47 protein-coding genes (2 of these 47 running past the window's edge) are annotated in these 57,671 nt (G+C 67.0%); 30 read left to right on the top strand and 17 right to left on the bottom strand.

Going from position 1 to position 57,671, the window contains the following annotated elements; all coding sequences use genetic code 11:
* Positions 1-2,705 carry the 5' portion of a beta strand repeat-containing protein gene (locus KY501_RS31355; RefSeq protein WP_224367308.1) on the bottom strand. Its footprint begins 1,723 nt before the window's first position, so the window shows 2,705 of its 4,428 coding nt (coding positions 1-2,705); it begins with the start codon at positions 2,703-2,705; its stop codon lies beyond the left edge, outside the window.
* 83 nt (positions 2,706-2,788) lie between these two features.
* Entirely contained in the window at positions 2,789-3,499 is a 711-nt protein-coding gene (locus KY501_RS31350; RefSeq protein ID WP_224367307.1) for a metal-dependent hydrolase, read from the bottom strand.
* Between the two features lie 124 nt (positions 3,500-3,623).
* Here KY501_RS31350 and KY501_RS31345 point away from each other — a divergent pair, with 124 nt between their 5' ends.
* The 6 genes from KY501_RS31345 (at position 3,624) to KY501_RS31320 (ending at position 12,180) form a co-directional block, all read left to right on the top strand.
* Positions 3,624-5,306 (top strand): M28 family peptidase, encoded by a 1,683-nt coding sequence (locus KY501_RS31345; RefSeq protein ID WP_224367306.1) that lies wholly within the window; start codon positions 3,624-3,626, stop codon positions 5,304-5,306.
* A 78-nt stretch (positions 5,307-5,384) separates the two neighbouring features.
* Entirely contained in the window at positions 5,385-7,481 is a 2,097-nt protein-coding gene (uvrB, locus tag KY501_RS31340) for an excinuclease ABC subunit UvrB (RefSeq protein WP_224367305.1), read from the top strand.
* A 6-nt stretch (positions 7,482-7,487) separates the two neighbouring features.
* The gene (gene uvrC / locus KY501_RS31335; RefSeq protein ID WP_224367304.1) at positions 7,488-9,428 is read left to right on the top strand and encodes an excinuclease ABC subunit UvrC; all 1,941 of its coding nucleotides are present in this window, start codon (positions 7,488-7,490) and stop codon (positions 9,426-9,428) included.
* Between the two features lie 141 nt (positions 9,429-9,569).
* Positions 9,570-10,088, top strand: a complete 519-nt coding sequence (locus KY501_RS31330) for a DUF507 family protein (protein WP_224367303.1) — start codon at positions 9,570-9,572, stop codon at positions 10,086-10,088.
* 54 nt (positions 10,089-10,142) lie between these two features.
* A complete protein-coding gene (locus tag KY501_RS31325) occupies positions 10,143-11,732 on the top strand; it encodes an elastin (protein ID WP_224367302.1) in 1,590 nt (529 codons plus the stop codon).
* A 70-nt stretch (positions 11,733-11,802) separates the two neighbouring features.
* Positions 11,803-12,180 carry a hypothetical protein gene (locus tag KY501_RS31320; RefSeq protein ID WP_224367301.1) on the top strand — a complete coding sequence of 126 codons (378 nt, stop codon included), beginning with the start codon at positions 11,803-11,805 and terminating at the stop codon, positions 12,178-12,180.
* 100 nt (positions 12,181-12,280) lie between these two features.
* On the opposite strand, the gene KY501_RS31315 is transcribed toward KY501_RS31320, so the two are convergent.
* The 6 genes from KY501_RS31315 to KY501_RS31290 form a co-directional block, all read right to left on the bottom strand.
* Positions 12,281-13,603, bottom strand: a complete 1,323-nt coding sequence (locus tag KY501_RS31315) for a di-heme oxidoreductase family protein (RefSeq protein ID WP_224367300.1) — start codon at positions 13,601-13,603, stop codon at positions 12,281-12,283.
* Between the two features lie 20 nt (positions 13,604-13,623).
* Positions 13,624-14,712 (bottom strand): imelysin family protein, encoded by a 1,089-nt coding sequence (locus KY501_RS31310; protein WP_224367299.1) that lies wholly within the window; start codon positions 14,710-14,712, stop codon positions 13,624-13,626.
* A gap of 26 nt (positions 14,713-14,738) precedes the next feature.
* A complete protein-coding gene (locus tag KY501_RS31305; protein WP_224367298.1) occupies positions 14,739-16,094 on the bottom strand; it encodes a hypothetical protein in 1,356 nt (451 codons plus the stop codon).
* Between the two features lie 109 nt (positions 16,095-16,203).
* Positions 16,204-17,163 carry a DUF3108 domain-containing protein gene (locus KY501_RS31300; protein ID WP_373691661.1) on the bottom strand — a complete coding sequence of 320 codons (960 nt, stop codon included), beginning with the start codon at positions 17,161-17,163 and terminating at the stop codon, positions 16,204-16,206.
* 31 nt (positions 17,164-17,194) lie between these two features.
* On the bottom strand, positions 17,195-18,859 hold the full coding sequence (locus tag KY501_RS31295) for a DUF4091 domain-containing protein (RefSeq protein WP_224367296.1): 1,665 nt from the start codon (positions 18,857-18,859) through the stop codon (positions 17,195-17,197).
* 18 nt (positions 18,860-18,877) lie between these two features.
* A complete protein-coding gene (locus KY501_RS31290) occupies positions 18,878-19,675 on the bottom strand; it encodes a DUF3108 domain-containing protein (RefSeq protein ID WP_224367295.1) in 798 nt (265 codons plus the stop codon).
* A 350-nt stretch (positions 19,676-20,025) separates the two neighbouring features.
* On the opposite strand from KY501_RS31290, the gene KY501_RS31285 reads away from it, so the two are divergent.
* Complete coding sequence (locus KY501_RS31285; protein ID WP_224367294.1) at positions 20,026-20,244, top strand: hypothetical protein; 219 nt, start codon at positions 20,026-20,028, stop codon at positions 20,242-20,244.
* Positions 20,245-20,256: 12 nt separating this feature from the next.
* On the opposite strand, the gene KY501_RS31280 is transcribed toward KY501_RS31285, so the two are convergent.
* Both KY501_RS31280 and KY501_RS31275 read right to left on the bottom strand, forming a co-directional pair.
* Positions 20,257-20,922, bottom strand: a complete 666-nt coding sequence (locus KY501_RS31280) for a YggS family pyridoxal phosphate-dependent enzyme (RefSeq protein WP_224367293.1) — start codon at positions 20,920-20,922, stop codon at positions 20,257-20,259.
* Positions 20,919-21,515 carry a Maf family protein gene (locus KY501_RS31275; protein ID WP_224367292.1) on the bottom strand — a complete coding sequence of 199 codons (597 nt, stop codon included), beginning with the start codon at positions 21,513-21,515 and terminating at the stop codon, positions 20,919-20,921. The genes KY501_RS31280 and KY501_RS31275 overlap by 4 nt, the downstream gene beginning before the upstream one ends.
* Positions 21,516-21,566: 51 nt before the next feature.
* Here KY501_RS31275 and KY501_RS31270 point away from each other — a divergent pair, with 51 nt between their 5' ends.
* Both KY501_RS31270 and KY501_RS31265 read left to right on the top strand, forming a co-directional pair.
* Entirely contained in the window at positions 21,567-22,646 is a 1,080-nt protein-coding gene (locus KY501_RS31270) for a sensor domain-containing diguanylate cyclase (protein WP_224367291.1), read from the top strand.
* Between the two features lie 170 nt (positions 22,647-22,816).
* Entirely contained in the window at positions 22,817-24,466 is a 1,650-nt protein-coding gene (locus tag KY501_RS31265; protein WP_224367290.1) for an FAD-binding oxidoreductase, read from the top strand.
* Positions 24,467-24,541: 75 nt separating this feature from the next.
* Here the strand turns inward: KY501_RS31265 and KY501_RS31260 are convergent, their stop codons facing one another.
* Entirely contained in the window at positions 24,542-26,107 is a 1,566-nt protein-coding gene (locus KY501_RS31260) for a peptidylprolyl isomerase (protein ID WP_224367289.1), read from the bottom strand.
* A gap of 226 nt (positions 26,108-26,333) precedes the next feature.
* On the opposite strand from KY501_RS31260, the gene mreC reads away from it, so the two are divergent.
* Genes mreC through rodA form a run of 4 tightly spaced genes read left to right on the top strand, consistent with a single transcriptional unit; the run spans position 26,334 to position 30,829 of the window.
* Entirely contained in the window at positions 26,334-27,185 is an 852-nt protein-coding gene (gene mreC / locus KY501_RS31255) for a rod shape-determining protein MreC (protein ID WP_224367288.1), read from the top strand.
* A complete protein-coding gene (locus KY501_RS31250) occupies positions 27,182-27,685 on the top strand; it encodes a hypothetical protein (RefSeq protein ID WP_224367287.1) in 504 nt (167 codons plus the stop codon). The genes mreC and KY501_RS31250 overlap by 4 nt, the downstream gene beginning before the upstream one ends.
* Positions 27,682-29,694, top strand: coding sequence for a penicillin-binding protein 2 (gene mrdA / locus KY501_RS31245; RefSeq protein ID WP_224367286.1), 2,013 nt, complete (start codon positions 27,682-27,684; stop codon positions 29,692-29,694). Before KY501_RS31250 ends, mrdA begins: the two co-directional genes overlap by 4 nt.
* Positions 29,678-30,829: a rod shape-determining protein RodA gene (gene rodA, locus KY501_RS31240; protein WP_224367285.1), complete on the top strand. Its 1,152-nt coding sequence runs from the start codon at positions 29,678-29,680 to the stop codon at positions 30,827-30,829. The genes mrdA and rodA overlap by 17 nt, the downstream gene beginning before the upstream one ends.
* Before the next feature lie 6 nt (positions 30,830-30,835).
* On the opposite strand, the gene mgtE is transcribed toward rodA, so the two are convergent.
* Positions 30,836-32,215: a magnesium transporter gene (mgtE, locus tag KY501_RS31235; RefSeq protein ID WP_224367284.1), complete on the bottom strand. Its 1,380-nt coding sequence runs from the start codon at positions 32,213-32,215 to the stop codon at positions 30,836-30,838.
* An 89-nt stretch (positions 32,216-32,304) separates the two neighbouring features.
* Here mgtE and KY501_RS31230 point away from each other — a divergent pair, with 89 nt between their 5' ends.
* Positions 32,305-33,111, top strand: coding sequence for a PilZ domain-containing protein (locus KY501_RS31230; protein WP_224367283.1), 807 nt, complete (start codon positions 32,305-32,307; stop codon positions 33,109-33,111).
* Positions 33,112-33,118: 7 nt separating this feature from the next.
* On the opposite strand, the gene KY501_RS31225 is transcribed toward KY501_RS31230, so the two are convergent.
* Positions 33,119-33,451, bottom strand: a complete 333-nt coding sequence (locus tag KY501_RS31225) for a hypothetical protein (protein WP_224367282.1) — start codon at positions 33,449-33,451, stop codon at positions 33,119-33,121.
* Positions 33,452-33,931: 480 nt separating this feature from the next.
* Positions 33,932-34,264, bottom strand: coding sequence for a thioredoxin (gene trxA / locus KY501_RS31220; protein WP_224367281.1), 333 nt, complete (start codon positions 34,262-34,264; stop codon positions 33,932-33,934).
* A 201-nt stretch (positions 34,265-34,465) separates the two neighbouring features.
* Between trxA and KY501_RS31215 the strand changes: the two genes are divergently transcribed.
* The 11 genes from KY501_RS31215 (at position 34,466) to KY501_RS31165 (ending at position 45,984) form a co-directional block, all read left to right on the top strand.
* Entirely contained in the window at positions 34,466-34,834 is a 369-nt protein-coding gene (locus KY501_RS31215; protein WP_224367280.1) for a hypothetical protein, read from the top strand.
* Between the two features lie 34 nt (positions 34,835-34,868).
* Positions 34,869-35,678, top strand: coding sequence for a cytochrome C assembly family protein (locus KY501_RS31210; RefSeq protein ID WP_224367279.1), 810 nt, complete (start codon positions 34,869-34,871; stop codon positions 35,676-35,678).
* Between the two features lie 2 nt (positions 35,679-35,680).
* Positions 35,681-37,000 carry a glutamyl-tRNA reductase gene (gene hemA / locus KY501_RS31205; protein ID WP_224367278.1) on the top strand — a complete coding sequence of 440 codons (1,320 nt, stop codon included), beginning with the start codon at positions 35,681-35,683 and terminating at the stop codon, positions 36,998-37,000.
* Positions 36,997-37,941 carry a hydroxymethylbilane synthase gene (hemC, locus tag KY501_RS31200; protein ID WP_224367277.1) on the top strand — a complete coding sequence of 315 codons (945 nt, stop codon included), beginning with the start codon at positions 36,997-36,999 and terminating at the stop codon, positions 37,939-37,941. The genes hemA and hemC overlap by 4 nt, the downstream gene beginning before the upstream one ends.
* Positions 37,942-38,202: 261 nt before the next feature.
* Positions 38,203-38,544 carry a hypothetical protein gene (locus tag KY501_RS31195; RefSeq protein ID WP_224367276.1) on the top strand — a complete coding sequence of 114 codons (342 nt, stop codon included), beginning with the start codon at positions 38,203-38,205 and terminating at the stop codon, positions 38,542-38,544.
* The gene (locus tag KY501_RS31190) at positions 38,532-39,143 is read left to right on the top strand and encodes a hypothetical protein (RefSeq protein WP_224367275.1); all 612 of its coding nucleotides are present in this window, start codon (positions 38,532-38,534) and stop codon (positions 39,141-39,143) included. Before KY501_RS31195 ends, KY501_RS31190 begins: the two co-directional genes overlap by 13 nt.
* 59 nt (positions 39,144-39,202) lie before the next feature.
* Positions 39,203-39,964 carry a uroporphyrinogen-III synthase gene (locus tag KY501_RS31185; protein WP_224367274.1) on the top strand — a complete coding sequence of 254 codons (762 nt, stop codon included), beginning with the start codon at positions 39,203-39,205 and terminating at the stop codon, positions 39,962-39,964.
* Between the two features lie 12 nt (positions 39,965-39,976).
* A complete protein-coding gene (locus KY501_RS31180; protein ID WP_224367273.1) occupies positions 39,977-40,519 on the top strand; it encodes a hypothetical protein in 543 nt (180 codons plus the stop codon).
* A complete protein-coding gene (locus tag KY501_RS31175; protein ID WP_224367272.1) occupies positions 40,516-42,339 on the top strand; it encodes a matrixin family metalloprotease in 1,824 nt (607 codons plus the stop codon). Before KY501_RS31180 ends, KY501_RS31175 begins: the two co-directional genes overlap by 4 nt.
* The gene (locus KY501_RS31170) at positions 42,324-44,147 is read left to right on the top strand and encodes a GspE/PulE family protein (RefSeq protein WP_224367271.1); all 1,824 of its coding nucleotides are present in this window, start codon (positions 42,324-42,326) and stop codon (positions 44,145-44,147) included. The genes KY501_RS31175 and KY501_RS31170 overlap by 16 nt, the downstream gene beginning before the upstream one ends.
* A 4-nt stretch (positions 44,148-44,151) precedes the next feature.
* Positions 44,152-45,984 (top strand): PAS domain-containing protein, encoded by a 1,833-nt coding sequence (locus tag KY501_RS31165; protein WP_224367270.1) that lies wholly within the window; start codon positions 44,152-44,154, stop codon positions 45,982-45,984.
* 30 nt (positions 45,985-46,014) lie between these two features.
* On the opposite strand, the gene KY501_RS31160 is transcribed toward KY501_RS31165, so the two are convergent.
* From KY501_RS31160 to KY501_RS31150, 3 genes are all read right to left on the bottom strand, one after another.
* Positions 46,015-47,550: a hypothetical protein gene (locus KY501_RS31160; RefSeq protein WP_224367269.1), complete on the bottom strand. Its 1,536-nt coding sequence runs from the start codon at positions 47,548-47,550 to the stop codon at positions 46,015-46,017.
* 78 nt (positions 47,551-47,628) lie between these two features.
* Positions 47,629-49,701 carry a hypothetical protein gene (locus KY501_RS31155; RefSeq protein ID WP_224367268.1) on the bottom strand — a complete coding sequence of 691 codons (2,073 nt, stop codon included), beginning with the start codon at positions 49,699-49,701 and terminating at the stop codon, positions 47,629-47,631.
* On the bottom strand, positions 49,701-52,058 hold the full coding sequence (locus tag KY501_RS31150; RefSeq protein ID WP_224367267.1) for a bifunctional metallophosphatase/5'-nucleotidase: 2,358 nt from the start codon (positions 52,056-52,058) through the stop codon (positions 49,701-49,703). Before KY501_RS31150 ends, KY501_RS31155 begins: the two co-directional genes overlap by 1 nt.
* Before the next feature lie 120 nt (positions 52,059-52,178).
* Here KY501_RS31150 and KY501_RS31145 point away from each other — a divergent pair, with 120 nt between their 5' ends.
* From KY501_RS31145 to KY501_RS53730, 5 genes are all read left to right on the top strand, one after another.
* Complete coding sequence (locus KY501_RS31145; RefSeq protein WP_224367266.1) at positions 52,179-52,850, top strand: NUDIX hydrolase; 672 nt, start codon at positions 52,179-52,181, stop codon at positions 52,848-52,850.
* Positions 52,851-52,932: 82 nt separating this feature from the next.
* On the top strand, positions 52,933-54,396 hold the full coding sequence (locus KY501_RS31140) for an MFS transporter (RefSeq protein WP_224367265.1): 1,464 nt from the start codon (positions 52,933-52,935) through the stop codon (positions 54,394-54,396).
* 86 nt (positions 54,397-54,482) lie between these two features.
* On the top strand, positions 54,483-56,054 hold the full coding sequence (locus tag KY501_RS31135; protein WP_224367264.1) for a hypothetical protein: 1,572 nt from the start codon (positions 54,483-54,485) through the stop codon (positions 56,052-56,054).
* 195 nt (positions 56,055-56,249) lie between these two features.
* A complete protein-coding gene (locus KY501_RS31130) occupies positions 56,250-57,164 on the top strand; it encodes a hypothetical protein (protein WP_224367263.1) in 915 nt (304 codons plus the stop codon).
* 69 nt (positions 57,165-57,233) lie between these two features.
* Positions 57,234-57,671 carry the beginning of a tetratricopeptide repeat protein gene (locus KY501_RS53730; RefSeq protein ID WP_309243010.1) on the top strand. Its footprint extends 2,124 nt past the window's final position, so 438 of the gene's 2,562 nt are visible here — the first part of the coding sequence; it begins with the start codon at positions 57,234-57,236; its stop codon lies off the right edge, out of view.

The raw sequence follows: 57,671 nt of genomic DNA, 5'->3' as shown, positions 1-57,671 counted from the left end.
AAGCCCGAGAGCGTGCCGTTGGAGGCTCGCACAGTGTTCGTGAAGACGCCCGGAGTCGTGCCCGCGGTGAACAGGCCGGTGGGGTCGATGGAACCGCCACCGTCGAGCACGCCCCAGGTGACGGAGACGGGGACGATGTTGCCAGCCGAGTCCTTGCCGATGGCGGTGAACTGCTGGGTGCCGTGGATGGACAGGGTGGTGTTGTTGGGCGTCACCTCGATGCTGGCCAGAGCGCCCGGCTGAACCGTGACGGTGGCGAAGCCGGAGAACGTACCGTTGGTGGCCTTGAGGGTGTTGGTAAACGTTCCCGGGGTAGTGCCCGCGGTGAACAGGCCACTCGCGTCAATTGAGCCGCCGCCATTGACGACGCTCCAGGTGACGGAGACGGGCACGGTGTTGCCGGCCGAGTCCTTGCCCGTGGCGGTGAACTGCTCGGTGCCATTGATGGGCAGGGTGGCGGGGCTGGGGGTCACCTGGATGCTGGCCAGCGGGCTCGTGACGGTGACGGACGCGGTCCCGGACAGCGTGCCGCTGAAGGCCCGGACGGTATTGGTGAAGGTGCCCGGAGTGGTTCCCGCGGTGAACAGACCGCTGGAGTTGATGGTGCCACCGCCGGTGGTCACGGCCCAACTGACGGGCGCGGTGGGCAGGGGGTTGTTGCAGGCATCCTTGACGTTGGCCGTGAACTGCTGGGTGCCATTGATCTGCACGGTGGCGTTGGAGGGAGAGACCGTGACCGACGCGGCCGCGCCGGGCGTGAGCGTCACATCCGCCGAGGCTGACTTCCCGTCCGAGGTCGCCGTCACCGCGGCTGTATACGTACCGGGTGTGCAGTTCGCGGTGAACAGGCCGCTCGAGTTGATCGAGCCCGCCGCACTGGTTGCGGACCAGGTGATCGGGAACGGGAGCGGGTTGTTGGAGGAGTCATACGCCGTGGCGCTGAACTGCTGCGTGCCTTGCACGGCCAGGGTGACGGGCGACGGAGTCACGGTGACGTACGCGACGCGCACCGGAGTGTAGGGGAACGCGCCCAAGTCCGTTCCATCAGAGGCGATGTTCCGGCACGGAGAGCTCTCCTGGAGATTGAAATTGGTGCTGGAAACGAAGACGGGGTTGGCGGAGATGCTTCCTGTGCCCGCGGTGACGCTGGTGTAATTGGTGGTCTGGTTCCAGACGTCGTTGTGGTGGACCGCGCGAGCGGGAGAGGCGGTGCTGTCGAAGTAGATGCCGTACTGGCTGTTGGAGGTGATGATGTTGTCGTAGATGTTGGCGGCGCCGGTGAAATTGAAGACTTTGATGGCGCCGTAGATGTTGTTGACGACGGTGTTGTGGATGAGGTTGATGGGCGCCCGGATCTGCAGGGCGAAGTAGCCTTGAGTGGTGGCGCCGCAGTTGCGCACCACGCTGTTGGTGATGGTGGTGGTACCGGCACCGTACGAGGAGTAGAAAGCCTTGCTGCAGTTCGCGATGGTGCCGTTGGTGAATGAGGCGGTGCCGCTGTAGACGCCCAGGCACTGGAAGCCGCCATTGAGGGTTGCGTAGTTGAAGTTGGCTGTGCCCCGGACGGTGGTGCCGAACCCGCCGGTACCGGTGATGGTGACGGGAGAGGTGCTGGTGCCCTCTGCGTTCAGCGTGCCATCGACGAGGAGCTCGACCTGGCTCGGTTCCTCACCTGCGAGCATGCCGTCGGTGGAGGCGAAGGTGAGGCTGGCTCCCGGAGCGAGAGTGAGGGTGACGCCGGGCCGGATGGTGAGGTCACCCGCCAGGGTGTTGGCGCCAGTGAGCGTCTTGTTGGCGACGAGCGCGCCCTGAAGGGACGTGGCGGGATCCCCGGCGTACGCGAAGGCGCCGAGATCCGTACCGTCCGAGGCCATCAGCCGCGCCGGAGAGTATTCGGTGATGTGGAAGTTGGTACTGGAGACGAAGAGGGGGTTGCCGTAGACGCTGCCAGTGCCCTCGGAGACGTTGGTGTAATCGGCGTTGGGATGGTTCCAGACGTCGTTGTGGTGGACGGCGCGCGTGGGAGAGGTGGCATTGGTGAAGTAGATGCCGAACTCACCGTTGGAGGTGATGATGTTGTCGTAGATGTTGGCGCCGCTCCCGGATGAGGAGACCCTGACGCCGCCGTAGTTGTTGCCGGTGATCGTGTTGTGGATGAGGTTGATGGACGCCCCAATCTCCAGGGCGAAACTGCTTGCGGAAGGGTTGCCGCTGTTGCGCACCACGTTGTTGGTGAAGGTGGTGGTGCCGCCCGCGGTCCCGAGCGCCGTGGAGCAGTTCTGGAGGGTGCCGTGGGTGAAGGAGAGGGTTCCACTGTAGACACCCAGGCACTCGAGGCCGCCAGTGATGTTGGTGTAGTCGAGGTTGGCCCAGCCTTCGATGGAAACACCGTAGGCGTTGGTGGCGGTGATGTTGATGGGAGCGGCACTGGTGCCTAGAGCGTAGAGCGAGCCGACGACGATGAGCTCGACCTTGCTGGTGTCGTTGCCCGAGTGCAGCGAATCCGTCGAGGAGAACGTGACCTGGACTCCCGGCTCGATCGTCAGAATCACCCCCGCGGGCACGGTGACGTCGCCCGTCAGGACCCACGGATTGCCCGCAGGCGTCCACGTCGTATGGCTGGGAAGGGAACCGCTTACGGTGGTAGCCAGTGCGGCTGCGGGGATGAGCGTGAGAAGGAGAGCGAGAAGGCGCGGCGTGGACATGGGCCCCTGTTGGCGAGAATGCAGGGGCAGATTGCATCAGTGACCCGTGAGATTGGATCCGGGTAAACCAGCATCGCGGCGGATCACTCTGAGTGAGAGGATTTGTGCTCTGAGAGCCTCGGGTCTTGGATACGTAGAATCCCTGATGTTTCAGGCCGGTGACGCTCGACCCACCTCGCCCAGAAGGGCAGCACCCAGCCGATCAGCATGAGGTACGCCACGGACTCGGCGCTCGGTGGCGGCGGGCCGAATACGAAGCCCAGGTACATCACCACCAACGTGCCCACCAGGGAGCCGAGCGCAATCCTTCCCGAGCGGTCCGCGGCTCGGGTCGTCGAGGCGTACAGCCACACGCACCCCGCGAAGAGTGACCCCTCGATGACCATCGTGCCGAGGAGCGAGTACCACAGCCCGAGCCCTACCTTCGGGCCTCCCGAGAGGAGCACAGGCACGTCCGGCCGGTGCGTCACCGCGTCCAGAACCCAGTGGCTGATCACCAACACAGCGAGGATGAGAGCTCCACGTCCATCTCTGCGCCACGCGAAGTAGGGCAGGGCCATGAGCACGGCCCAGCCCACGGCGGCCAACAGGCTGTGGCTGTAGGGCATGTTCACCAGTTCCAGCGTGAGGAACCCGGACTCTCCCGGCAGCACTCGCATCTGCTCCCAGCCCAGCAGCACCAGCAGGGGGAAGACCAGATCGAGCAGGAAGGGCGCCGTGAGCAACAGAGACAGCGGCGTCCGAGGTGCAAGGCGTTTCGCGGCGAATCCGAGAGCGAAGTGTCCGAGGAGCATGGTGAGTACCTGGGAGGGCTCATAGCCTAGCCTCCGTGCAGGCAGGGGCCCAACCTCGCGTCAGGCCTCCAGAGGCCCGATTGAGCCTGCCGACAAGCGGAGCTTCGTGTTAGGGCTTCGCCCCATGAAGCGCCTGATGTCCCTGCTGTTCCTCCTCCCGCTCCCCGTTCTCGCGCAGGCCGTGCCCCTGTCCACCCCCTCGGAGAAGGCGGCGGCACAAGTCATCGATGCCAACATGCTCCGAGGTCATGTGCGCTTCCTCGCGCACGATCTCCTCGAGGGCCGCGGGCCGGGCACGCGCGGCGATGCGCTGGCTCAGGCGTACATCGCCTCGCAGTTCGAAGTGCTCGGGCTGAAGCCGGCCGGCGATGAGGGGACCTGGTTCCAACCGTTCGAGCTCGTGGGCATGAACGGCCACCCCGACACGCTGACCTTCTCCGCTCCTTCCGGGCGCATCGATCTCCAGTTCCATGACGAGTTCATCGCCGTCTCCGGAGTGCAGGAGCCCGAGGCTCGGCTGGATGAGTCGGAGCTGGTCTTCGTGGGCTACGGCATCGTCGCTCCCGAGCACGGCTGGGATGATTTCAAGGGGATGGACATGCGGGGCAAGACGCTCCTCATCCTCAACAATGATCCGTCGGACGATCCGGCCCTCTTCGCCGGCCGCACGCGCCTCTGGTACGGACGCTGGGACTACAAGTACGAGCAGGCGGCGAAGGTCGGCGCCGCGGGAGCCATCATCCTCCACACCACTCCGAGCGCCGGGTACCCCTGGCAGGTGGTGCAGACCTCATGGACCGGCGAGCAGTTCGAACTGCCTGCCACCGCCGGTTCCAGCCTCCAGGTGAAGGGCTGGACCACCGAGGATGCCACGCGGCGCATCGTCCGCCTCGGGGGACGGGCACTGGAGGCGCTCATCGCCTCGGCCCAGAAGCGCGAGTTCCAGCCCGTGCCACTTGGCGTCAAGGTCTCGACGCGGTTCGCCAATCAGGTGCGGCGCCGGCCCACCGCCAATGTGCTGGGCCTGCTGCCCGGCAGCGATCCCAAGCTCACGCAAGAGGTGGTGCTCTACACCGCCCACCACGATCATCTCGGCATGAAGGAGAACGCGAATCCCGGCGAGGACGCCATCTACAATGGTGCGCTGGACAACGCCGCGGGCGTGTCGGCCCTCCTCTCCGTGGCGCGTGCCTTCCGGGCCCTGCCCAAGCCTCCGCGCCGCTCCATCCTCTTCGCCGCCGTGGCCGCCGAGGAGCAGGGGCTCCTGGGCTCGCAGCATCTCTCCACGCACCTGCCCGTGCCCGCCGGCCGCATCGCCGCCAACATCAACATCGATGGCTTCAACATCCTCGGCCGCACGCGAGACGTCACCGTCATCGGCCTGGGCAAGTCCAACCTCGATGCCGCCATCATCGGGCTGGCCAAGGCCCAGAGCCGCACCGTGAAGGCGGACCAGCTCTCCGACCGGGGCTTCTTCTACCGCTCGGACCAGTTCTCCTTCGCCCGGCTCGGCATCCCCGCGGCCTATTTCGGCAGTGGCATGGACTTCATCGGCCGCCCGGAAGGGTGGGGCAAGCAGCAGCGCGAAGTCTGGGAGGCCCGGCACTACCACCAGCCCTCGGACGAACTGCGCCCGGATTGGGATTTCAGCGGTGCCGTGGAGGACGTGGGCCTTTTCTTCCTGCTCGGCGCCCATGTCGCCCGTGCTCCCGAGATGCCTCGCTGGAACAAGGGGGATGAGTTCGAGGCGGCCCGGCGTGAGTCCCTCGAGGCGGTCGAGTTCCTGGAGGCGAAGGGGGCAAAGTAGCCCCGCGTCCGTTCGCTGTCGGGCAGGCGTGCAGGAAGTGCCAGCCTGCCCGGTTCCGGGGTGTTAAATGACGGGGCCATGGCGGACTTCGAGATTCGTAGCGAACACCAGCCGCAGGGCGACCAGCCGAGGGCCATTGCCGAGCTGACCGCGGGCCTGCTGCGCGGGGACCAGTACCAGACCCTGCTGGGCGTCACCGGCTCGGGCAAGACGTTCACCATGGCGAACGTCATCGCCCACGTGAAGCGGCCCACTCTCATCATCGCCCACAACAAGACCCTGGCTGCCCAGCTTTACGGCGAGTTCAAGGAAGTCTTCCCGAACAACGCCGTCGAGTACTTCGTCTCCTACTACGACTACTACCAGCCCGAGGCCTACGTCCCCTCGTCGGACACCTTCATCGAGAAGGATTCGTCCATCAACGATGAGATCGAGCGGATGCGGCACTCGGCTACCCACAGCCTGCGCATTCGCGATGACGTGATCATCGTCGCCAGCGTGTCCTGCATCTACGGCCTGGGTACCGCGCGCTCCTACGTGGACATGGCCATCACCGTGAACCAGGGCGCCGAGCTCGGTCGCGATGCGCTCATGCGCCGCCTGGTCGAGGGCCAGTACGAGCGCAACGACTTCGATTTCCACCGCGGCACCTTCCGTGCTCGCGGCGACACCGTCGAGGTGTTCCCCGCCTACGAGGAGGAGCGCGCCGTCCGCATCAGCTTCTTCGGCGACGAGGTGGAGAAGATCACCGAGTTCGACCCGCTGCGTGGCCTCACCCTGGGCTCGCTGGATAAGATCGTCATCTTCCCGGCCAGCCACTACGTGACAGAGGTGGATACCCGGAAGCGCGCGTTGCAGACGATCCGCGACGAGCTGGCCGAGCGTCTCAGCCTCTTCAAGAAAGAGGGCAAGCTGCTGGAGGCCCAGCGCCTGGAGCAGCGCACGATGTTCGATCTCGAGATGATCGAGCAGGTGGGTTTCTGCAACGGCATCGAGAACTACTCGCGCCACTTCTCGGGCCGCGCCCCCGGCGAGCCGCCCCCGTGCCTCATCGACTACTTCCCGCGCAACATGCTCATCCTCATCGATGAGAGCCACCAGACCATCCCGCAGATCGGCGCCATGTACCGCGGCGACCGCTCGCGCAAGGAGACGCTGGTGGACTACGGCTTCCGCCTGCCCAGCGCCCTGGACAACCGGCCGCTCAAGTTCACCGAGTTCGAGGGCATGGTGCAGCAGGCCGTCTTCGTCTCGGCCACTCCCGCCGAGTACGAGTTGCAGAAGAGCAGGGGTGTCGTGGTGGAGCAGATCATCCGCCCCACCGGCCTCATGGATCCACCCGTCGAGGTCCGTCCCGCCGCCAACCAGGTGGACGATCTGCTGGAGCATGTCCGCGTCCGCGTCTCTCGCCAGGAGCGGGTCCTGGTGACCACCCTCACCAAGCGCATGGCCGAGGACCTCACCGAGTACTTCACCGACGTGGGCGTCAAGGTGCGCTACCTGCACTCGGACATCGACGCCATCGAGCGCACCGCCATCATCCGCGACTTGCGCAAGGGCGTTTTCGACGTGCTGGTGGGCATCAACCTGCTGCGCGAGGGCCTGGACATCCCCGAGGTGTCCCTGGTCGCCATCCTCGACGCGGACAAGGAGGGCTTCCTGCGCAGCCACGTCTCGCTCATCCAGACCATCGGCCGCGCGGCCCGCAACCTGAACGGCCACGTCATCATGTACTCGGATCAGATGACCGACTCCATGAAGCTGGCCATCGAAGAGACCAACCGCCGCCGCGACGTGCAGCGCAAGTACAATGAGGATCACGGCATCACTCCACGCTCCGTCAAGAGCGCCATCACCGATCTGGCCTCGCAGTTCTACGACGCCGACCCCATGGCCCTGCCCATGGCCGCCGATGCCGCCAACGATCTGCTCATCCCCAAGGAGATCAAGCGCCTCATCGAGGAGTACACCAAGGACATGCAGCGCGCCGCCGATGAGATGGAGTTCGAGAAGGCGGCCCAGTGCCGCGATCGCATCCTCCTGCTCAAGGACATGGACCTGGGCCTCAAGCCGCCCAGCCGCGCGCTGCTCGCCGCCCCCGTGAAGCCTCCTGAGAAGGACGTGCCCATGAAGGGCCGCAAGGGCCACGCCGCCAAGGGCCGGAGGAGGCGCTAGCCCACCATGGACGCCCGGCTCCAGGAGAAGCTGGACGCCCTGCCCACCGAACCCGGCGTGTACCTGATGAAGGACCGCCGCGGCCAGGTCATCTATGTGGGCAAGGCCATCAGTCTGCGCAACCGGGTCCGCTCGTACTTCACCCGGACCGGGGACACGCGCGTCTTCGTCTCGATGCTCGACTCGATCCTCGGGGATATCGAGACGGTGCTCGTCCACAACGAGAAGGAGGCGCTCCTCCTCGAGAACGAGCTCATCAAGAAGCACAAGCCGCGCTTCAACGTCCTCCTCAAGGACGACAAGCAGTTCATCTCCCTGCGTCTGGACCGGACGCAGACGTTCCCGCGGCTCGAGGTGATACGAAAGTACGAGCGGGATGGGGCCCGCTACTTCGGGCCCTACTCGAGCGCCGGTGCCATCCGCGAGACGCTCCGCCTCATCAACCGCTACTTCCACCTGCGCACGTGCACCGATCACGTGATGGCCAACCGCAAGCGGCCCTGTCTGCTGTACCAGATCGGCCGTTGCCCGGCCCCGTGCGTCTACCCGGTGCCTCCCGAGGACTACCGCCGCAGTGTGGACGAGGTGGTGCTCTTCCTGGAGGGCAAGGCCAGCGAGCTGGTGGAGGGCATCAAGGGCCGCATGAAGCGCGCTGCGTCCGAGCTCAAGTTCGAGGAGGCCGCGCGCCTGCGCGATCAGCTGCTGGCCATCGAGCGCAGCCTGGAGCGCCAGAAGGTCGCCACCACCGACTTCAAGGATCAGGACGTGTTCTCCCTCCATCGCGAGGGCGACCGCATCCTCTTCTATGTCCTCTGGGTGCGGCAGGGCCGGCTCAACGGCGGCCAGGCCTTCCCCTTCGGCAGCCAGGAGTTCCCAGACGAGGAGTTGCTGCCCTCCTTCGTCAACCTCTACTACGACCAGGGCAGCTTCGTGCCCGAGGAGGTGCTGCTGCCCCTGGAGCCCGAGAGCATCGAGGGCCTCGAGTCACTCCTGTCCGAGCGCAAGGGCGAGAAGGTCCGCGTCCTGGTGCCCAAGCGCGGCGAGAAGCATGAGCTGGTGCTCATGGCCCGCAAGAACGCCGAGCAGGCCTTCATCGAGCGCAAGCGCACCAAGGACGAGACGGATGCCGTGCTCTCCCGGCTCCAGCAGAAGCTGAACCTGCGCAACTACCCCCGCCGCATGGAGTGCTTCGACATCTCGCACTTCCAGGGCTCCAGCATCGTCGCCTCGCAGGTGGCCGTCACCGATGGCGAGACGGACAAGTCCCGCTACCGCCGCTTCAAGATCAAGACCCTGGAGAAGCAGGACGACTTCGCCAGCATGTACGAGGTGCTCTCCCGCCGCCTCAAGCGCGGACTGGACGAGAAGGATCTGCCGGACCTGCTCGTGATCGACGGCGGCAAGGGCCAGCTCGCCAGCGCTCACGCCGCCATGAAGGACCTGGGGATCGAGAAGGTGGACGTGGTAGGTCTTGCCAAGAGTCGCGACCAGGAAGTGTTCGATCGTGACGCTGAAAGCGCTCGCAGCCCCGAGCGTGTCTTTGTCCTGGGGCGAAAAGACCCCATCATCCTCACCCAGAACTCCGCCGAAATGTTCATGCTCACCCGCATGCGGGATGAGGCCCACCGCTTCGCCATCACCTACCAGGCCAAGGACCTGCGCAAGAGCCGGATCCGATCTGCCCTCGAGGACATCCCCGGGGTGGGAGAGGCCCGCCGGAAGATGCTCCTGCGCCACTTCGGATCGCTCAAGCGGGTCCAGGAGGCCAGCATCGAGGAACTGGCGGAAGTGGTCGGCCCCTCGGTCGCCGAGCGGGTCCATGCCGCCCTTCATGGCCACCCTGAAGAGGAGGAGGCAGACCCCATCCGGGAGGCCTCCCTGGACGACGCGGGCGCCGCGGTGGACGAAAAATCCTCCGGAGGAGGGTCGCCAGCCGGTTCGGCGTGATTAATTTTCTCCTCGGGAATTTCGAGGGAAAAAGTGCGCTGGAGCCCGAAGGTTCCAGGGATTTTTCATTGCGGCTGGGCGCGACGCTGATTTATAGCGATCGGGTTCGAAAGTACGCAAAAGAGGGTGAGGGAGCGACACATGAGGCTCTATCCGAAGGTGATCCCGATCATCTCGCGTGAGTGCATCCAGGTGCTGATGCAGGACGGAGATGTCGAGGTGGAGCCGATGCGGGTGGCGGATGCGGAGATGGACCTGTCGGCCATCATGCGCGAGTACCTCGCCAACGAGGAGCGCGTGAACCAGGCGACTCGCGAGGCCCTGGAGCGTCGTGGCTACGACTACTCCAAGTTCAACCAGGTCAAGCGTGAGATGGCGGACGTTCGCGGCTTCAAGATGGGTGACGAGGGCATCGAGTACGTCATCAATCAGATGATCGAGTTCCTGCTGATCAGCCGGAACGTCGAGGAAGTGTTCGCCGCCGACAATGTCCTGCGCTCGAAGATCCACCAGGTGATGAAGAAGCACCTGGACGTGGACGACGAGATCGACAAGGAGGCCCGCTCCCGCCTGAAGCACCTGCAGGAGGGCACCAGCGCCTTCGACATTGAGTACAACAAGACGGTGGAGCAGATCCGCCGAGCGCGCGGCCTGATCTAGCGGGGCCTGCATTCCCCCGCACCGCTGCCTACCTTGTGTGGAAGGGAGGCAGCGATGGCGGGTTCTCTACTTGGAATGATGGTGACAGGTCTCCTGGCCGCTGGGCCGGCAGGAGGCTTCACGTTCGAGGGCCGCGAGGCGAGCGCTCGGACGACTTCCCCGGTGGGCTTCTTCGCCCAGGGGACGACTCCTTACCCCAACCTGTATGAGCGTGGCCTCGGGTCAGCGACTCTGACCGTGGAGGACCGCGTCTCCGGGATGGCCACGTACGGAGACAAGGCTCGGCTGGAGGCGGAGTTTCGGCTCGGGCAGATCAACTACCGTGTGGAGATGACGCAGCCCGGCTTCCCGGTGAAGGGGGCAGGGGCCCGCCCGGCCGTCCCCCGGCCTGGCTTTCCGGTCGAGGGCGGCGTGATCCTGGATCGGGACCTGAATGGGGGCAGCGGGCTCGGCTGGCCCGCGACGACGCCGGTGCACGCGGGCATCGCCGTGTGGGGCGTGGGCAGCGTCTGGCGCAACGGGCAGCTGCTCACCGACAGCGCCGTGATCCAGGCGGATGCGCTGACCCATGGCGCGCACTCGGATGACGAGTCCCACCAGCCGCTCGCGGTGGCGCGTGCGGGCGACACGGAGTTCGAGGTGCTCGTGTGGAACCTGCCGCTCAACGCCGAGCCTCGTGGCTTCATCCAGTTCTCCTTCGAGGATGTGGAGATCGAGGTGGGTGGGCAGCAGGTGAGGGCGGTGGCGGTGCTGCCGAACGTGCAGGGCCTGGAGTCTGGGGGCTCGATTCCGACGTTCGGTGGCGTGGGCTCGAATGGGAGCTTCATCCCGGCCTCTCCGGCTCCAGCCCCCGGAGAGGGCGTCGGGGGCGCTGGCTTCGACTTCACCGCGGCACCCGAGACGGGAACCCCCGGCGGGCCGGTGACTCCGGTCAGCCCGGCGACGATCGGTGGGCCGGCCTCGCCGAATGTGCTCGCGGTGAGCGGGGTCAGCGTCGGCACCGAGGGGACTCAGCAGGGCACGGCGGCTCCCGGTGTGCCTGGAGTTCCCGGAGAGCCCATCTCCGGTCCCGTGACGACGGGGGGAGCAATGGGTCCGGGTGCCGTGACGCCGGACACAATCAGCGGCACCTTCCCCACGACGGGGGCTCCCACGCCTGCCGCGAACATCTCGGGCTACATCCCAGGGACACCGGCTCCTGGATCCGCACTCGCTGCGGAGTCTCCTGAGCCTCCCGGTGCGCCGCCCCCGGGTGGGGCCGCGGAGACGGGCGTGTCGCTCGGGACGAACGTGCCCACGCTGAACTCCGCGGGGACCTTCACCGTGCCGATCACTCCGCCGAACTTCAGCAACTTCGCTGGGACGGGACAGGTGAGCCCAGGCATCATCGCCACCGCGCCGCCGCTCAACGCGGATCGCTCGGTGCCGACGCCGCCGCTGCTGGGATCGCCCGCGCCACTCACGGCTGCGTCCGCGCCGCCTCTGCTCGGCACCCCTGCGCCGCTCAATGCGGCTCCCGCGCCCGCGCTGATCGGCACTCCCGCGCCCGCCAATGCGACGCCGGGAGCAGCTACCTCCGGGACGGCGGCTCCCGCGGCTCCTGCGGCTTCTCCTGGAGGCACGGGAGTTCCTCCCTCCATTTGATGGAGGGAGAGGTGGGGGGATGGCGGGGCGAAAAATTGACCCTTCGCTACGTGCCTGTAGCGTTCAGCGCATGTCGACGTCCGTTGCAGCCTTTGCCGTCCCCGCGACTTCTCGCCCCGCCAGCGACAACCCGCTGCGCGAGGCGATGGAGAATCTGGCTCGGGTGCTGCCTGCGCGTACGGATGCGGCGGTGCTGGTGGACCTCCTGGGAGATGATCTCCGCGAGGGGCTGGATGCCCTCGGAGATGTGGAGTGCCACTTCGCCGACGTGCTCGATGCGATGCGCCTGGAGCGGCCCTCGCCCATTCACCTCATCTCGGTGGGCGATGACCAGCTCATCCTCGAGAGGCTCGAGGTCCTGGTGGGCGTCGTGTCCCAGGTGCGGCGCCGGCTCTCGCAGGCCGCGGGGATGATGCGGCAGCTGCCACTCCCCCTGGGCGACGACTGACCCCTCGGGCGGGCGGGCTTGGCGCCAACCTGTCTAGCAAGCATACAGGTTCGTCCTCGACGCGCCCGGCAGGGGCGCCCTCACGAGGAGGGTTCGGGACTCAGAGCGAGCCGAGGAACTTCACCAGCGAGGCGCGATCCGTCGCCGACAGCTTGCGGAAGCGCTCCTTGGAGCGTTCGGCCTCGCCGCCGTGCCAGAGGATGGCCTCCTCGAGCGTCCGGGCGCGGCCATCGTGGAGGTAGCCCGCGTACGGCAGCACCGTTTGCGTGAGCCCGAGTCCCCACAGCGGCGTCGTTCTCCACTCGGTACCGTCGGCGATTCCATCCGGGCGGCCATCCGCGAGCCCCTCGCCCATGTCGTGCAGGAGCAGGTCCGTATAGGGGTGGATCCGCTGGTGGGCCATTTCCGGTACGGGGTACTCGCCGGTCTCCAGGGCCGCGCGGTGGCAGGCTTCGCACCCGAGTGACTGGAAGAGTTCCTCGCCGTGCCGCACCTCCTCGTCATCGAGGGACGCGCGCGCCGGCACTCCGAGTGACTGCGAGTAGAAGACCGCGGCCTCCAGGGTCTCGCGCGGCAGCTCGAAGGTGCCATCAGGCTCGGGGTTGAGCGTGCTGCTGATGCCCATGTCATTGAAGTAGGCGTCCGCCGACTGCTGGAACAGGTTGGGGCTGTTGGCCTTCAGCCCAAAGCGCCCCGGGGACAGGGAGCCCGTCTGGGAGTCCCAGACCATGTTGAGACGGCCCGAGATTCCGTCCTTGTTGCGATCGCTCGGGTCCTCCAGAGCGCGCAGGGTGGAGAGCTCCACCGCCTCGAGAAGCCCCAGCCCGAACACCGGGGGCGGCAGGCGCAGCGAAGTGAGCATCCCCGAGGGCAGGGCAGAGCCATCGCTCGGGGTGATCTGGATGCGCGGCGTCCGCAGGCTGAAGGCGGTGCCATCATCGTAGGTGCCGCTGGATTCCTCCCACGACAGGGTGACGGAGGCCTCGGGCGTGGCGCCATAGACGGCCTGGTCGGCTATCTGCGTGCCCAGGCCCGGGACCGGCACGGCACCGTTCTGATGGGGGGGCGTGCCCTCGGGGAGGCTGACGCGCACCAGGAGCTGGGTGCGCTGCGGCCCGACGCCCATCACCGGCATGCCTCGGCCGTTGCGCAGGTGGCAGCCGTTGCAGGAGTTGTTGTTGTAGAGGGGCCCGAGCCCGGGGTTCACCGGCGCGGGCCCGGGGACGAACTGCGCCGCGAAGGCCGCATCTCCCGCGCGGTGGCGCGAGAGGTGCTCCTCCGAGAGGTTGGGAGCCGGCTGGGCGAAGGCCAGTGAGGTGCGATCATCGATGGTGGTGGTGCCTCCGGCCCGGGGCTGTTCTTCCTCGCCACCGCAGCCCCAGCTCAGCGCCACCGCGGCGCACAACACGACAAGTCTTCGCATGCAGCTCCCCCTGGTTTGGCTCACCGGGTGGTGAGCGGCCTGATGTCGTTCTCGAACGTGGTCTGGGCCTTGCGGATGGCGGCCTGCGCGGCCTCGATCTCGTCCGCGGAGGCGGGATCCGTGATCGAGGTGCGGAAGGGCTCCGGGATCTTGCTGAGCGCGGTGATGGCGTCGGCGAGCTCCTTCTGCACGCGCGCATCGAGCTCGGCGTTCTCGGCCTTCACGAAGTCCGAGAAGGACTTGCCCTTGGCCGCCTGGCCCTGCAGGTGCCCGAGGTAGGCGTTCTGCACGCTGCGGATGTTGTTGGAGAAGTCCGACAGCGAGTTGTAGGCGAACTGGCTCTCGACCAGCTCCGGATCCTTGGCGTCGTACGGGTCGGCGATCTTCCCGTTGGCCACCTCATCGAGGATGCCGATCATTCCGCCGACCATCTCCTGGGCCGCGGACGAGACGGAGGTGTAGGCCGAGTTGCCCTGCTGTCCGGCGTTGGCCAGCACGTCTCGATACGGCTGGCGGCCATCCACCGACTTCGCCCAGGAATCCGACAGGGCGGCGCTCACGGACTTCAGCTCCGCGGCGATGGCTTTGAGGTAATCGAACTGGCGGGGCGTGAAGTCCTCCGGCTTCTTCGCGCGGCCGTCGCCGAAGAGCAGGTACTCCACCGTGTGGAAGCCCTTTTGGGTCTCTGAGAGAGTGGCCACGTAGGTCGGGGTGAAAGCGTCGTTGCTGGCAAGCACCGCGTCCAGATCGGACCGGTTGACAGGCCAGCTGTCCATGGCCGGATCGTATCCGAAGGAGTCCACAGGACCGAAGAGGAAGCCCTCGCTCTGCTCCCACGGCTGGCGAGCGGCGAACCAGGCCTCTTGAGCGGCGGTGAGCTTCGCGGCCGTCGTGTCCGCCGCGAGCGCGTTCACCGCCGCATCCAGCTCCGACATGCGCGTGGCGAGGTTCTGGTAGGTGGGCACCACCACATCATCCGCGAAGTGGACGATGATCTCGGAGTCGAAGGAGGGTGTGGTCGGGCCGTTGTCGTCGTCGTCGCCGCAGGAGGCCAGCACCAGCGCACCGGCGAGCGCGAGGGAACGGAGGGAGAGGCGGGAGAGGGTCATCGGAGTCATCCTGTTGGGTGGGTCAGTCAGTAGGAGAAGCCAGTGGAGAGCCGAACGGTGTTCTCTGGCCGGAAGCGGGAGGAGTCGCCGAGGCGGCGGTGGCTGAAGTCGAGCTTGGCGAAGGCCACCCCCGCCAGCGTGTACGCCGTGCCCACCGTGTAGATGGAGCGGGCGAAGCGCGGGTTGTCGAAGAGCTCGGTGCGGGGATTGAAGACCGAGTCCGCGTAGTCGAAGCGGACGTAGGGCTCGATCCGGTGGTCCTCGTCCAGCCCGAGCTTCGGCGCGATGTTGAAGCCCAGCTCGCCCCAGACGGCCAGTGCATGCTCGGCCACGGGTGTTCGCAGCACGTTCAGCAGGTTGGACAGGCGATCGTTGCGCGCGGAGATGTCATCCGCGTTCTTCAGGTAGCCCCACATCGCCAGGGCCTTGGCGCGCCAGGGGCCTCGCTCCAGAGAGAAGTGAGCGTCCACGATCAGCAGCGGCGCGGAGACGTAGCCACAGGGCGCTACCACCCCGTCATTTCGCTCCTCGCACGTCTTCACGAGATCCGGTTTGGGGCGGTTGCGCGTCGTGTCCCCGTAGTAGCCGGAGATGCCGAAGTGGAGCCCCTCGAAGCGGGTGACGTCCGCACGCAGCACGGCGGCCAGATCCGTGGCGCGGTTCAGCTCGAAGCGGTGCTGGTGTCCCCGGGCCACCCAGTACTGGGAGCTGAACGCAGTGGAGTCCAGCCCGTTGACCACCTGCGCCGTCAGCTTCAGGCCGGCGTCGAGCTTCCACTGCGCCTGGATCCCCATCTCGTCCCACGTGTTGGGGATGATGAGCGTCTCCGATTCGGAGCGGATGGTGCCCAGGTAGTCGGTGGGCCGGTAGTACTCGCTCAGCGTGCCCACCGCGACGTAGAAGCGCCCGACCGAGATGGCGAAGTCCTCCCCGAACTCCTTCTTCAGGTAGAACTCCTCCAGCAGCACCTCGCCGCCCTTCTCCACCTCCTGCTCGAACTCGCCGAACTCCTCGTACTCGAGCTCCATGGCCGAGCCGGTGCCGCCGTGCTCGAACTCCACCTCCATCTCGGCCTCGAGCCCGTACTCGGGCAGGCTCGCCTCCAGCTCCATCACCAGCCGGGTGGTGTCGAAGGTGAGCCGTGAGTCCTTCTGCGAGCCGCCCTGGCGGTTCTGGTTCGGCCCATGGTTGTAATAGGCGAACTGCAGATCCCCGTACCCGCCGACCTCCAGCTTCAGGGCCGGCTTCTTCTTCTCCGCCTCGTGCTCCTCTTCCTCTTCCTCCGACTTCTTCTGCGCTCGGGCGGGGAAGGCGGTGAGCACTGCAACAGCGCACATCAAAACGGAGATCAGGTTGGGGTGACGCATCGGAATGGCGCGCACCCTAGACGTCACCTTTTGACTTTGCAAATCGGAATCAATTGAAAGGTGAGCAAAAGCCCCTCCTCTCATAAGGAGGGGCTTGGGACACCGCGTCACAATGTCCGGTGGGCTACCACTTGAGCTCTTCCTTGCCCTTGGTGGCGCGCTTCTCCTTCTCGCCGGGCCGCGAGTAGGCCGTCAGCGTGGCGCGCACGGCGCCCAGGTCCAGGGTGCCCACGGCCACCAGCGGCAGGCGGCGCGCGTCGTCGGAGATCCACACGTGCACCTCGCGCTTCTGCTTGGGCCGGTCGAGCCGCACCGCCGTGCCGGTGAGGTACCAGGCGTCGAACTCGCCCACGGGCAGCGAGACGTGCTCGCGCTTCACCACCGTGCCCTGCAGCCGCCAGAGCCGGCGGATGCCGTACACGTCGAAGCACACGGACAGGCCCTCCTTCATGGGCAGCTGGCGCATGAGGTAGATGGCACCCGCGACGTCCAGCGCGTCCTTGTCGTAGGTGTAGTCGTAGTGGCCGGGCTTCTGGCCCACCACGTAGTCCACCTTCACGGTGCGATCCTTGGCGCCGAAGGCCACGTCCGCGGTGCGGCGCACCTCGTTCTCGGTGGAGTCCTCGGTGTAGCGCGAGGGCCGCAGCGTGCGCGGGTGGAGGTAGCTCACGCCCACGCCCTTCACGCGCCGCACCTTGGAGAAGAAGGTGTTGGTCTGCGCCTCGATCTGCACGGGCAGCGCGCCCTTGTCGGGGCGCTGCACCTTCATGGTCATCTTTCCTGCGTTCGCGCCCATCGCGTCCAGATCGAACTCGAGGAGCTCGCCGGGCATGAAGGCGACGGGCGTGCGCAGCGGAGGCAGAGCGTTGGCGCATATAGGCACCGGCTGCGCGGGAGTGGTCGGCGGGGACATGTCCTGCACCGGTGGAACGTCCTGGCCTGAGGCATCGCTGTCCGCGGGAGCCTGTGCGGCTGCGGGAGCCGGTGTGGCTGCGGAAGCCGGTGCGGCCGCAGGTGCCTGGGCCTGGGTGGCACTGGCGAGGAGGACGAGGCTTGCCACGAGGACGGAGCGCATACGGGTCAGCCTTCTTTCACGAAGGGCGAGGGGACTGCTTTCAAGGTCGGACGCCAGGACGCTTCGCATATTCGGAGGACTCCCAGCGCTGCTTCAGGCGGGCGGACAGATCGTGCCGGACCTGTTCCCATTTTTCGACATCCTGCTCAATCTCATAGCCCGAGCGGGCGAGCCGGCGCGCGAATGTCCGGGCGGATTCCTTGTCCCCCAGCCCTGCCAGCAGGTGCAGGTACTCATAGTCCTCCAGGCCGTCGCGGATATGTTTGAGCCGCAGCGACACCACGGGCTGGTGCTCCTTCGAGCCCAGCCGTGCTGGAGTCCCAGGATAGAAGAGGGTGCCGTCCCCGTTGCCACCGAACTCGAAGATGTCCTTCCACGGATCCTTCGTGTTGTAGGCGTAGACGGTGTCGAAATAGAGCTCGCCGTCCACGCCGGTGAGGAAGGCCAGCGGCCCCATGGCCCGGTTGAGTGGGGCAGGGTGATCCACCATGTAGGAGGCCCAGCCGCTATAGGCGCGCTCCACGGAGGAATCCGCCGCCGGGCCGCCCGTGCAGCCGTGCGAGTTGCAGCTCTGGTACCACCACACCTTGGCGCCCTCGGGCAGCCGCGAGCGCAGCTTGTCGATGGGCAGCACGTTGCGGCACGTCTGCGGCCCGGAGCGTGGGAAGAAGCAGTTGAGCGTTGGCGTGAGGATGTCCGCGGTTCCACGCAGTGCATCATCCAACGGGGAGGTGACGAGCACGGGGATGGAGCCCGCCGCGCGCACCCGTGAGGACTGGGCCTTCACCAGGGGGACGTCCGTCGGCTTCGGCTCGTCCTTCGCGTAGAAGAAGAGCTGCGCGGACCAGCCCTTGCTCCGGAAGTGCTCGGCGAAGGCGCGGTAGTACGCCACCTTCTCCGCCTCGGTGCTCGCCTGGCGGCAGTCGCGCACCTCGGCCGTGGTGAAGCGCGCACCCGAGGGCAGCAGGCTCCCTTCGAGGAAGGGCGCCACCTCCTCGTCATAGGCACGGAAGTCCACCACCGCCCGGCCATTCTCGAAGCGCACTGGCGGCGGCGTCATGCTCATGCCATGCGCGCTGATGCGGTGCTCCAGCAGCGTTCGCGCGTAGGAGCGCAGCAGCGTCCGGGCCTCGGGAGACTCCGGGGACAGCCCGTGCCCTCGCGAGATGCTGTACAGCGAGAGGCCGAAGCTCGTCGGCAGCGAGGCCGTCGCAGGCAACTCGAAGGGTTGGACCTCCACGGTGAACGGCACCGGCGGCACAGCGTTCCCGTCCGCCTTCACGCGCAACTCGCCCCGGTAGGTTCCTGGTTGCTGGGAGCCCGGCGCGCAGAACTCCACATAGAGGACCGCGGGCAGAGAAGGCTCTCCGGGCGTCTCCACCGGCAGCAGTGGGTCCGGCCACGGCCCCGAGGCACCCTGGCTGTTCGAAGGCGTCTTCACGTCGATGAAGCCCTCTCGCCACAGCGTGGCGGACAGCGCCGCTCCAGGTCCCTTCAGCGCCAGCGGCCCCGCGGTCACCCGGCGGACATTGCCTGGGAGGAGCACCTGCGTGGCCTCGCACTCGCCGCGCGCCAGGCTCAGCTTCGCCTCCGAAGCGCCCTCCACCGAGACGCCCGGTCTCACCTTCACCAGCGGAGACACCACCTTCGGCCCCGGGGATGCCGCCAGCACCGCCGTGAGCGCCCACGCCCAACCCGCTCCCATGCCCCCACCTTCCGCGGCCTAGCCGCCCTTGGTTTCGTTCATCGCCATCAGGCGACCCTGCTTGTACTCGCTCAACTCCGCCACGATGGAGCCCAACGCCAGATCCGCCTCGATGCGCACCGGCACGTGGCTGGAGTCCGTCGTGAAGTACGCGACGATGTCGCGCTTCGCCTTGAGCTTCTCGGAGAACTCCGTCTGGAGCTTCACGCGGAACACTTCGCGCTCGCCCAGCGACGTCTTCAGCTTCTGGCGCCCGTCCACCTTCGCTCGCAGCGTGAAGCTCTTGGAGCCCGTGAAGACCGGGTAGGTGTACTCCTGGCCATCGGCGATGCCCCGGTTGCGCAGCGCGAACGCCGCGGCCGCCATGTCCATCGTGCCCTCGGGCAACTCGTGCGTGGCCTCAGTGGGCTGCGCGCCCTCGTACTGGCGGATGACATGCGCCGTCTTCCCGCCGTCCTTCAGCTGGATGCGCTGGCGGCGCCGCTTGTTGTTCTCGTCCACGAAGAAGTCACTGCCCAGGGTGCGCTGGCCCTCGGCGTGCCAGTACGACACGAACTTGTCCTTGATGGGCCACACGTTCAGCGCCGGATCCGACTTCGCCAGCGAGACGATGGGCCATACCTGCTCGCCCCACTGCTTCATCGGCGCGCCGACGGTGATCTGCGCCGTGCCCGCCGTCACCCCGAGGTACTGCACGCGATAGATGGACTGCTCTCCCGGACCGAACGCATGGGTGGCCTGCTGGGCCATGGCCGCGCTGGAGAACAGCATCGCGGACAACAGGCCCACGATTGCACCGTTGAACCGCTTGGACATCTTGCGCTCCTGGACTCGGGGTCCTGCCCTCCCTCGGAGAAAGGTCGGGCGAATGTAGGTAGCCAGTTTCCGCGCCGCCAACCGCTCCGCCCCTGTCCTTCCCACTGGCGTCACTTCCTGGACGAGGAGGGGTATCCATCATTCAACGGGAGGCACTCCCGTGGGTAGGGATGAGTGGCACACAGCTGGGGCTCGCCTACACCCTTGGATACCGGACAAAAGGCCAGTGGCAGGTTCTCCAGGGTGGGGTGTTGGAGTCAACGAGACCGCGCGACAACCGGCCGCCGCTGGTAGCCTGTGGTCCGGCGGCGTCCGGTACGCCGTGGTCAAGCAGAGGAGATCCGAAGCCCATGCACGACTACGATGTCAATGATGACGAGGGCAGCAGCAAGAAGGCCAAGAACAAGTCGGGCAAGCTCATCAAGGAGTTCGACTGTCCGTCCTGTGAGGCCAACAACCCCACGGAAGAGCCGCTCGCGAACGGAATGGAGGTCAAATGCAACTACTGTGGCAATGACTTCCTGGTGTCCTACTCCGAGTCGGGCAAGGTCAAGTTCAAGGAGCTGTAGCTGCTGAGGGCCTCAGGCCCGCTCGCCGAAGATGGCGGTGCCCACGCGGACGAGGGTGGCGCCCTCCTCGATGGCCAGCTCGAAGTCGTGCGTCGTCCCCATGGAGAGGCCCGCGAGTCCCTGTGCGCGGGCCAGCTCTCGCAATTGCCGGAAGAAGCCGCGCGCCTGCTCCTCGTTCTCGGTGGGCGGCGGGAGCGCCATCAGCCCCTCGAGCTTCAGGCCCGGCAGGGTGCGCACCTCGTCCAGGAATGCTCCCAACATGTCCGGGGTGAGCCCGCTCTTGCTCTGCTCGCCGCCGATGTTCACCTCGGCGTAGCAGGGCAGGGGAGCATCGGCCCGGCGCTTGGACAGCTCGCGCGCCACATCCAGCCGATCCAGCGCGTGGAAGGCGTGCGCGGCCTTCGCCACGTACTTGACCTTGTTCGTCTGCAGCGGCCCGATGGCGTGCCAGCGCAGGCCCTGCAGCCCAGCGAGTTCCGCCGCCTTGTCCCGGAGTTCCTGTGCGTAGTTCTCTCCGAAGTCGCGCTGCCCGGCCTCGTAGGCCTCGCGGATGAGCGCCGAGGGCTTGAGCTTGGACACGGCCAGCAGCGTCACCGACTCCACCGGACGCCCCGCTCGCGCGCATGCCGCGGCCACCCGGGCTCGGATCTGCGCCAGCCGATCGGCCACCTCGCTCATGGAGCCCTCCAGGGAAGGGGAACGCCCGCCTGGGTGAGGAGTTCCAGGGTTTCTCCCAGGGGCAGGCCGATGACGTTGGTGGGGCTGCCCTCTATCCCAGACACGAGGAAGCTGCCCTTGCCCTGCATGCCGTAGGCCCCCGCCTTGTCCAAAGGCTCACCGGTGGCCACGTACCAGTCGATCTCTCCCGCGGAGAGTGTCCGGAAGGTGACGCCGGTGCGGATCACCATGGAAGACTCGGCGCGGCCCGCGAGCGCTACACCCGTGTAGACAGCGTGGGTCCGGCCGGACAGCCGGGTGAGCATGTCCCGGGCCTCGGCGGGGTCGACAGGCTTGCCGAGCAGCTCAGCGCCCATGGCCACGGTGGTGTCGGCCGCCAGCACCCAGGCACCGGGGAAGCGCCCGGCCACGGTACGGGCCTTCTCTCGGGCCAGCCGCAGCACGTACACGTCCGCCGGCTCTCCGGGCAGGGGCGTCTCGTCAATGTCCGCCGCGGACACCGTGAAGCGCAGCCCGAGTTGGGTGAGCAGATCTCGCCGCCTGGGGGAGCCAGAAGCAAGGACGAGGGACGTGGGATCCTCTAGAGTGGTCATGGTGAAAGGTCGGAAGCCCTTAGCAGAACTGCGCCTCGGAGTGGACCTCGGATGAACCCCGCTGATCTCCTGTCGGCCATGAAGCGGACGGTGGAGCAGTTGGCCGCGTTCAACGAGATGGCCAAGGCGCTCACCTCCACGCTCGAGCTGAAGGAGGTCCTCAACCTGGTGATGCAGAAGGTGAGCGATCTGCTGCACCCTCGCAACTGGTCGCTCATCCTCCAGGACGAGCGCACCGGAAAGCTCTACTTCGAAGTGGCGGTGGGCGACGGTGCCGAGGCCCTCAAGTCGCTCCAGATGCTCCCCGGCGAGGGCATTGCCGGCACGGTGTTCTCCACGGCCACGGCGCGGCTGGTGGATGACGTGGGCGGCGACCCCTCGTTCGCCCCGCGCTTCGATCAGGCATCTGCCTTCCGCACGCGCTCCATCCTCGCCGTGCCGCTGATTGCCCGAGGGCGGGTGCTGGGCATCATCGAGCTGGTGAACGGCCCGAAGGATCCGCCCTTCACGCAGGATGATCTCACGACGCTGACGGCCATCGCGGACTACGCGGCCATCGCCATCGAGAACGCTCGGAACTTCCGCCGGGTGCAGGAGCTAACGATCACCGACGAGCACACGGGTTGCTTCAACGCGCGGCACCTGCGCTCGCAGCTGGATCACGAGGTGAAACGCTCGCAGCGCTTCCACCACCCGCTGTCGCTCGTGTTCCTGGACCTGGACCGCTTCAAGGTTGTCAACGACACGCATGGCCACCTGGTGGGCAGCGCGCTGCTCAAGGAGGTGGGCGAGCTGTTGATCGCGTCCAGCCGTCAGCTCGATCTGGTGTTCCGCTACGGCGGTGACGAGTTCGCGCTGATGTTGGTGGAGACGGATCCCGATGGCGCGATGACGATTGCCAAGCGCGTCCGGGACGCCTTCCGCGCGCGGCGCTTCATGCAGAGCCACGGGCTCGAGATCCGTCTGACGGCGAGCCTGGGCGTGGCCACCTTCCCGGATCACGCGCGCACCGCCACGGAGTTGGTCCGCGCGGCGGACTTCGCCATGTATGCCGCCAAGGCTCAGGGGCGCGATGAGGTCCACCTCGCCGAACGAGTCCCCACCGACCCCAATGTGGAGCCGGCGCGCTGAGTCGAAACGATTCGGATCCACCGTGTTTCACTGGGCTTTCCAGTGATTCACGCACCCTGCGCGTAATTTTTCTCGCGAGCTGTGGAAGTCACAGAAGGCGTCAGCAGCGCTCGGTACGATTGCGAACAGACCAGGGATGCCCCCTGGCCTGAGCCCGGGTGCGTGCCTCCATGGAACTCAACTACGACGCCAAGAGAGCCCAGATCAAGCAACGCCTTGCAGAGTGGGACAAGCGGCCCGACTCCGACTTCGAGCAGTTCCAGATGACGCGCCAGCAGGCCACGAGTCTCATGTGGGAGACCTGTGGCCGGCTCGTGTTCCCGTGGGATCCGGATTACGACTCGCTTCGGGCCATGGTGTACCCGAACTTCGAGAACGTGCGCCCCGCGGTGATCGCCGTCTGTGAATCCGTCCACGACGTGCGCTGTTTCATGCGCTTCATCCGCCAGCAGCGCGATGCGAACCCCTCCTTCCGGTGGACACCTCGTTCGGGTGGCCACAGCACCGCGGGCTACTCCACGGTGCAGGGCGGGTTGATGTTGGACCTGCGCGGCCTCAACAACATCTTCGTCCAGCCCCAATTGAGGCTCGTCCACGTGGGGCCGGGCGTGCAGATGCGGGACTTCTACCGCACCACCCATGACTATGGCTTGTTCGCTCCCGGCGTCAGCTGCCCGGACGTGCCCATCGGCGGGATGATGCAGGGCGGTGGTTTCGGCTTCGGCTCTCGCATGTTCGGTATGAACTGCGACAACGTCGTCGAAGTCGAGATGGTGCTCGCCGATGGCCAGGTGGTGCTCGCCAATGCCGTGCACAACGCGGATCTCTTCTGGGCCGTGCGCGGCGGTACCGGCAACCAGTTCGGCATCGTCACGCGCGTCACCTACCAGCTCTTCCCGCTGCAGGACGTAGGAGCGGTGTCCCTGCAGTGGCGCATGGGGACTGAGCAGGAGGCGGCGCAGGGAGCGCATGCGCTCGACATCCTCCAGCGCAAGTACATGGGCTCCAACCATGACCGGCGCCTGGGCCACTTGTCGCTCATCGAGTTCGGTGACAACTGGGACGGGCCCTACCTCTTCGTGCGCGCCATGTATCGAGGCGAGCGAGGCCTGTGGCAGCAACTGCTCGGCGATCTCGTCGCCACGCCGGGTTGCCAGGTGCTGTGGGAGGACATGGGCTCCTTCTACCGGATGAACAACAAGCTCATGGGCTACGCCGAGGAGCCGGATGCACTGCCTCGCGTCGCGCCCATGGCCGCGTACCCTCCGCAGGAGAAGCAGACGCGGTTCTACGACAAGCCGCTGGGGCAGGCCGGGTGGCGCCTGTTCGTGGACCACCTCCGCAGCGCCGCGACGAAGCTCAAGTTCGCTCCGCAGATGGTCATCGAGGGCGCGGGTGCCGCCATCAACGAGCGCAGCCGCGGGTTCAACGCGTACATCCACCGGCGCGCGGACTTCAACACGTACCTCAATACCTACTGGGACACGGAGGAGGAGAAGGCCAAGGCGTTCGCCTTCATGGACCGCTGGCTCGACATCGGCCAGCCGTGGACGAACCAGGAGGCCTACCAGAACTACCCGAAGTCCTACGTGACGCAGTGGTCGCGCCGCTACTGGGCCGAGTACTACCCGGTGCTCTACTTCGTGAAGCGGAAGTACGATCCGACGAACCTGTTCCGGTTCGAGCAGAGCATTGGTTCCGATCTCCACGCCGTACCGAGCTCGATGGCGACGGTCGAGGAACTGGTGCCGGACATCGCCCGGAACCTGGGCAAGTCCATCGTCACTCCGGTGGAGATGGGCGAGAAGCCCGCAGCGTGAGCCGGGCGTGAAAAGGAAGGGCCGGTGGGAGCAGAGGCTCACCACCGGCCCGAGTGCTTCAGGAGCGGCTGGGTATCAGCCGTTGCCCGTCACAGCCTGGACCACCTCGGTGTTCGTCACCACGGTGCCCTGCTTGCGCAGCGCCTTGAGGAACGAGTCCTCCAGCTCGATCTGCTTGGCGCGCCGGGCCTGCTCACGCAGCTCGTCCTTCTTCTTCGTGAACTCCTCGTCGGTGGCCTTCTGGCGCTCGGTGACCTGGGCCACCACGAAGCCCTCGCCCGCGGGGAAGGTCTGGTCCAGCACCTGCGGCCCCTGCGCCGCGAACGTCGCCGCGATCAGCTCTTTGGCCGGCCCCAGGTAGGGCACCGACTCGCCGCCCGCCGTGAAGCTGCCCGTCTCCACCGCCTCCGGGTGCGTCTCCGTCTCGAAGCGCTGGAGCGCCGGCTGGCCCTCCTTCTCCGCCGGGAACAGCTCCTGGATCTTCTTGCCCGTCTTCACCTGGGCCAGCGCCTTCTCCGCCTCGGCCTTGGCCAGGTCCTTGGCCTGCTGCTGCTTGAAGAGCGTCGTGGCGATGTCGTTCTCCACGTCCGCCAGCTTCTTGTCGGACGCCGCCTGCTTCTCCTCCACCTTCACCACGTGGTAGCCCAGCTTCGTCTCGATGGGCTCGGACACGCTGTTGGGCGCCAGGGCGAACATGGAATCCGCCAGCGCCGGATCCAGGCTGTTGCGATCCACCAGGCCCAGGTCTCCACCGGCCGCCTTGGTGCCCGGATCCTCGCTCTTCTCCCGAGCCACCGCGGCGAAGTCCTTGCCGCCCTCGACGATCTCCTTGCGGATGGCCTCGGCCTTGGCCTTCGCGTCCGCCTTCTGCTGGTCCGTGGCGCTGCCGGGCAGCGCGACGAGGATCTGCCGAGCCTTCACGCGCTCCGGCTGCTGGTACATGAAGCTGTTGGTCTCGTAGTAGTCCGAGATCTCCTTGGTGTGCGCCTTCTTGAACTCGTCCACCTGGGCGGGCGTGGGGGCGGGCACCTTGTCCGCGTACATGGTCGGCAGGAAGCGGGCGAACACCAGCTTGGCCTGGTTGGCGTCCTTCTGGTAGCGGACGCGCACCTCGTCATCGGAGACGACCGCGCCGTTGCGCACCATCTCGAGCATCTTCTGCGCGGCCAACTGGTGGCGCAGGTCGTCCTCGTACTGGCTCTCCGTCAGCCGGTAGTAGTCGCGCAGCACCTGGCGGTACCGGTCGAAGTTGAACTCGCCATCCTTCTGGAAGTCCGTGTTGCGGTGGATGATCTCCACGAGCTCGGAGTCCGCGGGGACGATGCCGTGGCTCTCCGCGGCCTGGGCCAGCAGCTCCAGGTCCACCAGTTGCTGCAGCACCTGCGGCGCGATGAACTGACGCGCGGCGGACTCGGGGATGGGGTTGCCCCGGTTGCGCAGGCTGTTGATCTGCATCGCGTAGGCGCGGTTGAAGTCGCGGAGCGGGATCTCCTTGCCGTTGACGACGGCCGCCGCACTCGTGTGCGTGATGGCGCCGCTGGACTTGCTGAAGCTCCCGGGCCCGAAGTTCAGTGTGAACACGACCGCGATGCCGATGATGAACACCAGCGAGACAACCTTCCGGGGGTTCAAACCTTCCATGTTGCTGTCGTTTCTTCGTGCAAGGCGCCGCGGAAGGTGCCTTCGTGGAAGGACTCGCGACGCGGGTTTGTTGGATGCCCGGTCGGTGGGTGGACAGTTCTTTGTCACCCCCTGAGCTGGGCCTTGACTGCCTAGGACAAGGCCCCAGAAAATGCAAGCGATTTACAGTGTTTAGCTGCCCCCTCTCCTTCCCGCTCCTCTTTCCCTACACGGGTACCTCCCCCCAGTGCTGTCGCTCCTCAAGCGGTACCGGCGCTTCCTTTTCGTGAGCGTGCTGCTGCTCTACCCGCTGTTCGCCTTCCTGGTGACCGGCCGGCGGGGCCGCGAGCCGAACTTCCTCGATCGCGCCCTTATCGGGATGACGTCGCCCCTTCAGGCGGGGCTCAACCGCATCATCGATGCGGGCGTGGGCACGGTGAACCACTACGTGGACCTGCGCGGCGTCCGGCAGGAGAATGACGCGCTGCGGCTGGAGAACATGCAGTTGCGAGCGGCGGTGCAGGCGCTCGGTGAGGCGCGGGCGGAGAATGAACGGCTGAAGTTGCTGTTGCAGTACGCCGAGAAGACCTCGGGGCCGGAGATACCGGCGCGGGTCGTAGGGGTGAATCCGGTGGCGAAGCTGTTGTCGGTGCGGATCAGCAGTGGCGAGCAGCAGGGCGTGTTCCAGGGCATGTCGGTGGTGACGCCGGATGGCATCGTCGGCCAGGTCATCCGCACGACGGGCGGCTATGCGGACGTGGCGTTGGTGACGGATCCCCAGAGCCGGGTGGGCGTGCGCGTGCAGCGCTCGCGTGCTCGAGGCACGGCGGCGGGCGCGGGCAACGGGCCGCTCAAGCTGGAGAACATGCTGCGCACCGAGGACGTGGAGGACGGCGATCTGATCATCACCGCGGGCACGGACGGGGTGTACCCGCCGGGCTTGATCGTGGGGCGGGTGGCCAACCTCGAGAAGAAGGAGCACGGCATGTTCCAGGCGGCGGACATCCTCCCCGCGGTGGACACCACGAAGCTCGAGGAGGTGTTCGTGGTGGGCAGTCCGTACCGGGATGGCGCGCCGGTGGTGGAGGGGACGCGATGAAGTTCCTGATCACCGTGGCGCTCGCGCTGCTGCTGCTCACGCTGGAGTCCGTGCTCGTGCAGCGGGCCGGGCTGGTGCTCTCGCGCATCGACGTGACGGTGGTGCTGCTGGCCTTCCTCGCCCTGCGCGCCTCGCTGCTGGAGGGCGCCTGCTCGGCCTTCGCGGTGGGCTACCTGTTGGATCTGATGAGTGGACAGCCCACGGGCCTGTTCACCTTCCTGGGCGTCTTCACCTTCCTGGTGGGGCGGCTGGTGGATTCGCTGGTGGATGTGCGCGGCCCGGTGGCCTTCGTGCTCTTCACCATGGGGGCGGACGTGGGCCACGGATTGCTGTCGGCCTTCTTCAGTTGGCTCACGGTGAAGGATGGTTCGGCCACGGCGGTGCTGCCGGGCCTGCCGCTGCAGGTGGCTCTCACGGGCATCGCGGCGCTGCTCCTCTATCCGCTCCTGCGCCGGATCGAGGCGCGCCAGGAGCGCTCCCAGGCGGGAGGTCTGCTGTGACGCCGACGCTGGGCAATTCCACTCCGGGCCGCGATCTCAAGCGGCGCTTCCTCTGGCTCGGCCTGGCCATGGTGGGCGGGATCGTCATCCTGGCCACGCAGCTCTACCGGCTGCAGATCATCCGCGGCGAGGAGTACTCGGCCAAGAGCGTGGCCAACTTCGTCAAGGAGGTCCGCCTGCGCGCGGACCGGGGCGTCATCAAGGACGCGCGCGGCACGATCCTCGTGGACAGCCGCCCTTCGTTCGACGCCTTCATCACCCCGGCCTTCTGCACGGATTGCCCTACGATCGTCATCCCCAAGCTGGCCGAGCTGCTGGGCTGGGACGCGGATCAGCGCCAGAAGGTGGAAGATCAGGTGAAGGTGGCCAAGCGCAACGCGCCGTTCCAGCCGCTGCCGGTGCGCATCGATCTCACGCGGGACGAGCTGGACCGCCTCAATGCCCGGCGCGACATCCTGGACGGCGTGGAAGTGGTGCCGGTGCCGCACCGCAACTACCGCTCGGAGACGGTGCTCTCGCACGTGCTGGGCTACATGAACGAGATCAACCAGGACGAGTTGGACCGGCTCAACGCGGATGGGGCGAAGTACGCCCTGGGCGACTACATCGGCCGGCGCGGCCTGGAGCGCTACTTCGAGTCCAAGCTGCGCGGCGTGGACGGGGTGCGCAAGGAAGTGGTGAACGCGCGCGGAAAGACCATCGAGGAGCTGAACGACAAGCTGGGAGAGAACTCCGTCATCCCTCCGCATGCGGGCAGCAACCTGGTGCTCTCCATCGACATGCGTCTGCAGGAGGAGGCCGAGCGCGTGTTCCCGGGTGTGGCCGGCGCGGTGGTGGCCATCGACGTGAACACGGGCTTCATCAAGGCGCTGGTGTCCCGGCCAGGCTTCGATCCCAACCTGCTCACCGGCCGCGTCACCCCCGCGCAGATGGCGGCGCTGGTGAAGGATCCGCTCCAGCCGATGATCAACCGAGTGGCCGCGGCGCACTACAGCCCGGGCTCCACCTTCAAGGTCGTCACCCAGCTGGCAGCCTTCAAGTCCGGTCTCTTCCGGCCGGAGACGACGATCAACTGCCCGGGTGGCTACAAGCTGGGCGCGCGCACCTGGCGCTGCCACAAGGAGAGCGGCCACGGGCCAGTGAACGCGAAGCAGGCCATGGCTTACTCCTGCGATACGTGGTTCTTCAAGGTGGCGGATACCCTGGGGCTGGATCCCATCGCGGAGATGGGCCGCGCGCTCGGCCTGGGCAGCCCCACTGGCATCGGCGTGCTGGGCGAGGTGCCCGGCATCATGCCTACCTCCGAGTATCACGATCGGCTCTCTCCCGGCGGCTACACCAAGGGCATGGCTCTCAACAGCGCCATCGGCCAGGGCGATGACAACGTGACGCCGCTTCAGCTCGCGGGTGTGTACGCGGCCATCGCCAACGGTGGCACGCTGTACAAGCCACAGCTGGTGCAGCGCATCGAGGACCTGGATGGCCAGGTCGTCGAGTCGTACAACCCGGAGGTGGTGCGCACGGTGGACATGAACCCCGCGCACCTCAAGGTGATCGTCGACGGCCTGGTGGCCGTGGCCAACGAGCCCGGAGGCACCGCGTTCCGGGCGCGGCAGAAGTACCAGGAGAGCCTGAAGGACATCGAGGTGGCGGGCAAGACGGGGACGGCCCAGGTGGTGGCGATCGGCTCGGTTCGCCTCAAGACGCACCAGATGGACTTCTTCACGCGCGACCATGCCTGGTTCGCCGGCTTCGCCCCCGTGAACAAGCCGGAGATCGCTGTGGTGGTGCTCAACGAGCACGGTGGTCACGGTGGCGTGGACGCGGCGCCCACCGGCATGGCCGTCATCGCCAAGTACTTCGAGCTGAAGCAGCTGGATGCCAACTCTCCGCCGCAGCGCTCCAATCAGCCCTACGTCCTGACGCTGCCTCCGGCTCCGAAGCTGGAGGACGTCATGCTCACTCGCGGCGTTCCGCCCGCAGGCTCTCCGAATGCAGCTCAGCATTGAACGCCGCATGGTGCCCCACGTCCCGTGGGGCCTGATCTTCTGCGTCCTGGCCATCTGCGCGCTGGGCGTGTGGAACCTGGCTTCGGCGGCCCGGCCGCCGCACGCCGGCGCGTGGTCCAGCCAGGGCGTCTACATGGCGGTGGGGCTCGTCGCCGCGCTGGTGGTGTGCCTGGTGGACTACCGCTGGATCCAGCGGATGACGGTGCCCATCTACGTGCTCAACATCCTGGCGCTGATCGCCCTGCGCTTCATGGGGCACAAGGCCAAGGGCGCCGAGAGCTGGTTCGTCCTGGGCCCGCTGCGCATCCAGCCCGCCGAGTTCATGAAGATCGGTGTGGTGCTGATGCTGGCCAAGGTCTACCACGACGACTTCCGGCCCAATCAGGAGTCCTATGGGCTCTTGCGGCTGTGGAAGCCCGTGCTCGTGGTGGCCGTGCCCGCCGTGCTCGTGCTCGTCCAGCCGGACCTGGGCACGGCGATGATGATCCTGTTGTCGTCCATCACCGTCATCCTCTTCGGCAAGGTGCGTTGGTACCTGGTGGCGGTGATGCTGGCGGGCATCATCGCCGTGGGCGGCATCATCTGGAACGACTACGTCCGCGAGACGCCCGAGCCCCACTTCACGGTGCTGCGCCACCATCTCAAGAAGCACCAGAGCCAGCGCATCTCCGGCTGGCTGGACCCTGAGGCGGACCTGAAGGGCAGCGGCTACCACGCGGCTCAGTCGAAGATCGCCGTGGGCAGCGGCGGCATGACGGGCAAGGGCTGGCGCGAGGGCACGCAGACGGGCCTGTCCTTCCTCCCCGAGCAGCACACGGACTTCATCTTCTCCGTGTGGGCCGAGGAGCACGGCTTCATGTCCTGCCTGCTCCTGCTGGCGCTCTATGGAGGGCTCTTCTCCCTCTCATTGGCGGTGGGGTTCAACGCGCGGGATAGATTCGGCGCCTTCGTGGCCGTAGGCATCACCGCGATGATCTTCTGGCAGGTGTTCGAGAACATCGGCATGGTCATCGGCCTGTTGCCGGTGACGGGCATCACCCTGCCGTTGATGAGCTACGGCGGCTCCTCCATCATGTCGATGATGATCAGCGTGGGCCTGCTGGTGAACATCAGCATGCGCCGCCACATGTTCTGAGCCGGCTCAGAAGGCCCGGCCAGCGAGGATGGTGCTGGCCACGGTGAAGTAGATGACCACGCCGGTGACATCCACCAGCGTGGCCACGAAGGGCGCGGACGCCGCCGCGGGATCCAGCCCCAGCCGCCGCAGCAGGAACGGCAGCATGGAGCCGCACAGCGTGCCGAACGTCACCACGCCTATCACGCTGAAGCCCACCGCGATGCCCACCCAGACGTAGTGCGGGCCGTAGAGCTGTTCGCGCCCCGGCCATAGGACGATGCGCAGCGCACCCAACACCCCGAGGAACACCCCCAACGCCACGCCGCTGGTGCTCTCGCGCACCGCCACGCGCCACCAGTCCTTCAGCGATACGTCTCGCACCGCCAGTGCGCGGATGATCAGCGAGGTGGCCTGTGAGCCGGAGTTGCCTCCCGAGGAGATGATCAGCGGCACGAAGCTGCTCAGGAACACTGCCTGGGCGATGGCGTCCTGGTAGTGCGCCATGGCCGTGGCCGTGAACATCTGCCCGAAGAAGAGCACCGTCAGCCAGCCCACCCGCTTGCGCAGCATCTCCGTCAGGCCGATGTCCAGGTACGGCGCCTCCAGGGCCTCCATGCCGCCCATGCGCTGGATGTCCTCGGTGGCCTCCTCCTCGGCCACGTCCAGCACGTCGTCCACGGTGATGATGCCCAGCAGCCCCCCCTGCGAGTCCGTCACCGGCAGCGCCACCCGGTCGTACTTCTCGAAGAAGGTGATGATCTCCTCCCGGTCCGCCGTGGCCGGGATGCTGACCAGCTGCCTGTCGTGGATGTCCGAGATGCGCGTGTCCGGTCTTGCCAGCACCAACGCTGCCAACCGCAGGTCGTCCAGCAGCCGGCCCCGCTCGTCGACGATGTAGAGCACGTTGAGCGTCTCGCGTCCCTGGCCGTGGGTGCGCACGTACTCGATCGCTGCGGACGCTGGGAGGTTCCCCGGGAGCGTCAGGAACTCCGGCGTCATGTAGCGGCCGGCGCTGCGCTCCGGATAGCCCAGCAGCTCGCGGGCCACCTTCAGCTCCGCCGGCGACAGCGTGGTGAGCACCCGCCGAGTCACCTCCGCCGGCAGCTCCTCCAACAGGCGCGTACGGTCGTCCGGCGCCATCTCGTTGAGCACGTTCTTGAGCTCTTCGTTGCCCAGCGTGCTCACCAACTCCGATTGTTGGTGCGGCGGCAGGTACTCGAAGGACTGCGCCGCCATGTCTCGGGGCAACAACCGGAAGAGAACGCCGCTGTCCTTGGCGGGGAGATCCTCGATCACCTCCGCCACGTCCGCAGGGTCCATCTCCGTGAAGGCCTCACGCAGCGAGTTCCAGTCACGAGCCTGGATGAGCTCGTCGAACTCGGGCTTGAGGAGGTTTCCCAGCATCACACTCTCCGCGGGCGATGGAGCCAGCGCATGGTGTATGAATCGCGCCAGTTCCGGTACGGGATTCTTTCAAGGCCGCGGAGGCAACGATGCAGAGGAAGGGTGCCCAGAAGGGGAGGAGCCCGGCAGGTTCCACGCGCCCCTCCGACGAGGCCACGGGCTCCTCGTCCACGGCGCCAGCTGACGAAGAGACTCAGGGCGCGCAGTCAGCGGCCGAGGCTTCGCCCACCGAGCCCTCGGCGAAGGGCTCCTCGGGTCCGCCTCGAGAGAGCCGGCGCCCAGGCGTCAACGTCCCCCGAATCTCCCCGCCCAAGGCCGACGAGCGGCGCACGGGAGGGCGGGGGGAGGACGCACGGAGAGCACCAACGAAGACGGCTCAGCCCACGCTGGCGCCCATCATCGAGCCTCAGGTGAGCAACGAGCCGGAACACCGGCACTTCCCCCGGGCCCGGGTTGCCACGCGCTTCGAGATCTGGCGGGAGCAGGGCGGACAGAGGACGTTCTCGGCCATCCTCATGTCTCAGAACGTGAGTATCAGCGGGGCCTTCCTGGAGAGCACCTTCTTCCTGCCCGTGGGCACGGAAGTCCAGGTGCGCTTCACCCTGGAGGAAGGCTCGGAGCCCGTGCAGGCCCGCGGCGAGATCGTCCGCGAGGAGCGCACGGACACGGGCGGCCGCTCGGGGTTCGGCGTCCGCTTCGTGGAGTTCTCCGGCCAGACCGAGGTGTCCCTGGCCCGGCTCTTCCTCGGCATGCGGCTGCGGAGCTTCGCCGAGGAGTACCTTCAGTCCCGCCGGGCCCGCTCGCTGCCCAATGAGCTCGAGCGGGTGGTGGATGTACTCGCCGCGTGGGAGTTGCTCAAGGCCACCTCCCCCGGCGATCCGTGGCGCGGCGAGTAGCGCGCCCTCAGGCGCTCTTGCCCGCCGCCAGCATGCGGCGCCGCTCGGCCTGGTAGTGCGCCGAGCACAGGCCCTTGGAGCGAGACTCACGCCCGCAGCCGGGCACCGTGCACAGCCGCTCCGGGGGCACCGGGCCGCCCACCACCACCTTCGGTGGACGCCCGCGCCGGCGGATGGGGGCTGGTGGCCCGTTGGGCGCGGAACTCAGCCCGCTGTTGTGGAGCGCGCGTACCACCCCCTGACCAATGGCGATTCCAATTGCCTCAGCCCAGTTGGCGAGCGCCGGCGGCAAGGCGGTGGAAGGAGGGGAGATGGCATTCTTTCGCTGGCGGGTCGTCATTCAGAAAGCTCCAAAAAGTCAGAGATACCTGTTTAACCAAGGAAGAAAAGTTGAACTGCTTATTTGGCCTTTAACGTGAAATCTGTCAACACACGGTTGATGGGTTAATCCTGACTCTGTTCACACTGACAGCACTCGCAGATCGGGTAGCGCGGCCAGTTGCCGTGAGACCTACCTGGTGGGTCTGCTCAGGCTCGTACGGTGGGTACCCTGCGGGGAAGACCCCGAGAGGACGTGTAGGAGCGGATTGAGCCAACAGGCCAGCCGGAAGCAAGCATCACTGCCGGAGGACAATTTGGCGGGGATGACACACCGGTACAACCGTCATCTCCGTAGACCAGGAGCGGCACACAGACGCTACCAGGAGCGTGAGCGAGATCTGCTCGAGCGCTCCGAACGTCGGGCCGGACGTTCCTGTCGTCACAATAACTCCACCCGAGTGAGGCGCCAGGCCTCGCTCGGGTGAAGGTACAACATTATCTAGGCGAACGCCTTGTCGATGGCGTCCTTGATGCGATCGCGGGGCGCCGCGCCGACCAGCTGCCCCACCACCTTGCCGCCCTTGAAGACGAGCAGCGTGGGAATGGAGCGGATGCCGTAGTCCTGGGCGGTCTGCTGGTTGTCGTCGACGTTCACCTTGGTGAACTTCACCTTGCCGTCCAACTCCTTGGCCAGGGCCTCGACGGTCGGCGCGATGGCCCGGCACGGGGCACACCAGGTGGCCCAGAAATCCACCAGCACGGGCTTGTCGGACTCGAGAACTTCCTTGGAGAAGTCTCCGTCCCCGATGTTCTTCACGATGTCACCTGCCATGAGTCACTCCTTCACAGGCCGCTCGACTGCTGGGCCATCCTCTGGCGCGTCCTCTAGTACGCAGCGCAGGGCCCTGCAAGGATCGGTCGGGCCGTACCCATCCTAAAAGGTGAGATGCGGACGATGGGCAGGGGTTTCGAGCAGGCAGGGGCTACGAGAGACAGGCTCCCCGCGCGGGGGTGATGTAAGCTGGTGGACGTGATGAAGCTCTTTCTTCCCCAGACACAGCTCGAGGAATGGGCCCTGGGAGATCAGGCCGACCTCAAGGACGGCCACCTGGTGGTGATGGCCGAGGGCGGGGGCAGCTATCCGGCCGTACCCGCAGTGCACTTCGTGCAATTGGTGAGCGGGGAGGACACCCACAAGCTGGTGGCCAAGGTGAAGACCGAGGCGCAACTCGCCAGCCTGGGCGCCGAGCAGATGGCGGACTCGGTCATCCTGGGGGAGTCGGCCTACGAAGTGGTTCCGGGTTATGTCACCGAGGTCGCCGTCGCGCCCCGGCCTGGCGACAAGAAGCCCAGTAACGAGACGGACCTGTTGGCCGCCTTCATCCTCAACAAGATGGGCTGACCGGACGGTCGCCCGGGGTTATGTCGCTGCCGCCATGAACGAAACCCTGGTCTCGCTCGCCTGCCACGCCTACGGCTTCGCCGCTCTGGTGTACCTCACCTACCTGGCGCGCCAGTGGATGGCGCTCGCCACAGTGGGGCGGGTGCTGGTGGGCCTGGGGCTGGCCCTCCATGCGGCCGCCCTCTTCCCGGTGTTGGCCTCCCAGGGAGGCATGCCCGTGGGCGCGGCCCAGGGGTTCTCTACCCTGGCCTTCCTGCTGCTGGCGCTGGGGTTGATCCTGGATCTGCGCTACCGCAAGCCTGTCATTGGCGCGTTCATCACCCCGTTGGCGGTGGCCACGCTGGTGCCGGGGCTGTTGCTGCGGGCCGGCCAGGCGCCGTTGTCTCCCGGGCTGCGCCAGCCGCTGCTGAGGATGCACATCTCCATCGCGCTGGTGGGGATGGCGGCCTTCGCCGTGGCGGCGGGTGTGGGCGTCATGTACCTGCTGATGGAGCGGCAGGTGAAGGGCAAGCGCTTCGGGCTGTTGTTCTCCCGGCTGCCCTCGCTCGAGTTCCTGGACACGCTCAATCGCCGGCTGGTGGTGGTGGGCTTCATCGCGCTGTCCATCACCCTGGCCACGGGGGCCTTCTTCGTCGCGGGCTCCAGCCAGGGGCTCACGTGGATGATGGACGCGAAGGTGGTGGCCACGGTGGTGGCGTGGGGGTTGTTCGCAGGGTTGGCGGCGGCCCGCGTCTTCGTGGGCTGGAGGGGGCGGCGTGTGGCGCTCTTGACGATGGCGGGCTTCGGGCTGGTGCTGGTGTCATTCCTCTCGTCGTATGACTTCACCGCCGGGGGGATGCGCTAGCCATGGAGCTGATCTGCATAGGCTTGTCCCACCGGACAGCGCCCCTGACGGTGCGCGAGCGGCTGGCTTTGCCGGAGCCCCGGCAGGTGGAGGTGCTCCAGCAGCTGGCGCAGGCACCGACAGAAGCGCTGCTGGTCTCCACGTGCAATCGGGTGGAGTTGTACGTGTCTTCGCCGGATCTGGCCCAGGCGGCGGCCCGGGCTCGCGAGGAGCTGAGCCGGCTTGGGGGCCCGGAGGCGCTCGATCACCTCTATGAGCACCACGGGGCCGGAGCGCTGGAGCACCTGTTCCGCGTGGCCTCGAGCCTGGACTCCATGGTGGTGGGCGAGGCGCAGATCCTGGGACAGGTGAAGGAGTCCTTCGAGCTGGCTCAGGGCGCGGGGGCGGTGCGCGGCGGGTTGACGCGGGTGTGCGCGGCGGCCTTCAGCTGCGCCAAGCGCGTGCGCACGGAGACGGCGATTGGCCGGGCGGCCACGTCCATGGCCTCGGCGGCGGTGGCTTTGGCCACCAAGGTGTTCGACGAGCTGTCGGACAAGACGGCCCTGGTGGTGGGCGCCGGCGAGATGGGAGAGCTGGCGGCGCGGCACTTGAAGCAGGCGAAGGTGGGGAAGCTGATCGTGACAAATCGCACGATGGCTCGCGCCGAGGCTCTGGTCGCGGAGGTGGGTGGCACGGCCCGGCCCTTCGAGGAGCTGAACGCGTTGCTGAAGGAGGCGGACGTGGTGGTGTGCTCGACGGCCTCTCCGGTGGCGCTGTTCACGAAGGAGAACGTGGGCGCGGTGGGCAGGGCACGCCGGTTCCGGCCGCTGTTCATGGTGGATCTGGCGGTTCCGCGAGACATCGATCCGGATGTGTCCTCGCTGGACTGGGTGACGGCGTACGACGTGGACGACATCCAGAAGTTCGTCGCGGAGAACGAGGCGGCGCGGGCCGAGGAGGCGCAGAAGGCGGGCGTCCTGGTGATCCAGGAAGTGTCTCGCTTCATGAGGGATCGGGCGGTGCGGGATGGGGTGCCGGTGCTGGCGCGGCTGCGGCAGCGGGCAGAGCAGATTGCCAAGGCCGAGGTGGAGAAGACGCTGGCGGCCATGGGCGACGGGCTCACGGAGAAGCAGCGCAAGAGCATCGAGGCGATGGGGCGCGCCATCGTCAACAAGCTGCTGCACGAGCCCACCACGCGGTTGCGCGCCGTGGGCTCCGAGAAGGAGGAGGGCAACCGGCTCGCGGGAGCCGCCGCCGAGCTGTTTGGTCTCGCGGAGGAGGCGGCAGCTCCGGTCGATGCTGTGAGTGTTGCTCCCACGGCGGTGAGTGGAGGCAAGCGATGAGGCGCACGGTGCGGATCGCCACGCGGCAGAGCCCGTTGGCGCTCTGGCAGGCTCGGCACGTGGGGGCGCTGCTGCAGGCCCGTCATGCGGGGCTGGATGTGTCTCTGGTGGAGATGACCACCGAGGGCGATCGGTTCCTCTCGGCGCCCCTGTCGTCCGTGGGTGGCAAGGGGCTGTTCGTGAAGGAGATAGAACAGGCGCTGCTCGATGGGCGCGCGGATATCGCCGTGCACAGCCTGAAGGACATGACGTCCGTGCTGCCCGAAGGGCTGGTGCTGGCGGCGGTGCCCGCGCGAGAGGATCCGCGCGACGCGTTCTGCAGCCCCAAGGGGCTCACGCTGGACACGCTGCCGCAGGGGGCGCGGGTGGGCACGTCCTCGCTGCGCCGTAGCTGTATCCTGCGCGCGCGGCGGCCGGATGTGGAGATCGTCAGCCTGCGCGGCAACGTGCAGACGCGGCTGCAGAAGACGAAGGAGCAGGGGCTCGCGGGCGCGATGTTGGCCTACGCGGGGCTCAAGCGCCTGGGGCTGGAGCAGGAGATCACCGAGGTGCTGTCTCCCGCCGTGAGCTTGCCGGCGGTGGGGCAGGGCGTGCTTGCGATCCAGTGCCGGACGAATGACGCGGATGTGCGAGCCCTGCTCGCGCCGCTCGAGGATGCAGTGACGCGCGTGGCGGTGACGGCCGAGCGGGCGCTGCTGGCGAAGCTGGAGGGCGGCTGCAAGGTGCCCATGGCGGGCCATGCCACGGTGACGGACGGCGTGGTGCACCTGCGTGGCTTCGTGGGCCTGCCGGATGGCTCGAAGGTGGTGCAGGGCGAGGCGCGGGGGCCAGTGGCGAGTGCGCACTCGCTGGGCGAGGCGCTTGCGGCGGATCTGCTCTCGCGCGGCGCCCAGGAGATCCTCCGCCAATTTGGTGGCGTCGGGTCTGCGCCGAACCCCTGAGTTCTCTGTCCCAAGTGGGGTTGGGGTATGTGCGCCCTGACCTATGCTTCGGGCCCATGGACGACAGGAGACGCGCACGAAGACCGCAGCCGGTGTTGCTCCTGAGCTTGTTCTTGGCGTTCGGTGGAACGAGCTGCGCGAGTGGTGCTCCGGGGCGTAACCCGATGACGGGCGTCATCACTCCTGAGTATTTCCGCTTCCGGGAGGTGGTCCCGGATGACGACCCAAGCGAGCCGAGTGGCGGGTGGCGGGTGGCGGGCAGTGTGCATCCTGGCTCAGATCAAGCACGGGAATTCAGGGGCCAAGACGGCCTGCGAATTTGAGGTCGGCGTGCCGCTGAGGACCAGAAAAGAAGGGGAGATCTCGCTGGAGGTGGCCCAGTTCGCCGCTGCGTCCATGGCCAACCGCGCAGCTCGCGAGGTCATGGCGGATGCTCAACCCGGGGAGATGCTCGCTGTGCTGTGCAAGCGCTTCAAGGTCATCTACCAAGAGATGTTGAGAGCCAAAATCACTGGTGCACGGGTGAGACAGTGTGAAGAGCCGGGCATCGAAACCGTCCCGTTCGGCATCACGGGTGAGGAGCCTGCTGCATGGAAGAGCTGACGGAGGTGGGGCTGCTGCACCTGGCGCGGCAGTACTACCCGACGGGCTTTCCGGTAGAGAAAGACGAGTATTTGCCGGGTGGAGGGCTGCCCTACCAGCGCACGCCTGAACATGCTCGGTGGCGTGCCGCGTGGGACAAGGCGATGGCATGGCCCGACTGGCAGGACCTGCGGCGAGAGATGCGCAGGGAGTTTGGGAACAACAAGGCGGATTGCACTCAGCCTTGGGGACCCGCCTGCCGCCGCTGTTGTGTCTATGTGGAGTGCCCGCTGCCGGACGGCACCCAGAGGGTGCTCCGTGTGGCGGCGGCCGCCAGCATCCTGACGCCACTCTACCTGACGTACTGCACCACCGAGGTCGTGAGGGGCCGAGACCGGCTCCGCTTCCAATTCTCCTTTGAACCGACGGAAGAGGTGCGCGAGACCACGGCTCGACTTGCAGCGCTGGTGGAGCGAGTGCTGGGTTACCAGCGGTTCCCTCTCCACTTCGCTCGTGTCCCCGTGCATGGCATTCGTATCGAGCATGTTCCTATGGGGCGGGAGCCAACCCTACTCGATGCGCTCTTCGACGATGAAGACGATCTGGCGAACCTGCCGTGAGCGATATCATACCTCATGGGTCGGGCATGGCGCGGAGAACTGGGGTAGAGTCCGCGCCCGTGGAAAAGCGACTCGAAGGCAAGCGTGTGTTGGTGACCCGTCCCAAGGAGCGGGTCGAGGAACTGTGCTTCCTCCTGGAGGATGAGGGTGCGGAGGTGCTGAGCCTTCCCCTGCTGGAACTTCAGCCTCCGGAGGATCCCCGGCCCCTGGCGGCCGCGGCGGAGTCCATCCAGCGCTACCACTGGGTGGTGTTCGCCAGCCCCTCGGCCGTGGAGGCGCTGATGGAGGCGCTGCGCGAGGCCGGCACCGTGGACCGGCTCAGCCAGGTGCGCGTGGCCGCGGTCGGGCCTCGCACCGCTCGGACTGTCGAGAACTACGGCCTCAAGGTGGCCGCTGAGCCCGCCGAGCCCACGGGTCTCGGCCTCTATGAGGTGCTTCGTTCAGAACTCCACCCCGAGGATGAGGTCCTCCTGCCCGCCGCAGAGGAAGGGCGCCGGGAACTGGAACTGGCGCTGCGCGAGCACGGCGTCCGCGTCACTCGCGTCACGGCCTATCGCACCACCCCGGCTGTGGTACCTCCCGAAGCCCAGGAGATTCTCCGGACTTCACCGCCAGACGTGGTGCTCTTCGCCTCGCCGCGCACCGCCGAAGCCTTTCTGGAGTCCGCCAGCCGTGAGCATCTAGGACAGGCCCGAGTGGTGGCCATTGGCCCTACCACCGCAGGGGCATTGGCCCGGCTGGGCATCGAGGTGGCGGCGGTGGCCGAACGTCCCACCTCCGAGGGGCTCGTCGACGCCGCGATCCGAGCCATTCACGGGTAAGCTGCGGCTCCAATGAACTCCCCCCGCCTCTTGGGGCTCCTGCTCGTGCTCGGCCTGCCCGTGCTCGCCTGGGGCTCCATGCCGCAACAGACGCTCGCTCAGCTGACGCTCGGCGCGGACCGCGTCGTGCTCGCGCGCGTCGTGGACCAGCGCGTCAATGTGCCCCAGGGCAACGTGAAGCAGATGACCACCATCTCCCAGTTGGAGGTGCTCGAGGAGTACCGTGGGCGTGGCCCGAGAGCGCTGGAGCTGGTTCAGCTGGGCGGGCGCAGCGGATTGTGGGAGTCCCATCTGGCAGGGGATGCGAAGCTCGCGGCGGGAGAGACGGCGCTCATGTTCCTGCGCTGTCCGGATCCGAAGGCCGCCGCGCAGTGCGTGCTGGTGGGGCTGGCCGCAGGGAAGCAGACAGTGACAGCAGGCGAGGGCGGGCGGCGGGAAGTCGAGGTGCCTGCCCAGGTCAAAGGCGGCCCCATCCGGCGGCCGCTCGATGAAGTTCTCGAGGAAATCCGGCGGGCGACTCCGCCCCCGGTGCAGCAGGAGAGGGGTAAGCGATGAATCGCTGGATGCAGTGGACCGCAGGGCTTGTGCTGATGGTGCTCAGTGCCACGGCCTCCGCGCAGAACGCCTATGACTATCTGGGCTACAAGATGCTCAACACGCGGGACTATCCGTTCCGCTACTACATCGATGCGCGCCCCGCCGCCCTGACCAAGGTCGGCATTGCCCTCTCGGAAGTCGAAACGGCCACCAAGGCCGCCTTCCAGTCCTGGGAGGACGTGAGCTGCGCGTACCCCGACTTCGCTTACGCGGGGCCCACCACCTCCAACACATCCATTGATCCCAACGACGTGGGCAACCCCTACGACACCTTCAACGTGAGCACCGTCTGGGTGACCAGCTCCAGCGACAAGTACTACGCGATGGCGCTCCAGTCGGGGCAGGTGCTCTCGGGCACCATCCCGCTCACCTACGCGGGCTACCTCTATCAGTGCGACATCTTCCTCAACGCGGTGACCGCCCGCTGGACCACGCTGCCGAACACGCCCGCCAGCCAGGAACTGTACGATCTCCAGACGGTGCTCACCCATGAAGTGGGCCACTGCCTGGGGCTCGGGGATGCGTACTACACGAATACGGCGGTGATGCACCCGGACTTCCCCCTGGGAGGCAACCGTCGGGTCCTCGATCCCCAGGACGTGGAGGAGATCTGTAGCTACTACCCGGAGAATGGCGCGGTGGGCTCCCCCTGCTCGGCGAGCGATCCGTGCGAGGGCGGACTGACCTGCATCCCCTTCAAGAGCCCGAGCGGAGTGACGCTCTACAACTACTGTTCGAAGAGCTGTCCGGGCGTCACGAATGGCGAGTGTCCGAACCCCTTCGTGTGCCGGACCTCCAACCTGATCCCCAGCGCCTCGAAGGCCTGCCTGGCGGTGCCGGGCGAGGCCATCACCCAGGTGGGCAAGCCTTGCAGCGACTCCACCGATCCCGGGACGGATTGTGGCTCGGCCCGAGCGATCTGCCAGGGGCCCGTGGCGCTGCCCTCGGGCGGAACGGCATGGGTGGAGGGCTATTGTACGGAGAGCTGTGTCGGAGGCTCCTCGGCCAACCAGTGCCCGGGAGGCTCGGTGTGCGTGGAGTTGGGGGCCAACGACCGCTGCCTCAAGACGTGCCGTCCGGGTTCGGGTGACTGCCGCGACGGCTACACCTGTTCGCCGCTGCCCGAGGGCAATGTCTGCGTCCCCAGCTGCTACCAGAACGTGGACTGCAACGATGGGAACAGCACCGCCTTCATCTGCCGCACGTGCGATCGCGTCTGCATCGAAAACAAGGTCTCCGGGCGCTCGGTGGGAGATCCCTGCTCCACGAGCGACCAGTGCGGCCCGGGGCAGATCTGCTTCTTCATGAACAGCAATGCGCAGGGCATGTGCACCCAGACGTGCAACACGGCCCAGTGCAGCTGCCCGAATGACAGCTCCTGCAAGAGCGTGGGCCCCGACCGCGTGTGTTTGAAGAACTGCGCCGCGGGCACCTGCACCGCGCCGCTCGTCTGCAACCCGGTGGGTAGCAGCAACAGCTTGAGCACCGTCTGCACGCCGGCTTGCCGCAACGACAGGGATTGCCCGACTGGCTTCGAGTGCTATGCCGGCCGCTGCGAGGATCCCACTTACGTTCCGGACGCCGGGTGCACGCTCTGCAACGACGGAGGCACTCCGCCGCCGCCTCCTCCGCCCCAGGATGGAGGCACGTCGAACCCAGGTCCGAGCACCCCGAGCGGGTGTGGCTGTGGCGAGGCTCCTGCTTCGGCGCTGGTGTTCCTGGGGGTGCTCGCGCTCGTGCTCTTCGCCAGGAGGCAGCGCTCGTGGCCGCACCGGTAGGCAACCTCACCCGCGGTCAGGCCGACTTCAGCACGCCCTTCGTGCTCGAGGCGCTGGTCGCCCAGGGCCTGCTCAATGCGCAGCAGGCCCAGGAGATCCTCGCGCGTGAGCCGGCCGCACGCGCCCGGGTCCTCAAGGCCAAGGCGCAGGTGGGCTCCAAGGAGGCGGCACGCTATGACGTGTCGCCGGTGGAGATCGTCGCCGCCTTCCAGGTGGCGCTGCCTGAGAACCGGGGTGTGCTCGACGAGGACCGGGTGACGGAGGCCGCCGCGCGCGCTGCGGGCATCCCGTACCGGAAGATTGACCCGCTCAAGCTGGACATGGGGCTGGCCACGCGCACGGTGTCCCGGCCCTTCGCGCAGAAGCATGCACTGTTGCCGCTGGAGCGCTCCGCCCAGGGGCGGCTCGTGGTGGCGGTGGCCAACCCGTTCGATCGAGAGCTGTTCGAGAACCTCTACCGTCTGGCCGGCATGCCCATCGAGCCGGTGCTGTCGGCCAAGTCGGACATCCTCAAGTCCATCGCGGAGATCTACGGCTTCAAGAAGACGCTGGCCCGGGCAGCGGACGACTTCGCCGGCTCGCCCCAGCTCACCAACTTCGAGCAGTTGGTATCGCTCAGCGGCACGCAGGAACTGGATGCAGCGGACAAGCCGGTGGTGCAGGCGGTGGACTACCTGCTGCGCTACGCCTTCGACAACCGCGCCTCGGATATCCACATCGAGCCCAAGCGCGTCCAGTCCCACGTGCGCCTGCGCATCGATGGTGTGCTGCACACCGTCTACACACTTCCTTCCGGCGTGCACCCGCCCATCGTCTCGCGCGTGAAGATGCTCTCGCGCATGGACATCTCCGAGAAGCGCAAGCCGCAGGACGGGCGCATCAAGACGGAGCGTGAAGGCCGAGAGGTGGAGTTGCGTGTGTCCACGCTGCCCACGGCCTTCGGAGAGAAGGTCGTCATCCGTATCTTCGATCCGGACACGTTGGTGCAGGACATTGCCCAGTTGGGCTTCGAGCATGACGAGAAGGACTCCTTCGAGTCCTGGATCGATCAGCCGCACGGCCTCATCCTCGTCACCGGCCCGACGGGCAGCGGAAAGACGACCACCCTGTATTCGGCGCTCAAGGCAGTGGCCGGCCCGGACGTGAACGTCACCACCATCGAGGATCCCATCGAAATGGTGTGGGAGGGCTTCAACCAGGTGCAGGTGCAGCCCAAGGTGGGCCTGGACTTCGCCGGGGCGCTGCGCCACATCCTCCGCCAGGATCCGGACGTCATCATGGTGGGCGAGATCCGCGACGGAGAGACGGCGGAGAACGCCATCCAGTCCGCGCTCACGGGCCACCTGGTGCTCTCCACGCTGCACACCAATGACGCGATTGGCGCGGTGGCCCGCATGAAGGATCTCGGCGTGCCGCCGTTCCTGCTCTCGCAGAGCATGGTGGGGCTGATGGCCCAGCGCCTGCTGCGGCGCATCTGCGTGCACTGCGCGCAGGAGACCTCGCTCACGCCGGACGAGCTCACGGCGCTGATGGTGCCCATCCCCTTGCTTCCCGGGGGCGTGAAGCTGCGCAAGGGCACCGGGTGCGTGCGCTGCCGCGGCACGGGCTATTTCGGACGCACGGGCGTGTTCGAGATCGTCAGCATCGGGGCGGAGATGAAGGAGCTCATCACCCAGCAGGCGCCCTACCATGACCTGGTGCAGGCGGCACGGCGTGCGGGGATGCGCACCCTGCGCGAGGCGGGCGTGCGCAAGCTGGCCCAGGGGCTCACCACGTTCGATGAGGTGATCCGGATGACCTCGGTGTGAGACGATGAGTTCCTCCCGATCCCTGGCTGACTTCCTGACAGCCCACCGAGACATGCTCGTGGAGCGCTTCAAGGTGCGCGTCTCGGAGACGCTGGCGCCCGAGGGCCTCTCCGAGAGCGAGTTGGAAGATCAGTTGCCGGACTTCCTGGACGCACTGATCGATGCCATTCGGGTCAATTCATGGCCTCCCGCGCGAGTCTTCAGCCGCAATGCCACGGCGGAGCACCACGGGCGCCAGCGCTGGCAGGTAGGCTTCGATCTGGATGGGCTCACGCGCGAGTACGGCCTGCTGCGCGACTGTATCTTCGAGCTCGTGGAGGAGAAGGGAGAGACCCCCACGATCCGTGAGCTGCGCATCCTGTCGGACTGTGTGTCCGCGGCCACCGCGGACTCGGTGACGCAGTACGTGGCCTACAGCCGGGAGCGCCAGCGTGAGGGAGAGGCGCGGCTCCAGGCCATCATCGACAACGCGCCAGCGGCCATCTACGTGACGGATGCGGAGGGCCGCTGCCTGGTGGCCAACCGGCGCTTGGAGAGCATCTTCGGCCTGCCCAGGTCCGCCATCCTGGGCAGGACGGACTACGAGCGCCTGCCGAAGGAAGTGGCGGACGTCACCCGGGGCAATGATCGGCGCGTGCTGGTTGAGAACAAGCCGCTGGAGACGGAGGAGGTCATCCCCCAGTCGGACGGACTGCACACCTATATCTCCTTGAAGTTCCCGCTCCACGACGCCGAGGGGCGGCCCAACGCGGTGGGCGGCATCTCCACCGACATCACCGAGCGCATCCAGGCGCAGCAGGCGCTGCGAGAGGCGCAGATGCGGCTGCGCACCGTGCTGGGCCACATCCCCATCATCCTCTGGGCCTTCGACACCCAGGGCATCGTCACCCTCATGGAGGGCAAGGGGGTGGAGCGGCTGGGCCTGAAGGAGGACACCTTCCTGGGGCGCTCACTCTTCGAGATCTTCCAGGGCACTCCCTGGGTCCTCGCCAATGTGCGCCGGGCGTTGGCTGGCGAGGAGTTCGTGGCCGAGGAGGAGCGCGCGGGCCGTTGGTTCGAGGTCCACTATCTTCCGCACCGGAACGCCTACGGCCGGGTAGAGGAAGTGCTGGGGCTGACCCTGGATGTGACGGAGCGCAAACGCGCGCAGGACTTCCAGCAGCGGTTGCTGGGCATCGTCGGGCATGACATCCGCAGCCCCATTTCCGCCATCAACCTGAGCGCCATCACCCTGCTCAAGCAGGAGGGTCTGCCGGCGGGGTACCTGCGCCCGCTCCAGCGGATCGCCAGCAGCGCGGATCGGATCGAGAAGCTCGTCGCCACGCTGTTGGACTTCACCCGGGTGCAGTTCGGCCAGGCCCTGCCGCTCCATGTCGAGCGGGTGAACCTGGGCTCACTCGCGGAGCAGGTCTGCGACGAGGTGCGCGGCGCCTGGCCCCAGGCCCAGGTAGAGCTCGTCTCCACGGGAGAGCTGTGGGGAGAGTGGGATCCAGGGCGGCTGATGCAGGTGATGGGCAACCTGCTCACCAATGCGCTGCGCCACGGCCAGACGGATGCTCCCGTGCGCGTGCGCTGCGAGGGAGAGGAGGGTGGGGTGGTGTTCGAGGTGCACAACGAGGGTGCCCCGATCCCCGAGCCGGTGCAGGCCCACCTCTTCCAGCCCTTCAAGGGAGGGGAACGGACGAGCTCCCTGGTGAGGGAAGGCCTGGGGCTGGGCCTCTACATCGTCCGGGAGATCGTCGCGGCGCACGGAGGCCGCGTCACCTTCGAGTCCACCGAGGAGCGCGGCACCACCTTCATCGTGCGGCTGCCTCGGGGGCCCGTGGCAGCCGCCTGAGCGGGCCGGGCTCCCCGAGGCCTTCGGCGCTTAGAAGCGCGCCTGGAGCAGCGTGTTGAAGCCCAGCGCGCTGGGCTTCTCGAAGCGAGGCTGCGCCACGCCCGTCACGTCATCCCGGAACGTCGTCCGGTTGTTGTCGAACGTGTAATAGACCTCGCCCACCGCAGCCACCGTCTCAGAGAGATCCCACCGGAAGGTGGCCTTGGCCGAGAGGATGGGCTCGGGCTCGCACGCCGAGTTGCTCGAGCCGCACGTCTCCGGGAGGATGCTGAGCTGGTTCACGTCCCGCACCACCACCGTGCGCGTGCCCGTCAGCCCCGGAGGCGGGTTGTTGCCGCCGCCGAGGAACTCGGGGCTGCGGTACGAAGCAGGCTGCTGCACGCCGAGGATGACGCCCGGCGTGAAGTGGAGCGAGGGGATGTAGTAGTCCGCACCCGCGGCGATGAACATCTCCGGCTTCAACTGCGTGCCGTCCGGGAAGTCCCGGTACGGCGGCAGACCCGGCACCTCGAACTGGATGAAGGACAGGCTGCGGTAGAGCCCCAGCAGGTGGAAGCGCCAGTAGTCCAGCTTCGCCCGCGCCTGCAGCGCCACCGCCGTGGCTCCCTGCGGCACCGTCTGGGCGAACACGTCCGGATCCTCCAGCGTCTGCACCAGGTAGCTGCCCTCGAGCGACACGGAGTAGGACAAGCCACCCGGGTAGGACTCGGGGGCGAAGAAGCGCTGGTACACGTCCGGATCGTTCCGGTACAGCCGGAAGTCCACGCTGGTGCCCACCGGCACGCCCACGTGGTACACGGCCTGCCCGGACACGCCCGCCGAGTTCACCGGCGCGCGGATGCCCTGGTTGGCCAGCCCGGGGATGATGCCCTTCTGGAAGTAGCCGGCGCCTGCCTCCACCCGCAGCGTCTCCAGCACGTCCACGCCCGCGCCCGCCATGGCGCCGTAGAGCGTCTCCTTCTCCAGGATCAGATCGTTGAGCACCAGCGACGTCTTGCCGCCCAGGAAGGCGTACCAGCGATCGCGGGTGATCTGCAGCTTCACGCCCGGCACGCCATCGGCGGCGGCGCGGTTGGTGAAGACGCCGCTGCCGCCCCAGGAGATGCGGTAGGCGTAGCCCAGGCGGAAGCGATCGGCGGACACCGGGAAGCCGGTGAGGGAGATGCCCTCCTTCTCGCCCCAGCCCGGCGGGGTGTAGTTGAGGCGGATGTAGCTGGAGTTGTCTCGCAGCGTCACCCCGCCCGAGGGCTGCTCCAGCACCAGCAGCGTGAGGGCCGCCTCGGTGGTGAGCCCCTCGAAGAAGGCGGGCATCCGCTTGTAGAGCACCACGTTCGACAGCGTCTCGAAGCCGGAGAACTTGGTGTTGAAGTTGTCGTAGAACTGCGTGTTCTGGTTGCCCGCGCCGAAGTGGGCGTTGGGGCTGTTGGGCGTCGTCTCTCCCGCACCCGCCAGGACGTTATCGTCCGCGAATACGAAGGACAGGCGGGTGTCGACGAAGTCTCCTGCCCAGGCAGGCGCGGAGAGGGACAACAGCCCGGTCAGGGCCAGGGTGCGCAACGTTTTCAAACTACCCTCCAAGGACGCGGTGAGGGGACCGCGCCTCCCAAGGCCCCGTTTCCGGGGCGAGCTTCTCTACTACGGCAGCTACTCCGCCGGGCACTGTTTGAGGGGACGGGGGCACTCGCCCGCCGGTCCCGGGAAACAGCACACGTCATCCGCGTCCCGGGGCGAGACGATCCAGCGCGGACGGGCGGCCGTCACCTGCTTCAGGTGTCCCGTCACGTTGTAGGTGGCCTCGTGCAGCAACTGGCACTGGCGTTTGCGCTCGGCGTCCGAGTCCGCCTCGCTGCAGTCCACCTGGAGATCCGGCACCGCGTCCCGGGTGATGATGTTGACGCGGGTGCGGCTGTTGAGCGCCACGTGGCACTGGCCCTTGTTGATGACTTCTCCATCCGCGAGGAAGGCCACGTACAGCTCGTTGCCGGTGAGCACGTGATCCAGGCGCGTGCGGGCGGCCAGCTTCTCATCCGCGCTGGTGGCGGTGACGCCCGCGGGCCCGAACTTCACGAAGGCCGGCGTGTCACACCACACGCGCACCTGGCCCTGGCCGTTGACGCCCGTGGTGAGCGCCGTGCTCGTCGTGCGGGAGGTGGTGGAGACAGTGATCACCTGGGTCCTGCTCGGCAGCGACTCCTCCAGCCCCGCCTCGCGCGGGCCCGGGCCGGACAGCTCCACCGGGAATTGACCAAAGCCGATGTACGAGTTGCGCTCCGCGCAGACCTTGCCGGCGAACTCGCCATAGCCCACCGTGCAGTCGATGTTGCACTGCATCTCGTTGTCCTCGGGGCTCGGGCCATCCGCGCACGTCTTCCACGCGCCGCCGCTGGCACCCTGGCAGAAGAAGGGCACCGAGCCGTTGCCGTTGAAGTCGCAGTTCTTGAAGGCCACGGGGAAGCGCACCCGCCGCAGCTTCACCAGCGCGGACTCCAGGCTCTCCATCTTCATGTTGCCGTAGCTCTGGCCGCACAGCGCGTCGGTGACGTAGGGCGTCACCACGTTGTCCAGGCCGCAGTGGCGCAGGGTGAGCTCCTTCACCGGCACCTGATCCAGGTACTTGGTCCACTCGGCGGGGGGCAGCTCGCGAACCTTCTCGCGGATGATCCAAGCGGGGAAGGTGAGCTGCGTGGAGCCCGCGAAGTCCTGCACCGAGCCGGACAGCGACCAGAGCAGGTCGCCCGGGTAGAGGCCCTCGGGGAACGAGTAGTTGTAGATGTAGATGGAGCCGTAGGTGCCGGGCAGGAAGCCATCCGGCTCGGGCGTGCGGACGTTGGAGCCCGTGCCCGTGAACTCGCGCACGCGGCAGGCCGTCAGGTCCGTGACGAAGAAGCCACCCGGATCCAGCCCCGTCACCACCAGGGTCATCAGCTTGCCGTCATTGGGATCCTTCTTCGTGGCATCGGCCGGGTCGTAGCCGGGCGGGCAGCTCTGTACCAGCGGCGCGCCGGACTCGGGCGGGCGGCCCACGGTGAGGAACTGCGCGGCGAAGGGCGAGGTGCGGTTGTCGCTGTACGTCTCAGGCTCCTGCACGCGCCCCAGCGTGGGCTCCTCGAAGGAGACGGGCGCCGTCAGGCCCGTGGCGTAGCTGTAGGGGCCGCTATTCGAAGGAGGCAGCGCGCCCGCGTCCATCACGCCGCCGTCGGCGTAATCGAGCTCGGGGGGCTCGTCCTGCACCCAGACGCGGACCGGGCCGTAGATATGGGACACGCGTACGGTGCCAGAGCCCTTGCCTTCCTTGAGCGTGGTCCACCGCAGGGAATAGCTGCCGGAGAGATCGCCCGGGGTGACGCGGAAGGAGACCGGGCCGTTGAAGGTGTCGAGCGCCTTGCCGCTCTTGTCGAGCGCGGTGATGTCGACGTCGATGTCCACCAGACCCTTGGGGATGGAGTAGGGGCAGTTGGGGGTGCCCTTCTCCGAGGCGGGGACCTGGTCCGGGTTGTTGTTGTACCGGGCCAGGCAGGCGCTCACCAGGGCCAGCGGCGAGCGGGTCTCCCGCGTCACGCCATTGGAGTCCGTCGTGACGACGACGCCCTCGATCTTGCGGACCTCGGCCTTGAAGGAACTCACCCCCGAGGGGTTGTTCTCGGCGGTGGAGATGCGTCCATCCGTGGAGTAGCAGCCGGCGGCCGCCAGGGCCGCTACCAGGAGCAGGCGCTTCATCACTTCACCCTCCGGCCGATGCGGCCATCCTCGATCGCGTTGGCGATTGCCCGGGACGTGGGGTTCTCGCAGAAGCTGCGCAGCTGCGGGGTGATGGTGCCGCAGACGGGATTGGTGCCGGCCAGTGCATCCCGGCAGCTACAGCGGCCGGTGTACGGCCCATCCGGGATGCTGCCGCACGCGGCCTTGATGTCCTCGGCCGTCGTGCCGCAGCTCGCGGCTGCGTCCGCGTCCTTCTTGCCCAGCGTCTGGAGGCAGGTGCAGCTGCCGACCTGCTTGCCCAGTGCGTCCTTGAAGGTCTGCGCCCCGCTGCAGAAGCCGCGGACCTGCTCGTCCACCACCCGCTGGCCGTTGACGAGCGCGCCGCAGGGCTCCCCCGTGGAGGAGGCCGACTTGCCGGCGTTGATGTCGTCGCAGGTGCAGAAGCCCTGCATGTAGCCGATGAGCGAGTCACGCAGGCTGATGCCCGTCTCGATGCGCGTGGTGTTGCGCTTGAGCACCGTGAAGCCCGAGCCGCCCTTGGCGATATAGTCGTTGACGGCGATGCGGTAGGTGCCGTTGGGATCCAGCGGCTTGCCGTTGATCTGGATGTTGATGGCGGGGTGGGCCCAGCAGCGCTTGCTGCTCACGTCCTCCAGGCACTGCCAGGGGGCATGGCCGTCCCGGCCTTCCTTGGGGCACTGATCGACGCCGCTCTCCGCGCAGTCGATGCGCAGGTCATTGATCTGCACCTGGGCGCAGTCCATGGTGAAGCGCGCGCCGGAGATCTGCGCCTGGCTGACGCAGCCGCGTTCCGAGGAGCGCTCGGCGACGAAGTCGAACATCTCCTGCATCTCCACGCCGGACAGGTACATGATGTTGATCGTGTTCTCGAAGGGGAACACGTTGAACATGGCCTCCTGGGTGACGACGCCGGCATAGAGGTTGTCGCGGATGCCCAGCGAGTTGGTGACGGCCATCTCCGCCTCGACGCGGCGGCGCTTGCGCATGGAGTCCGCGGCGATGTTGCCCAGGGGCGAGTCTCCGCCGGTGGAGTTGCTGCGGCGGGCGACGTCCCTGGGCGCGTAGGAGAAGATGGAGGTGAGCTGGAGGGCGGTGTCCATCTTCAGGATGTAGTCCTGGAGCAGCTGGGTGGTGGGCCGGTCCTCCTGGTTGCGGCACGCCTCGATGGCCTGGCGCACCTGGGGGAGGGCGGCGAACTGGCCCGCGTTCCAGAAGTTGTCGGTGTAGTAGGCGCGCATGGCGTCATCGCACCAGAGCGAGTCCAGCGGGAAGACGCGGTAGTCGTGACTGACGAGCTCCGCGCCGTCCAAGGTGGGCTCCTCGGGTACCTTGACGACGAGATCCAGGCGGCCCACGTACTTGGCGAACGCGCCGGAGTGGGCCAGCAACACCTTGCGGCCGCTCGGATCGGTGATCTGCTGAGGTGGGTTGAGCACCACGTGCAGGTGGCCGCCGAGGATCACGTCGATGCCGGACACGCCGGGGATCTGCACGCGGACCACGGACTTGGGGTTGCCCACCTCACCGGACCACTCGAGGATCTTCCACGGGTTGCGCTCGCGCTCGATGAAGGGCTTGGCGCGCTCGTACTCGTAGAAGGCCTCGTAGCCCAACACCATCTGCTGATCCTCGGTGAGGCCCAGGTGGCTGGTGATGACGACGAGATCCGTGACGGGGCGCAGCAGATCCACATAGGCGCGCGCCGCCTCGTTCTGCTCCAGCGGAGTGACTTGCAGGGAGTTGCCGCCCTCGACGATCGAGTTGAGCGAGGAGAGGTTGGCCATGCCGATGATGCCCACCCGCAGGCCCTTCACCGTGCGGATGGTGTACGGCGCGGACACCTGCGCGGCGCCGTTGTTGCTGCTGTCGGCGGGCACGTCCCAGTAATAGTTGGCGGCCAGCAGGGGGAAGCTGGCGAAGTCGCGCGCCTTCTGCACGAAGTTGGCGGCGCCCGCGTCGAACTCGTGGTTGCCGATCACGGCCGCGTCCAGCCGCACGTCCGAGAGGAACTTGAACTCCACCTCTCCGTTGTTGACGTTGAAGATGGGCGCGCCCTGGAAGCAGTCTCCGGAGTCCAGGTGGAGAACCCGGTCTCCCTTCTGGCGCTCGCGCTTGAGGATGGCGGCGATGCGCGTGGCACCGCCGAACGGGCCCGCCTCGGGGATCAGCCCCAGGTCCGTGTCCGTCTTCAGCGGGGCGAAGTCATAGGGGAGCAGCCGCGAGTGGATGTCCGCGGTATGGAGGAGGGTGAGGCGAACCTCCTGGCCGGCGAGCTGGTATTCCTCGCCTTCCAACACTGGCATGCACGAGGCAAACACCAGGGCACACAGGAGGCCGATCAGGGCACGACGCATCAGGTGGGTCCGGGGGGGTGTTGTGAAAGGGACTCAGCAGGAGACGGCGCAAGGTACGGGATCAGGCAGGCACGGGCAAGCGACGCGGGACGGCCGTAATCACCCGCCAGGGAGGCAGGCATGCGCAGCGGCGACACAACCGTGACGGATATCGAGATCATCGAGGATTTCTCGTCTACCGCGAGGTGTGACGAGGGCTTCCTGAGGCTGCGGAGGCTGCGCTGCCGCAACCGGCGTGCGGATGGATCCACATCGCCGGTGTACCGCGTGGATGTGGTGGATCGCCCGCGGCTGGATGCGGTGGCGGTGCTCGTCTATCGCCGCGGCGCGTCGGGGCTGGAGGTGCTCACGCGCAAGAACCTCCGGCCCGCGGCCTACTTCCGCAAGGGCAAGGAGATGGTGGTGCCGGATCCGGTGAGCTACCTGATGGTGGAGGAGCTCGTCGCCGGAGTGATGGAGGTGGAGGACAAGGGAGAAGAGGGGGTGCGGCGCCGCGCGGTAGAGGAGGTGCGCGAGGAGGCCGGCTATGAGGTGCGGCCCGACGAGATCCAATTGCTGGGAGGCGCTTTCTTCGTGGCGCCAGGGATCCTGTCGGAGAAGGTGTTCCCCACGGCAGTGGATGTGACGGGCAAGGAGGCTCATCCGCCGGAGGGGGATGGCTCTCCATTGGAGGAGGGGACGCGGGTGCAGTGGCGTCCGCTGCCCGAGGTGCTGGCGGCGTGCCGTCACGGCGAGGTGCCGGACGCGAAGCTGGAGATCGCCATCACCCGGCTGCTGGCCGAGCAGTCGTAGCCGCACCGCGTGGGTTGGCCGCCGGTGGGGGACCGGATAGGGTGCGTCGCCATCCTCTCCCTGCTTCACCGAGGTTCACCGCATGTCGTCCCTGCCCGCGTGGCTGCAGCAGTTGCTGCCGATCCTCATCCTGCTCGCGGCGATCGCGCTGGTGCTGGCGCGGCTGCCCAAGGTGGAGTTGGGGCACTCGGAGGCCTTCAAGCGCCGGCGGTTCCTCAACTGGTTCCCGCTGGGCATGACGTACGCGTTCCTCTACATGGGGCGCTACAACCTCAATGAGGCCACCAGCGCGCTGGGCCACCGCACGACGAACGCGGACTTCGGCACCATCTTCTCGTGGGGCACCATCGTCTACGGCGTGGCGTTTCTGCTCAACGGGCCGCTGACGGACAGGTGGGGCGGCCGAAGGACGATCCTCATCTCCGCGGGCGGCTCCGCGCTGTGCAATGTGCTGATGGGCCTGGTGGTGTACGCCGTGCTGGCTCAAGACTGGCAGCCGCCGGGCGGGCTGGTGGTGACGCTGTCGGTGCTCTACGCGGCGAACATGTACTTCCAGAGCTTCGGCGCTGTCTCCATCGTCAAGGTGAACGCGGCGTGGTTCCACCTGCGCGAGCGCGGGCTGCTGGGCGGCGTGTTCGGCATCCTCATCTCGCTGGGCCTGTACTTCGCGTACGACTGGAGCCGGATGATCGCCAAGGCGGCACCCACGTGGTGGGTGTTCTTCGTGCCGGCGCTCATCCTTGTGGCCTTCGTGGTGCTGGACTTCTTCATCATCCGCGACACGCCGGGGGAGACGGGCCACCCGGACTTCGAGACGGCGGATGCCTCGTGGGAGGACTCGGGCAAGCGGCTGTCGCTGGGCCAACTGCTCGGGAAGATGCTGAGCAACTCCACCATCGTCGTCATCCTTCTGGTGGAGTTCTGCAGCGGCTTCATGCGCAACGCCATCATGCAGTGGTACCCCAAGTTCGCGAAGGCCACGGGCGTGAGTGACAGCTTCGTCGCGGTCAACTGGGGCATGCTTCTGTGCGTGGCCGGCATCACCGGCGGCATGTTCGCCGGCGTCATCTCCGACAAGGTGTTCGACTCGCGGCGTGGCCCCGTGTCCGCCGTGCTCTATGCGGGCATGACGCTGGGCGCGCTGGTCTCGCTCTTCCTCATCGAGCACAACCTTCTGCTCGGGTGGACGGTCATCTTCATGTCCCTGTGCGTCATCGGCGTGCACGGCATGCTGTCCGGTACGGCCACCATGGACTTCGGCGGGAAGAAGAACGCGGGCGTGGTGGTGGGCATCGTCGACGGCGCCGTCTACGCGGGCACCGCCGTCCAGTCGCTGCTGCTGGGCAACATCCTCCCCTCGGGCGACGCGGCCAAGGTGGTGCGGAACTGGAGCAACTGGCCCATCGCCCTCGTGCCCCTGTCCGTGGTGGGGCTCGTGCTGGCCACCCGCGTGTGGAACGCCCGGCCCCAGGCAAAGGTTGCGGCCCCAAGCGCTTCGGTGATGGCCCCCACCTCTCCCTCGGGGAAGACGGGCACGGACGGCTAGCGCCAAGGGGATGGCTCGCGTTCAGGGGCGGACGCCCGCACCCCGGCGGCTTCTATTGTGACAGCCGTGTGACGTAGAATTCAGGGGTGCCTTCGGAATCCGCTCCACTGCTGCAGAACCGGTTGGAAGTCCACGACCGGAAGCAGTTCGAGATCAAGCTCGAGTACCAGCCGTCCGGAGCGGATGACGAGACGCGTTACCTCGTGGAGATGTTCCTGTTCCTGCCGAACAGCCTGAACATCGACGCGGAGACGTACCCCCGCGCGGATTTCTACGCGGACATCCACAACTACGTGCGCTTCACCACGCCGGTGATGAGCCTGGAGGAACTGCTCACCTCGGACGCCTCGCCGCTGGCGAGCCTGGAGGCGTGGCTGCGCACGGGGCTCGGCACCGAGGCGGACATCGTCTACCAGGCCAAGCTCCTGTGCTGCGTGTTCCGCGGGGCGCTGCGTCGCTTCGCCCAGTTGGTGGACAGCCGCTGCGAGCCGCGCGCCGCCGCCACGCTCAGCGAGGCCGAGTGCGGAGAACTCCAGCGGCTCGTGCTCACCTGGCAGGAGGGGGTGACGCGGGTGCTCGCGCGTTTCCGCGCCTGGTCCAAGGTCGTCAGCACGCTGCGGTTGCAGGAGAAGACGCGCGCCTCGCTGCGGCTGGTGGACGAGTACATGAGCCTCACGGTCGAGCAGTACTTCCGCAAGGCCGTGGCGGACATGGACTCGCTGCCGCGTTCGGGCATCTACATCGAGCCGCGCAAGGCGCTGATGGGAGGCCTCATCGGTGAGGAGACGTACCGCAAGGAAAACCAGCTGCGCAGCGTGCTCAGCCCCACCGGAGACAACGAGGAGTACATCTTCCGGATCGGGTTCCTGAAGAAGTTCTGCATGAACATCCTCTTCCTCTCGGCGCAGCGGAAGCAGAAGCGCCAGGGTTGGGAGGAGGTGCTGTTCGCCATCGCGGCGGGCCTGGCCATGGCCTTCGCCACGGCGGTGGCCTTCTGGGCCCAGGCGCGCTTCACCCAGGTGAGCCTCAACTTCTTCCTCATCGCCGTGGTCGGCTACATGGTGAAGGATCGCATCAAGGAAGGCCTGCGCCGCATCTTCAGCCGGTTCGCCTCCAAGCACCTGTTCGACCGCATGGCCGAGATCGTCGATCCGGTGACCACGCGGTGTCTGGGCTCGCTGGAGGAGCGCGTGGACTACGGCCGCACGGTGAAGGTGCCGGAGGAGGTCGCCGCGCTGCGCCGCCTGGATGACTTCATCACCGTGTCCCAGGGCGAGCTGTCCGAGACGGTCATCCGCTACCAGAAGGAGATCGTCCTGGACGCGGAGCTGCTGCCGCGCACCCAGCGCGGGTTGACGGGCGTCACGGACATCATCCGCTTCAACGTCGAGCGCTTCCTGCGCGACATGGACGATCCAGAGTTGGCGCTCGAGTACGTGGACCTGGAGGACTTCTCCGTGGGCCGCGTGCGTGCCGCCAAGAGCTACCAGGTCGATCTCGTCTTCCGCTTCACCACCGACGAGGCGGACCAGGAGAAGGTCTCCGTGCAGATGGTGCGGCTGGTGCTGGATCGCAACGGCATCAAGCGGATGCTGCGCGTGCGGCCCGACGAGCCCGGCCAGCCTCCGCATCCCGAGCCCTACCGCAACGCCGCCTGAAAACCAGGATTTCGGTGCAGAATCGTGACTCGGGAAGAGTCACGATTTATCATTTTCTGCGTAAAGGGCTGGACTTTTCCTCCAAATTTGCGTCTACACTTTAAAATTACACCGGATTGGGGGCCGTCTATGAGACGTCACAGGTTTGGCACGGCGAATTTACGAAGGTCGCAAGGGGTACGGGCCGCCACCCTGTTGGGGCTGACGGCGTTGTGCGGGGCCATCTGGGGATGCGGCCCCACGGAGCTCCCCGAGGAGGAGGCTGGGCTGAGTCAGAGCTCGCAATCCCTCACGGACTTCAATGGGCTGGCGACCAATGGGCTGGCGACCAACGGATTGGCGACCAATGGGCTGGCGACCAACGGATTGGCGACCAATGGGCTGGCGACCAACGGGCTGTTCTCCGTGTGGCTCAACCAGGATCCGGAGGTCCGGGTGGACCTGATGAAGTACATCATCGCCTGCGCGGTGCCGGCCGGAGAGGTGCGCACCTACACCAACAAGAAGACGGGGAAGAGGTACCAGTGGGAGGGGCAGATGGGGCTGACGCCGTCGTGGGCGGCGGGCCACCCCGCCACGGAGGTGGAGGAGCAGCTCGTGTCCGCCTGCCTGGCGGCCCATGCCAACCCCTACGGTCTCCACGTGAACTTCTCCCTGCAGGGTAGGACGGCGGTAGGCACGGAGATTCCGTTCACCTCGCAGGAGCTCTCGCAGTACAGCGTCCGCGAGTCGTGCTTCTTCGGAAACCTCTTCCGGAATCAGGGGCTGTACGCCGGCAACGATCGTAACTCGTTGGACCCGGACGAGAGCACGGTGCGCGGCTGTGGGCTGTCTCGGACGATGATCGGCGAGAACCCCGAGTGTGAGCCCATCTACCGTGTCGGCCGGTGTGATCTCTTCACGTGCACACTGGACGCAACAGGTCGGTACTACACGCAGTGCTTCTTGTTCGGGAAGGCGTACCGGCCGTTGACCACGCGTGTCCTGCCCTCGGCGATCAACGTCTGCGGCGACGGCGTCTGCCAGGTGACCGAGCATTGTGGCAAGGGCTGGGGCGGGCGTGGGAGGACACCCGACAACTGCGGTGTGGACTGCGGTCGCTGCGACTGACACTGGCGCATCCGCCCGTCCTGGTGTCTGCTTTGAGCAGGCCAAGTCTTTCGCCAAGGACCTGGGGACGTGAGCGCCGACGAGCGGAGCACCAGCGGAGGCAGTGGCACTCCTGCGGGGCCGGAGTCGCTTGACGACACCGTCGTCGCGCGGCGGGCTCCGGACGGGACGGTCCTGCTTCCGGAGCTGAAGACTCCCTCGGGGCTGCCTGCCTTCACCACGAGCCCGGAGTGGCGCTCGCTGGCCAGCCGCTACGTCGTGCTGGACGAGCTGGGCCGTGGCGGCATGGGCACGGTGCGAGCCGCGTATGACACGCGGCTGGATCGGCGCGTGGCGCTCAAGCTGATGCGCCTGCAGGAGGACGAGAAGGGCGCCTCGCTGCAGGTGCGCATGCTGCGCGAGGCCCAGGCCATGGCGCGCTTGAGCCACCCCAACGCGGTGGCCGTGTACGACGCGGGCACGCTGCAGGACGACACCGTCTTCATCGCCATGGAGTTGGTGGAGGGG

The organism is Hyalangium versicolor, assembly GCF_020103695.1.
Lineage (GTDB): Bacteria > Myxococcota > Myxococcia > Myxococcales > Myxococcaceae > Hyalangium > Hyalangium versicolor.
Note: the sequence above shows the minus strand (reverse complement) of the source record. Positions and strands in the feature narration are given on the sequence as shown.

Bases quoted from the DNA above. Each gene is read 5' to 3' on its own strand.
- uvrB (WP_224367305.1), top strand. From the start codon at position 5,385: ATGGCGGACTTCGAGATTCGTAGCGAACACCAGCCGCAGGGCGACCAG.
- KY501_RS31315 (WP_224367300.1), bottom strand. From the start codon at position 13,603: ATGCGAAGACTTGTCGTGTTGTGCGCCGCGGTGGCGCTGAGCTGGGGC.
- KY501_RS31325 (WP_224367302.1), top strand. From the start codon at position 10,143: ATGGCGGGTTCTCTACTTGGAATGATGGTGACAGGTCTCCTGGCCGCT.
- trxA (WP_224367281.1), bottom strand. From the start codon at position 34,264: ATGGCAGGTGACATCGTGAAGAACATCGGGGACGGAGACTTCTCCAAG.
- hemA (WP_224367278.1), top strand. From the start codon at position 35,681: ATGGAGCTGATCTGCATAGGCTTGTCCCACCGGACAGCGCCCCTGACG.
- KY501_RS31225 (WP_224367282.1), bottom strand. From the start codon at position 33,451: ATGACGACCCGCCAGCGAAAGAATGCCATCTCCCCTCCTTCCACCGCC.
- KY501_RS31250 (WP_224367287.1), top strand. From the start codon at position 27,182: ATGAAGTTCCTGATCACCGTGGCGCTCGCGCTGCTGCTGCTCACGCTG.
- KY501_RS31350 (WP_224367307.1), bottom strand. From the start codon at position 3,499: ATGCTCCTCGGACACTTCGCTCTCGGATTCGCCGCGAAACGCCTTGCA.
- KY501_RS31345 (WP_224367306.1), top strand. From the start codon at position 3,624: ATGAAGCGCCTGATGTCCCTGCTGTTCCTCCTCCCGCTCCCCGTTCTC.
- KY501_RS31330 (WP_224367303.1), top strand. From the start codon at position 9,570: ATGAGGCTCTATCCGAAGGTGATCCCGATCATCTCGCGTGAGTGCATC.
- KY501_RS31145 (WP_224367266.1), top strand. From the start codon at position 52,179: ATGCGCAGCGGCGACACAACCGTGACGGATATCGAGATCATCGAGGAT.
- KY501_RS31165 (WP_224367270.1), top strand. From the start codon at position 44,152: ATGAGTTCCTCCCGATCCCTGGCTGACTTCCTGACAGCCCACCGAGAC.
- KY501_RS31290 (WP_224367295.1), bottom strand. From the start codon at position 19,675: ATGTCCAAGCGGTTCAACGGTGCAATCGTGGGCCTGTTGTCCGCGATG.
- KY501_RS31180 (WP_224367273.1), top strand. From the start codon at position 39,977: ATGAACTCCCCCCGCCTCTTGGGGCTCCTGCTCGTGCTCGGCCTGCCC.
- KY501_RS31310 (WP_224367299.1), bottom strand. From the start codon at position 14,712: ATGACCCTCTCCCGCCTCTCCCTCCGTTCCCTCGCGCTCGCCGGTGCG.
- hemC (WP_224367277.1), top strand. From the start codon at position 36,997: ATGAGGCGCACGGTGCGGATCGCCACGCGGCAGAGCCCGTTGGCGCTC.
- KY501_RS31295 (WP_224367296.1), bottom strand. From the start codon at position 18,859: ATGGGAGCGGGTTGGGCGTGGGCGCTCACGGCGGTGCTGGCGGCATCC.
- KY501_RS31215 (WP_224367280.1), top strand. From the start codon at position 34,466: ATGAAGCTCTTTCTTCCCCAGACACAGCTCGAGGAATGGGCCCTGGGA.
- KY501_RS31275 (WP_224367292.1), bottom strand. From the start codon at position 21,515: ATGACCACTCTAGAGGATCCCACGTCCCTCGTCCTTGCTTCTGGCTCC.
- KY501_RS31190 (WP_224367275.1), top strand. From the start codon at position 38,532: ATGGAAGAGCTGACGGAGGTGGGGCTGCTGCACCTGGCGCGGCAGTAC.
- KY501_RS31155 (WP_224367268.1), bottom strand. From the start codon at position 49,701: ATGAAGCGCCTGCTCCTGGTAGCGGCCCTGGCGGCCGCCGGCTGCTAC.
- KY501_RS31265 (WP_224367290.1), top strand. From the start codon at position 22,817: ATGGAACTCAACTACGACGCCAAGAGAGCCCAGATCAAGCAACGCCTT.
- KY501_RS31230 (WP_224367283.1), top strand. From the start codon at position 32,305: ATGCAGAGGAAGGGTGCCCAGAAGGGGAGGAGCCCGGCAGGTTCCACG.
- KY501_RS31175 (WP_224367272.1), top strand. From the start codon at position 40,516: ATGAATCGCTGGATGCAGTGGACCGCAGGGCTTGTGCTGATGGTGCTC.
- KY501_RS31210 (WP_224367279.1), top strand. From the start codon at position 34,869: ATGAACGAAACCCTGGTCTCGCTCGCCTGCCACGCCTACGGCTTCGCC.
- KY501_RS31260 (WP_224367289.1), bottom strand. From the start codon at position 26,107: ATGGAAGGTTTGAACCCCCGGAAGGTTGTCTCGCTGGTGTTCATCATC.
- KY501_RS31320 (WP_224367301.1), top strand. From the start codon at position 11,803: ATGTCGACGTCCGTTGCAGCCTTTGCCGTCCCCGCGACTTCTCGCCCC.
- rodA (WP_224367285.1), top strand. From the start codon at position 29,678: ATGCAGCTCAGCATTGAACGCCGCATGGTGCCCCACGTCCCGTGGGGC.
- uvrC (WP_224367304.1), top strand. From the start codon at position 7,488: ATGGACGCCCGGCTCCAGGAGAAGCTGGACGCCCTGCCCACCGAACCC.
- KY501_RS31150 (WP_224367267.1), bottom strand. From the start codon at position 52,058: ATGCGTCGTGCCCTGATCGGCCTCCTGTGTGCCCTGGTGTTTGCCTCG.
- KY501_RS31280 (WP_224367293.1), bottom strand. From the start codon at position 20,922: ATGAGCGAGGTGGCCGATCGGCTGGCGCAGATCCGAGCCCGGGTGGCC.
- KY501_RS31140 (WP_224367265.1), top strand. From the start codon at position 52,933: ATGTCGTCCCTGCCCGCGTGGCTGCAGCAGTTGCTGCCGATCCTCATC.
- KY501_RS31270 (WP_224367291.1), top strand. From the start codon at position 21,567: ATGAACCCCGCTGATCTCCTGTCGGCCATGAAGCGGACGGTGGAGCAG.
- KY501_RS31285 (WP_224367294.1), top strand. From the start codon at position 20,026: ATGCACGACTACGATGTCAATGATGACGAGGGCAGCAGCAAGAAGGCC.
- mgtE (WP_224367284.1), bottom strand. From the start codon at position 32,215: ATGCTGGGAAACCTCCTCAAGCCCGAGTTCGACGAGCTCATCCAGGCT.